This window comes from Propionivibrio sp., from assembly GCF_041441355.1.
GTDB lineage: Bacteria > Pseudomonadota > Gammaproteobacteria > Burkholderiales > Rhodocyclaceae > Propionivibrio.
Map to the genome: position 1 here is coordinate 1 of NZ_JASDTF010000019.1, position 57,671 is coordinate 57,671.

Below are 57,671 nucleotides of genomic sequence, written 5' to 3' on the forward strand. Positions count from 1 at the left end.
ACGGCGAACACCTCACTCCCTCACGCTGTTACACCACTTCCCGGGACACCGCCCATTGTCAGCGGGGGAACGCTGAAGCAACGAGGCCAGAATACGGTGGCCCGGTCACGGCGTCTGTAGTGCATGCATGTGGATTGGGTAACGCTGTGTATCCGCTATGTTGTCCTACGGTTAAAAGCGCCCGCGAACACGACTTTCCCCTCCTCTGTCCCGTTTAATCCACCACCGCACGCACCAGCATCGAAAAGAGATCCTGAGAGTGCTGGTGTTTCTTCTCCTTGGGTGGAAAGCGCGCGTCATATGCATCCACTTGGGCGGCATCAAACTCATATACTGCGCTGGTCTGGAATGCCCACAGTGGGCTAGACGCGAAAAAGCCACGCCGCAATTCCAGCACCAAAAGCCCGAGGGGGTAGCGGCCATCGAGGGTGCTGACTCCCAGATCCTTTCCGGTCTTGAAGCCATGCTTACAGTAGTTGTGTGGATCGCCCAGGATGAGAAGGGCCGGATACCCCTTCTGTGCCGCCAGGCTTCGGGAGTGCTCGATCAGCGCCGAGCCGACGCCTCGGCGCTGCCAGAGCGGATGGACGCACAACGGTCCGAAGGTGGCCGTTTCAATTTTTTCGCCCCGTTCATTGATCACCCATGAGCGGGTGTACATGATGTTGCCGACGATCTGTCCATTCACCTCGGCGACGAAGGTGAGGTCGGGCAGAAAGTCTTCATGGCCGCGAATCATGTGGGCGGTGTAGTGCTCATCGCACCCCGGCCGGTAAAGGTTCCAGAACGCTTCGCGCGTGAGGACTTCGACGGGGACGTGGTCGGCCTCGTGCTCTCGCCTGACGGTAATGTCAAAAGCGTTGCTTCGATCACGGAAAGTGGCGTTATGGGTTGCTGAGGATTCGTTTCTGACGGGGAGGTTCATGTCGAGATCCTTGTAGTGAGGACGGCACGGCAACACGGTGGCCGTGCCGGTTGGGTTACTGATTGTCGAGTTGCGCTCGAACTGAGCGAAGACCGGTCGCGTTGATCCGGTAGGGCTGACCGTTTTTTGAGCTGATGAGGCGCTTACCCCGTAGCTTTTGAAAGACGAAAAGCGTGCAGTCCGTCAGAAGGAAGCCTTCGCGGGTGTAGCAGTCGACGGTGGAGATGCGGCCCTGGTCATCGCGCCTGTGTACGATGCGGCCGCCTTTGGCGAGAACGTGCAAGGTCCTCTGTTCAGGTCTTGAAAGGTTCATATTGGAGAGTCTGAAAGCAATCAAATGCACGACAGCGATCACCCTGAAAGGGGCGGCCGCTACTCTTTTTTGCATGGCGATAACAAACAGCCCGAGGATCGGGGCCGCGTTATCGGATTGCTACACTCTCCAACATACCCAACCTATGAAATAGAAATTCCGGTCAGCGTATGCGATTTCACTACGCTGCCAATGAGTTCGGATTATAGCCCCGCTCGGGAACGGTCGTGTTGCATCCTCGATTTATAGGCAGCTAATCGGCACATTGCTGTCTGATATTGAGCAACGACCCAAGGGGGCTTTTGCCGAGATGCGGGCTTATGCACGCAACATCAGTCGGTTGTTCGGCCTGAACTGCGGGTGGTGACCTCAATGAAAAATGGCCGGTTCTTGTGACAGACCGGCCATTTGCATTCTCGATGGGGTGCCTGTGTGGCGAATGCGCTGACTGGGGCAGTCACGCGTGGTCGGTTGGTCCGAGCCTGAGCCTGCCGCAGTTCGACCGGGGGCGTCGCAAGGGCATCGTGCAGCTCCGCGAACTTGAACCGCAGGAAGCCGCTGTGAATTGCCAGAAAACGGTGCTCAAAGCCTGGCAGGAGATCGGCGACGCGCTGAACACCTATGCGGCGGACCGACTTCAGTTGCAAGAACAGCTGCTACGCGTCGGCGCGGCGAACGAGGCCTATCTCCTCGCACAGGCCCGTTTTAACGGTGGCGCAACGGACTTTCTCGCGGTTCTCGATGTCCAGCGCGGCTATCTTCAGGCGCGGCAAGAGCTCGCGACAACGCAAGGCCGGCTAGGCAGCCGGTTCGTTGCCGTGAATAAGTGCTTGGAAATGCTCCTGATCTCAAGTGACCGATTCAAGCGCCCCGAGAGCAGGCGCGGAACGATGGGAGTAGCGCCAGACGGTCAGAGAAGGGGGCCAGAAAGGCTGGCGGAAGCTCAGGGATTCGAACCCTGGATACCTTGCGGTATGCCGGTTTTCAAGACCGGTGCAATCGACCACTCTGCCAAGCTTCCAATCTAGTTTCCGCACGCCGTTCTTCGAGTGGTGCTTGGGGCACCTAGTCTCTCATTTTGCTGCGGATTTCCGCGCCGGGGCGGATGGGGCGCGTATGATAGCACGGTCGGCAGGTGGAGCCGCCGGTCTTGAAACTTCATGGGGGCTCCGATAGTCTAACGAACGCCGTAAGTTATGCGGCCGACTTAATTAACCGGAGGAAAAAATGCAATCGCAGTATCACGTGGCAAGTCAGACGACGCAAGACCTTGCCTTGCAGCAGAATCGCGTGCTGCGCAACACCTACCTGCTGCTGGCGCTGTCGATGGTTCCGACCGTGCTTGGCGCATGGCTTGGTGTGCAGCTGCGCTTCTCGTTCTTCGCCGGCAGCCCGATGATTTCCTTCCTCGTGTTCATGGGCGTCGCCTTTGCCTTCATGTGGGGCATCGAGCGTTCCAAGAACAGCGGCCTCGGCGTGGCGCTCCTGCTGGGCTTCACCTTCTTCATGGGCTTGATGCTCTCGCGCATCCTGCAATACACCCTGGGCTTCTCCAACGGGGGCACGCTGATCGCCATGGCGGCCGGCGGCACGGGCGCGATCTTCTTCACACTGGCCGGCGTGGCGACGGTGACCAAGAAGGATTTCAGCTTCCTGGGCAAGTTCCTGTTCATCGGCATGATCGTCGTGCTGTTGGCCGCCGTGGCCAACATCTTCTTCATGATCCCGGCGCTGGCGCTGACCATCTCGGCACTTTCGGTGATGATCTTCTCGGCGTACATCCTGTACGACATCAGCCGGATCGTGAATGGCGGCGAGACGAACTATGTCATGGCGACCCTTTCGGTCTACCTCGACATCTACAACGTCTTCGTCAGCCTGCTCAATCTGCTGACGGCGCTGGCCGGCAATCGGGACTGATCGGTACGACGGATCGTCGTTCGACGCAAAAAACGGGCGGCCTAGGCCGCCCGTTTTGTTTTCCGGCGCCCCTGCTGCGCGCGAGGTAAGGTCTATTCGTAGAGGAAGCGGGGGCCTTGCGTCATCCGTTCGCCAGTGCGGCCAGGAACGTTGCTGAACAGAACGGTGTGCCGCGGCAGGAGGGCGAGGTCGAGGTCGGCGCGCAGCGTGCGCAGTGCAACGAGTGCACAACCGGCTTCGCGCCAGGCGCTCAGCATGCGTTCGGCGAGGCCGGCGAACTTCACGCCTTCGAGTTCGGCACGCAGGGTGACCACGTGGTCACCGGGAATGGCGAGGCTCAACTGGACGATGCGGTCAGCGGCCTGCTCCGGCGTAAAGCCAGGCTCAATGGCGAGGATTTCGTCCAGCGTCGGCAGGGTGGTCGGGATTTGCGGGCAGGCGACGATCTCGCCGTCGATGACCGGGATGTAGGGATGGCAGCCGCGACTGTCGCTGGCATAGCTCAAGCCCAGACGCTGCGTCAGGCGCAGGGTGTGGCGCCGGGTCAGCCAGCCGGGAGCGGCGTGCGCCTGTGGCTTGTTGGAGAACAGTTCGGCGTAGCGGGCGCAGGCGCGGAAGAGGTCGTTCTCGGCCCACTGGACGTCGTCCTGACTGATCTTGCGTTCCCAGAAGACGCGGTTCCAGCCGTGGACGCCGGTTTCGAAACCGGCGGCAGCCACGCCGCGCAGAACTTCCGCGCAGGCTTTTCCGATCTCGGGCGCCGGCCAGTAGCGGCCGTAAAGCCGCGATTGGAAGGGGTAGTAGCGTGACGGGGATTGGCGGTTTTCGCAGCCGCTGTAATCGGGACCGAGGGTGAAGAAAAACGTGGCGTCGGCCTGCTGGTGCAGGAGTTGGTCGCTGAGTGCCGGAACACCGTACCGGGCGCCGGGGTAGGTATCGACGTCGATCTTGAGGGCGATGCGCTTCATGCGGGAGTGCGGTCAAGCGGCCACCGTGGTGGCCGGGGAGTTGGTCAAAGTGGGGTCAGGACATCAGCAGGGCAGCCGCGACGCGACGCCCTTCGTTGACCAGAAGGTTGTAGGTGCGACAGGCGGCCGGGGTGTCCATGACCTCCAGGCTGCGTCCGGCTTCGCGCAAGGGGCGCAGCAGTTCGGGCGCAGGAAAGCGGAGTTGCGCGCCGGTGCCGAGCAGGAGGATGCAATTGTCCAGCGCGGCCAGGTATTCGAAGTCGGCACGCGTGAGCGTGGCGAAGTCGGCCTGCGTCCATTCCGGGACCAGGCGGTCGGGCAACACAAGGATGTTCCGGGTGTGGCGCACCGCATTGACGCTGACATAACCATCGCCGTAGGCGGTAAATGCGTGCAGGCCCACCGCCTTGTCGAGCTGGATTTTCATAAATTGCGGTGCGTAGGGCGATAAAGTAGGATTATAGCTTTTCGCCGTCGAATTTTTCTCGCTTCTGCGCGTGTTGCGCGGTCGCACCCGGCACGGATCGCAGCCAAGGAAGGATGTCATGAAACCGGTGCATAAATCGAACAAGTTGGCCAACGTCTGCTATGACATTCGCGGGCCCGTCCTGCAACAGGCCAAGAAGATGGAGGACGAGGGGCAGAAGATCATCAAGCTCAACATCGGCAACCTCGGCGTCTTCGGTTTCGACTCGCCGGAAGAAATCCAGCTGGACATGATCCGCAACCTGCCCAACGCCGCCGGTTATTCGGATTCGAAGGGCATCTTCGCCGCGCGCAAGGCGGTCATGCACTACACCCAGGAAAAGCGCATCAAGGGCGTGACCCTGGAGGACATCTACATCGGCAACGGCGCGTCCGAGCTGATCGTGATGGCGATGAACGCGCTGCTCAATCCGGGCGACGAAGTGCTGGTCCCGGCGCCGGACTATCCGCTGTGGACCGCCGCCGTCAGCCTCTCGGGCGGCACGCCGCGGCACTACTTGTGCGACGAGCAGAACGGTTGGCTGCCCGACCTCGACGACATCCGCGCCAAGATCACGCCCAACACCCGGGCCATCGTCGTCATCAACCCGAACAATCCGACCGGGGCGCTTTATTCCGACGAATTGCTGCTCGAAATCATTGCCATCGCCCGCCAGCACAATCTCATCATCTATGCCGACGAGATCTACGACAAGGTGCTCTACGAGGGCGCAACGCACACCGCGATGGGCTCGCTGTCCGAGGACGTGCTGACCATCAGCTTCAACGGCCTGTCGAAGAACTACCGCTCTTGCGGCTATCGCGCCGGCTGGATGGTGGTGTCGGGCGACAAGCGCGAGGCCAAGGATTACATCGAAGGCCTGGACATGCTGGCCTCGATGCGTTTGTGCGCCAACGTGCCGGCGCAGTACGGCATCCAGACGGCGCTCGGCGGCTACCAGAGCATCGACGACCTGGTGGCGCCGGGCGGACGCCTGCGCCGCCAGCGCGACCTCGCGCACGAACTGCTCACCGCGATCCCGGGCGTGACCTGCGTCAAGCCGAAGGCGGCGCTGTACATGTTCCCGCGCCTCGATCCGGAGATGTATCCGATCAAGGACGATCAGGCCTTCATTACGGAATTTTTACGCGAAGAGAAGGTCCTTCTCGTCCAGGGCAGCGGTTTCAACTGGCCGCATCCCGACCATTTCCGCGTGGTTTTCCTGCCGCATGAGGACGAACTGCGCGAGGCGATCCAGCGTCTGGCCCGCTTCCTCGAAGGTTACCGCAAGCGTCATGGCCGTTGAGTCGGGGGTGATCGCGGTCACCGACGACTCGGGTCTCCTGATCGAGCCGGCGCTGCTGACCCAGGCCGAGCGGATTCATCGGCAATTGCGCCCGAAAATGCCGGAGGATTATGTCGACCGGATGGCGGTTGTCTTTGCCAATGGCGGCCGCATGGCGGTGGGGGTCGAAGCGGGCGAGGTGGTTTGCGTCGCCGTCTGGCGCCTGCTGGAGAAGGCGGAAGGTCGTCGGATGTTCGTCGACGATCTGGTGAGCGATCAGTCGGCGCGTTCCAGAGGGGCCGGGCGGCGGATGCTTGCCTGGTTGGAAGACAAGTCCCGCACGCTGGCTTGCGGCGTGCTGGCGCTTGATTCCGGAGTGCAGCGACATGCGGCGCACCGGTTTTATTTTCGTGAGGGGATGAACATCTCCGCTTACAGCTTTAGGAAAATAATCAAATGAAAGCGATGAACGTTGGTCTTTTGGGTATCGGCACCGTCGGTGGTGGTACGTTCGCAGTGCTCAAGCGCAACGCCGAGGAAATTACGCGCCGTGCCGGGCGCCCGATTCAGGTCAGCGTGGTCGCCGACAGAAACCTCGAGCATGCGCGTCAGGTGACGGGCGGCAGCTGCCGCGTGGTCGACGACGCTTTTGCCGTGGTGGCCGATCCCGAGGTCGATATCGTTGTCGAACTGATCGGCGGTTATACCGTGGCGCGCGAACTGGTGCTCAAGGCCATCGAGAATGGCAAGCACGTCGTCACCGCCAACAAGGCGTTGCTCGCCAAGTACGGCAACGAGATTTTCGCTGCGGCACAGAAGAAGGGCGTCATGGTCGCCTTCGAAGCTGCCGTCGCCGGCGGCATCCCGATCATCAAGGCGCTGCGTGAGGGCCTCACCGCCAACCGCATCGAGTGGATCGCCGGCATCATCAACGGCACCACCAACTTCATCCTCTCGGAGATGCGCAGCAAGGGCCTGCCTTTCGCCGAAGTGCTCAAAGAGGCGCAGCGCCTGGGCTACGCCGAGGCCGATCCGACCTTCGACGTCGAGGGCGTCGACGCCGCGCACAAGCTGTCGATCATGAGCGCCATCGCCTTCGGTACGCCGATGAGCTTCGACAAGGCTTATGTCGAAGGCATCACCAAGCTGGAAGCCGCCGACATCAAGTACGCCGAGCAGCTCGGCTACCGCATCAAGCTGCTAGGCATCACCAAGCGCACGCCGGAAGGCGTCGAACTGCGCGTGCATCCGACGCTGATCCCGACCAAACGCCTGATCGCCAACGTCGAGGGCGCGATGAACGCCGTTCTGGTCAAGGCCGACGCCGTCGGCGCGACGATGTACTACGGCAAGGGCGCCGGCGCCGAACCGACCGCGTCGGCGGTGATCGCCGACCTCGTCGACGTCACCCGCATGCACACCGCCGACCCCGAGCATCGCGTGCCGCACCTGGCCTTCCAGCCGGAGGCGATGGTCGACCTGCCGATCCTGCCGCTCGCCGAGGTGGTGAGCAGCTACTACCTGCGCCTGCGTGTCGAGGACAAGCCCGGCGTGCTCGCCGACATCACCCGCATCCTCGCCGATCAGCAGATCTCGATCGACGCGATGATCCAGCGTGAGCCGGAAGAGGGCGAAGAGCAGGCCGACATCATCTTCCTCACGCACGAGACGCGCGAGCGCAACGTCGCCGCCGCGATCGAGAAGATCGAGAGCCACCCCGCAGTCAAGGGCAAGCTCACCCGCCTGCGTCTCGAAGGCCTGCTGTAATGACTTCGGGGCGCAAGGCCGAAGACGGGGTCGCGTGTGCCCCGTCGGCCTGCGCTCCGCGTCCTTCGGCCTCTGCGCCGCGGCTGACGCCGTACGGCGCCTCCGTCGATACGCCTGCACGCCGCGTCCAGACTGGCCTCCAGCCCGGCTGTATGGCGCGCTGGCGGGCGTTTCCAGGAAAGGGGTTGCGCGATGCCCGCGTCCCCTGGATGGCCGCCCGCGCCTGAGGCCGAGCGAACGCCGACGCGCCGCCACGGGGCGGTGCGTGCGGTTCTTCAATCCATCGTTTCAACTTTCACTTGGGCGGTCGCTTTTCCGGGGGCTGCTCCGATTGCGCGGCGCGTTGACCTTGAACGCCCCGTAATACGGGCGCAGCGGCTGCGCCCGACGGCCGTGTTGACGGCCTTCGCGGCCCGGGAGCTGCGGTACTTTCTTCGCCTTCTTGGCCTTCTCGCGCTCGGTGTCCTGCTTTTCTCGGGCTGCGCGCGGGCCGAGTCGGACTTACGGCAGGTCGATTTCGAAGGTGCCGGGCGCGTCGTCCTCGATCAGGGCTGGACCCTGTACCCCGGGCAGTTGCTGAATCCGCAGGCATTGGCGGCTGGCGACGACCCCGCGCGCTCCGCTGCCATCTCGGGCGTCCAGCTGCCGCTTCTCGCCAACCGTCTGCAGGCGGACAGCTACGGGCTGCGTGAGGCCTCCCGCCTGACGCTCGTCCAGCGGTTACAGATGCCGGCTGCGGGCGGGCAGTACGCGCTGCGCCTCGGCGACATCGGTGCCGCCTACCGGCTCTGGGTGAACGGACAGCTGCTGCTGACTCAGGGCCGAGTCGCCGCCGAGCCCGGCACGGAGCGCTCACAACTGGGCGTGCGCCTGGTCGAATTCCGCAACGAGGGCGAGCCGGTCGAGCTGGTGCTGGAAGTTTCCAACCACCTTTACGCCGAGCGCTGGCGGGTCGATCCTGTCGTCATCGGGTTGGCGGATGCGATCCTGGCAAGGCAGAACCAGCAATGGGGCGGCGCGCATTTCTTTGCCGGCTGCCTGCTGATGATGGGCTGCTACCACCTGCTGTTTTTCAGTTTCCGACGCCAGAATTCGGGACCCTTGTTCTTTGGCCTCTATTGCCTGCTCTGGGTTTTGAGTTTTGCGGCCTCGACTTCCAGCGACTGGTTCGCGCTCCTGTATTTTCCGGCGCTTCCGGCGCCGCTGCTGCATCGCATCGAGGCGCTGGGCTTTTTCGCCTCCGTGCCCGTGGGGTTCATGTTCTTCAAAACCCTGTTCCCGCACGAGTTCTCGACCCGGCTCCTGCGTCTGACCCAGGCGCTCGCAGTGTGCTTCGTCCTGGCGGCCTTGGCGATCCCGATTCCAGCTTTGTTGATGTTGCAGCACCTCTATTACCTGGTTTCGATCCTGCTGATTGCCTACGTGCTCTGGCGCATGGTGCAGGCCCGTCGCCGCGGGCGCGAGGGCGCCAGCTTCATCCTGTGGGGCTTCGCGGTGCTGGGCGGCTTTGCCATCAACGACATGCTGAGCGATCTGGGCGTCATCGATTCGATCTACCTGATCCACGTCGGTCTGTTTTTCTTCATCCTGGCGCAAGGGCTGGCCCTGGCCCTGCAGTTCTCGCGCGCCTTCGCCTCGGTGGAGCGCCTCTCCGGCGACCTGGAGAGCCGCAACGCCGCGCTGGAAGACGAGATCGTGGAGCGGGCGCGGCTCGAGCGGGAAATCGCCAACGTGTCGGAGAAAGAACGGCGCTTTCTCAGCCACAGCCTGCACGACGGCTTATGCCAGCACCTGACCGCGGCGCGCCTGCGCTGCGCGGCGCTCGAACAGAAGCACGAGGGCGATGACGACGGCGGCGGGCGCCGCGAGTTGGGCGTCCTGGCGCAGTTGCTGCAACAGACCGTTGATCAGGCGTATGCGCTGGCACGCGGCTTATGGCCGGTCGAGCACGACCGGCAGCGCATGGCGGCCTTCCTGACCGACTATTGCCGGCAGTTGTCGGAACGCCATGAGGTCCGGATCGAAATCGCCCGGATCGCCGAAAATCTGTGCGTCGACAACGAACGCATCGTGCAGCTCTATCGCATCGCCCAGGAGGCCATCGCCAATGCCGCCAAGCACGCACGGGCGCAGCGGATCGAGGTCAGCATCGACGACCTGAACGCCGGCTCGATGGTGATGATGACCGTCGTGGATGATGGTATCGGCATCAGCGTTGGGCCGCAGGCACCGAACGGCGGGGGCTTGGGGATGCGGATGATGGCCTACCGGGCGCGGATGATCAACGCCGAGCTGCAAATCGGACGTCATCATCCGGCCGGTACTTTGGTCCGGTGTACGATACGCTGTGCCGGGTGTACCGCGACGTGCGCGAAAAAAACTGACAGGGCCGGGTCATGACGAATTCATCTGCAGCGACGGTGTTCCTGATCGACGACCATCCGGCCGTCCGCCAGGGCTTGGCCCTGCTGCTGACGCAGGCAGGACACCGGGTCTGCGGCGAGGCCGGCAATCACGCCGAAACGCGCGCCTTCCTGGCGGGCGGGCAGAGCGACATCGCCATCCTTGATCTGCATCTGGGACCGGAAGCTGGGTTTCCGTTGATCGGCGAATTGTCCCAGCACGGCATCCCAGTGCTTGTCTACTCGATGTTTGAAGACATGCCCTCGATCCGCGAGGTTTTCGACTGCGGCGCCATGGGCTACGTCTGCAAGCGCGAAGTCGCCGGCGAGCTGACCCGGGCGGTCGAGCAGGTGCTGCAGGGCCGCCGACACCTCAGCCCGGTGGCCGCAGCGTCGTTCTCCGCCGCGGGAGGGGATGTTCCGGCCGTGCGCGGGCATGACCTGAGCGAACGCGAGCGGCAGATCCTCGATCTGCTCGGCCAGGGGCACGGCAATCACGAAATCGCCGAGCGCCTGTCGCTCAGCGTCCGTACCGTCGAATCGTATTGCACGCGAGCCATCGACAAGCTTGGGCTGAACGGCATGAAAGCGCTGCGTCACTACGCAGCGACCACGTTCCGGCGCGGTATACACCTCGCGCCCTGAGCCCCTCGCGACGCGGCTGGATGTGAAATAAGTCACGCTTTTTCGCGCCACGAGCACCCATGGCCGGAAAATCCCGGGCATCATTTTTTACACGCCTTTCCTAGAATCCGGCCCACAAGTGCATAGGGCCATGTTATTCGCGTAACCGAGGGGCGCGCTTGTACAACCAGAATGCAGCCGTCGGGTGCCAGCGTGTTGGCGCTCGCTCAGGTCGGCGCCCCTTGCAACGCGTATCAAGACCGGATCAGCCTCGGCGATCCGTCGGACACGGTCTATTGCCCGATTTTCTGACGTGCAATCGACCAGGAGGGTCCGATCTTGAAAACACAGTTCCCAGGGCAGAACAGGTTGTTGGTGTCGGCGCTCGTCGTCGCGTTCGGATTGACCGGCTGCATGAGCCTGCCGGCGCCGTTTGCGCCGCAGGACATCCTTGAGCAAAGTGCCAAGGACCGGGTGACGGCACAGGCCAACGTCGAGCCGGTACAGAACGCGATCCCGCTCGAAGAGGCCATCGCCCGTGCCATGAAATACAACCTCGACCGCCGGACGCGGATGATGGAAGAGGCGCTGGCGCTGAAGAACTTCGACGTCAGCCAGTACGACATGCTGCCGAAGTTCATGGCTCAGGCCGGCTATGCCTACCGCAACAAAGACCTGATCACCTACGCCACCGACTCGGTGACGGGCCAGCCTTCGCTGTCGAACCCGTACATTTCCAGCGAGCGCAAGCATCACACCGAAGACCTCGGCCTGACCTGGAACCTGCTCGATTTCGGCGTGAGCTACTTCAACGCCAAGCAGAACGGCGACCGGGTGCTGATCGCCGCCGAGCGTCGGCGCAAGGCCATGCACCTGCTGATTCAGGACGTGAGCAGCGCTTTCTGGCGCACCGCCAGCGCCCAGAAGCTCAACACTCAGGTGCGCGCGGCCATCGTCGGCGCCGAGCAGGCGCTGGCCGACTCGCGCCGCAGCGAGGCCGAGAAGCTGCGCTCGCCGCTCGATGCGCTCAAGTACCAGCGCCAGCTGCTGGAAAACCTCAAGCTGCTTGAAGGCGTCGAACAGGAACTGGCGTCGGCGCGCATCGAACTGGCCAACCTGATCAACGTGCCGCTGGTTGTCGACCTCAAGGTCGTCGAACCGGCCGAGACGCTGGCCACCAAGGTCATGACGCTGCCGGTCGACCGGCTCGAAAGCGTGGCGATCATGCAGAACGCCGATCTGCGCGAGCAGTACTACAACGCCCGCATCGCGGCCGAAGAGGGCAAGAAGGTCATCGCCCGGATGTTCCCCAACCTCTCGCTCAACTACGCCTGGAAGTACGACAACGACAGTTACCTCGTCAATCAGAACTGGCGCGAGGCCGGCGCGGCGATCTCGTTCAACCTCTTCAACCTGCTCTCGGCACCGTCCCAGATGCAGATGGCCGATGCCGGCGTGGCGCTGGCCGATCAGCGGCGCGTGGCGGCGCAGATGGCTCTGCTGGCGCAGATGCACGTGGCGCGCCTGCAGTTCGCGTTCGCGGTACAGCAGTTCAACCGCGCCGACGCGATGTGGCGGGTCGATGACCGCATCAACGGCCACACCGCCAATCGCGAGAAGGCGGAGGCGCAGGGCCGGCTCGAATCCGTGGCCAACAACACGGCGGCCATCCTCAGCCTGCTGCGCCGTTATCAGGCGCTGTCGCAAGTGCATGCCGCATCGGGCAAGCTGCAGGCGACCTTGGGCATGGAGCCTGAAATCGGCAGCGTGCGCGAGCTTTCCCTGCCTGAACTGACCGACGCGGTGCGCCGTTCGCTCAAGGAGTGGGAAGACGGGAAACTGCCGATCGTGCCGAACCCTCAGCCTGAAGCTCAGCCGACGCCGCAGGCCGAAGCCGTGCTGCCGTCGCCCGCTCCGGTCGCGCAAGCCGAGCTCACGCCGCCGGCGGCTGCGCCGCAAGTCGCGCAGCCTGCTGTCGAGCCGATCGTTGCGGCGCAGGAAGAAGCGCCGGCCGCAGAGCCGGCGCGGCTCGAAACGCCGTCGCCAGTGGCGAGCGAATCCGCAGCGCCCGAGCCGGCCCGGCAGGAGGCCGTCGTCGAAGCCGTGGGGGCCGTGCCCGTGGCCGACGATGCCGCAGCCGGCGAGGACTGATCGGTGCTCTCTTCAAGGCTGATTCCGGCGCTGTGCGCGGCCGCGTGGACGCTGGCCGCGCCGGCCGCCGAACCGGGGCGGCCGGCAGCGCCTGCCGCCCTGATGCCCGCGCCCGTCGCCCCCGTGGCGCCCCCGAGCGCGGGCACGGCAGCGAAACCTGCGACCGAACGCCAGGACATCCGCGCCCAGCTTTCGCCCCAGCGCTACACGACCCTGGCCGCCGAAATCGGCGCCAAGGTCAATCGTCTGCCGGTTCCGGAGGGCGGCAGCTTCAAGCCGGGCCAGCCCCTGATCGTTTTCGACTGCAGCCTGCAGACGGCCCAGCACAACAAGGCGCGCGCCGCCCTGAGCGGGGCCGAGAAGACCTATGCGGTCAATGGCCGGCTGGCTGAACTGGGCTCGATCGGCAAGGCGGAGCTGGCGGTGTCGGAATCGGAGGTGGGCAAGAACCGCGCCGAAGTCGCCGCCATGGCGGCGATGCTCTCCAAGTGTTCGGTGGCGGCGCCTTTCGGCGGCCGCGTCAGCGAACAGAAGGTGCGCGAGCAGCAGTACGTCCAGCCCGGGCAGGCGCTGCTCGAGATCATCGATGACAGTGTGCTCGAGCTTGAATTCATCGCGCCCTCGCGCTGGTTGTCCTGGTTGAGTGCGGGGCACGCCTTCAAGGTGCGCATCGACGAAACCGGAAAGTCCTATCCGGCCAAAGTGTTGCGCATCGGCGCTAAGGTCGATCCGGTCAGCCAGTCCGTCAAGCTGGCGGCCGCCATCAACGGCAAGTTTCCCGAGCTGATCGCAGGCATGAGCGGCACCGTGCTGCTCGCCCCACCCGCCGATCAGGGGCAGTGATTTTGCAGTCAACAATTTCCATTTTTCCGTGAGGCCCGACATGAACCGCATCGTCCCGTCAGCCCAACTGCAGCCTTCCGCCGCCCTGCCGCGACAAACGCTGTGCAGCAGCAAACCTGCGCCGCTGGCGCTCGAAGCGCGGCTGATGTTCGACGGTGCGGCCGTCGCCACCGAACGCCCGGCGATCCCCGTCGAAGCCACGGTCACGGGCGCGGAAACCGCCGTACTGCCGCTCGACAAGGGCGTGGCTGCGGTCGAGACGCAGGCCGTGCGCGAAGGCGCAAGCGCGCCAGCCAGCACGGCCGCGCCGCGCGAGATCATCTTCGTCGATCCGGGCGTGACGGACTGGCAGCAGTTGCTCAAAGGTAAGCCGCAGGACGCCATCGTCATCATGCTCGATCCGGCGCGGGATGGGCTGACGCAAATGGCCGAAGCCTTGCAAGGGCAAAGCGGGATCGATGCGATCCACGTCATCAGCCACGGCAGCGATGGCCGGCTGATCCTCGGCGGCAAGAACGTCGACCAGGCGGCGCTGAGCGCGCATCAAGCCGACCTGCAGAAAATCGGCCAGGCGCTCGGCGCCAACGGCGACATCCTGCTCTACGGCTGCGACATCGCGCGCGGCAGTGTCGGCGCGGCCTTCGTCGATGCCGTGGCCCAGGCGACGAACGCCGACGTGGCAGCGTCGACCGACGCCACCGGCAGCGCGGCCAAAGGCGGGGATTGGAACCTCGAATACGCGGCCGGGCAGGTCGAGGTTGCGCCGGTCGTTCGTGCGGCCGACCTTGGCGCCTACAACGATTTGCTGGCGAGCATGACGATCGACCTCGACAAGAACGACTCGAGCGGCAAGACCGGTTTCGATTATCAGGCGACCTACGATTACCGCGAGGGTCGTTACCCGCTGTGCGATGCAGATCCCTTCATCGAGCTTGCCGCGGGCAAGACATGGGAGGATGTCAGCGAGGTCGTGATCCGGATCGACAACCCTAAGGGCAGCGATCAACTGGACCCCAATTGGACCTATGGTCACAAGCTGCACACGAGTTTGAGCGCCGAGGGGACCGAGGTTCGCATCTATCGAGGATGGCAGGAGCAATCGCTCTCTGACTGGTACGACTCGATCAGGCAGGTGCATTTCGCGGTGGACACCCGGGACCATTCGGACCGGACGATCACCTTCTCGATTCGGGAGCGTGGCGTGATCAACCCCGCATCCTACGCCTCCGCCACGATCAAGGTTCCGGTCAACAACCCGGCCAGCATCAGCGCCGATCCCGGTAGCGACAATAATGTCGTCGAGGCGGGCGCTGGCGTGGCGGGTGATGCGACAGCCGGCGGCAAGCTGACGGTAAGCGATGACGTCGGGCAAACCGGTTTCCGGGTGCCGGCCAATCTGAATGGCGCTTATGGTCGCTTTACCTTCGATGCCAGTACCGGGGTGTGGGGCTACACCCTCGACAACGCCAAGGCCGATAAACTGACGGCAGGCCAGAGCGCGAGCGACAGCTTGACCGTGGGCAGTTACGACGGCACGGCCAGCCATACCATCACGGTGGACATCACCGGCAGCAACGACGCGGCGGTGATTGCCGGAACACGCACGGTGAACCTTGCGGAATCCGATGCCGTTTTGACGGCTTCGGGCAAGGTGAATGTGAGCGACGTTGATGGTGCGGCGACGGTCAAGGCGCAGAGCAACGTGGCCGGAAGTGGCAACTACGGGACGTTCAGCATCGATGCGCAGGGAAACTGGAGCTATCGGGCGAATACGGCCCACAACGAATTTGTCGCCGGAACGACCTATACCGACACCTTGAGCATTGAAACGGCCGACGGGACGCAGGGCACCATCACGGTCAATATTGCCGGGACCAATGATGCAGCAGTCATTGGTGGCGTGGCCACGGCGAACCTGACGGAGACCGATGCGGCACTCAACGCCTCCGGCACGCTGACGGTGAGCGATATCGACAGTTCGCCGACGTTCACGGTACTCAATGATGTGCCTGGAACCCAGGGTTACGGAACGTTCAGCCTGGATGCGCAAGGGAACTGGACCTACCGGATGAACGGCGCGCACAATGAATTCGAAGCCGGAAAAACTTATACCGATGGCCTGACAGTGCGCAGTGCGGACGGAACCGAGCGCACGATCACGGTCGTCATTGCCGGGACAAACGATGCCGCCGTGATCACGCCGGCCACGGCCGGTCTGACCGAAACCAATGCGGCGCTGACAACGACGGGCACGCTCCTGATCGATGACGTCGATAGTGCGAAGACGTTTACGCCGCTCACCGCCGTTGCTGGCGACCAGGGCTACGGAAAATTCACGGTGGCGGCCGATGGCCAGTGGTCCTACACCATGGACAACGCCCACAACGAATTCGCCGTCGGATCGACCTATACCGACTCGATCACGGTCACCAGCGCCGACGGGACGCAGAGCACGATCGCCATCACGATCGCCGGGACAAACGACGCCCCGGTGGCCCTGCCGGAGAATCACGAAGTCTTTGCGAACGAAACGGTAAAACTCGATTTGGCGTTTTTCGATGCTGAAGAAGGGACTTCTAGGTTGAATCAAACAGTTATGCCTGCGGGAATTCGGGGGAAGGTCGACTATGATTTCAACCAATCTGCTTTGGTCTATCGACCCAACGGCAAATTTGATCATCTACGCGCCGGGGAGTCCGTACAGGAGGTTTTCTCTTTTTATGTGTGGGACCGCCAGAATGCTGTTTCCAATGTGGCGACGATCACGATCATCGTCAAAGGCGTTGACGACCCGGCGGCGATCACGCCCGTCGGTACGCCGGATACGCAGGTTGTCGAGGCGGGCGCAGGGGTTGCCGGCGACAAGACGGCGAGCGGTCAATTGGCGGTCAGCGATCTCGATGCCGGTCAAAGTGGCTTCCAGGCGGTGGCGGCTGAGGATCTTGCCGGGCGGTACGGCGACTTCACGTTTGATGCCAGCACCGGTCAATGGAACTACACCCTCGATGATGGCAAGGCCGATGCCTTGAGCGCGGGGCAGACGGTCGTCGATACGCTGACCGTCAAGAGCCTCGACGGAACCGCCAGCACGATCACGGTGAATATTACCGGGAGCAACGACCTCGCGCTGATCGGCGGCGAAACCGAAAAGGCCTTGGTTGAAGCAGATGCGGCCTTGACCACCAGCGGACGATTGACGATCAGTGACGTGGATGGCGAAGCGGCTTTCGCCTCCGGCGAACAGCGCGGTGTGTTCGGTACGCTGGATCTTCAGTCCGATGGCACCTGGTCCTACACGATGGATTCGGCGCACAACGAGTTTGTCGCCGGGCAGACGTACACCGATGCCTTTACGGTAAAAGCGGCGGATGGTACCGAAAAGACCGTGTTGGTCCGCATCCAAGGCACCAACGACGCGGCGGTGATCACCGGCGATACCAGCGGGCGGATTATCGAGAGCAACGTGGTGCAAAGCGTCGGCGGCAAGCTCTCGGCGACCGATGTCGATGGCGCCGGAAGGCCGATTCCGCGCATGGCCGAGAACCTTGGCAGCGACATGGCGCGTGCCGTGAAACCGGTCGATGATGGCCTGCTGGCCGGGGGAACCTCCTTCATTCCGGGCGAGCTGGAGGGGTGGTACGGCGATCTGGCCATTGCCGCAGACGGTACTTGGGTCTACGAGATGGATGGCCCGCACAACGAATTCAAGGCCGATCGGAGCTATTCCGACAGGTTCGTTGTGCGGACGGCGGACGGGACGGCGCAGGAGATTAGGGTGACCATTGTCGGCACCAACGATCCGGCCGTTATCCGCGGCGATACCGACGGGCGGATTGTCGAGAGCGACGTGGCGCAAAGCGTCGACGGCAAGCTGTCGGCGACCGACATCGACTGGGGCGGGAAAAAGCCACCACGTCCTGAGGCCATGTTCCGTGAAGCGGAAATCATGAAGGACAAGCCGATCAAGGACGGGCCCTTTGGGCTTAATACCCCCTTTATTCCGGGCGAGCAGGTGGGGCGGTACGGCAATCTGGTTATTGCCGAGGACGGTGCCTGGCGCTACGTGATGGATGGCCCGCACAACGAATTCAAGGCCGATCGGAGCTATTCCGACAGGTTCGTTGTGCGGACGGCGGACGGGACGGCGCAGGAGATTAGGGTGACCATTGTCGGCACCAACGATCCGGCCGTTATCCGCGGCGATACCGACGGGCGGATTGTCGAGAGCGACGTGGCGCAAAGCGTCGGCGGCAAACTCTCGGCGACCGATGTCGACTGGGGCGGCAAAGTAAAACCGCCCTTGGGCGCCCCGCCTCGCGCTGAGGCTGTTCTGAAGGATAAGCCGATTGCGGACGGGCCTCTGGGGCGTGATACCCCCTTTATTCCGGGCGAGCAGGTGGGGCGGTACGGCAATCTGGTTATTGCCGAGGACGGTGCCTGGCGCTACGTGATGGATGGCCCGCACAACGAATTCAAGGCCGATCGGAGCTATTCCGACAGGTTCGTTGTGCGGACGGCGGACGGGACGGCGCAGGAGATTACGGTGACCATCGCCGGCACCAACGATCCGGCCGTTATCCGCGGCGATACCGACGGGCGGATCGTCGAGAGCGACGTGGCGCAAAGCATCGACGGCAAGCTGTCGGCGACCGATGTCGACTGGGGCGGGAAAAAGCCACCACGTCCTGAGGCCACGTTCCGTGAAGCGGAAATCATGAAGGACAAGCCGATCAAGGACGGGCCCTTTGGGCTTAATACCCCCTTTATTCCGGGCGAGCAGGCGGGTCAGTATGGCCGCCTGGCCATTGGTGAAGACGGTGCCTGGCGCTACGTGATGGATGGCCCGCACAACGAGTTCGAGCAGGGCAAGTTCTACACCGACCGCTTTATCGTGCGCACGGCGGACGGCACCGAGCAGCAGATCGTCGTGAGCATCGAAGGGACATCCGATGTCGTGCCGCGCGCCAATCCGACGGTGACGGGCGGATTGGCGGGCAGCGAACGTGGCCAGTTTGCGGATACCCCCAACGATCCTTTGCGCGTGGCCGGTTTGCGCGGCGACCTTAATCGCACCGCCGTACCGGGGCAGAATTTTGCCCCGAGCGGTCTCCCGGGCGGGTTCAACCCCGAAGTCTTGGTCGCGCAAGCGCCGACGGCCGCGGGCATGCCGGCGGACTTGAGTGCGTTCGAGCGCTTCGAACTGGTGCGCGCAGACGTGAAGGAAATGAGCGACGACTGGGTGGTGCACGTTGCAGCCGACCGCCTGGTGAGTTTCGGGCTCCCGGAGAGCATGGTGAAGGGGGGGCAGGCGCCTGACTTCAGCGTCGTACGCTCCGACGGCGAACCGCTTCCGGAGTGGCTGGCCTTCGATCCGAACAGCGGCATGTTCGCTGGCAAGACGCCGGTTGAATTGGCGGGCAGCACGCTGCGCCTGCAATTGACCGGATACGACGCGCAGGGGCAGGCGCGCGCTGTCCGTATCCTGCTCACCATCGACTTGAGCGGGCGGCAAGCCGTAGCGCTCGAAGCCTCGACTTTGGAAGCAGAGTTCACGCCAGAGCAAGGGCTGGGCCGTGAAGCAGAAGCGGTGGCCGTCGGCCGGGCGAGTCTGAGCGAACAATTGCGCACGCATCGGCCGCTGAGGATGCCGGCTGCGGAGCTTCGCGCTTGAGTCTCGCCCGCTAGGAGGGGGTCGGCATGAGGATGCAGGAAGGGCAAGCCCATCTGGCCTTTCTCGAAGTCGCCCGTCGTGCCCGACGGGCCGGCGATGCCGCGGAACTGGCGTTCGTCGCGGTCAACGACAGCAGCCTGCTGGCACCTTACCGGCAGGCGGCGCTGTGGTTCGCCACCGGCGGGGTCCGGGCCTTGTCGGGCGTGGTGCGGCCGGAGCGCAATGCGCCGTACGTGCTCTGGCTCGAACGCGTGTGCGCCCACTTGGCATCGACGCAGGCCGAGGCCGTGGCGGTCGATGCCGGCGCCTTGCCGGAGGCGTTGCGCGACGAGTGGTCGGAATGGTTGCCAGCCTATGCCGTTTGGTTGCCTCTGGCCGCAGCCGCGACGCCCGGTGAGGCGGGCTTGCTTGCCCACGGAGGCGGCGTGCTGCTGGCGCGCGAGACGCCCTGGCGCCCCGGCGAACTGTCTTTGCTGGCGGAATGGGCCGACTTGTGGCGGCACGCCTGGCTGGCCCGCTGCGCGTCCGAGCCGTGGTCGCCGGTGCGCGCATGGCAGCTTGTGCGCAGTCATTTCGCCCCGACTCCCGGAGCCGTCTGGTGGCACCAGCGCTGGCTGCGCTGGGCGTTGGTCGCCGCGGGCGTCCTGCTGTGTCCGGTGCGCCTGAGCGTGCTTGCGCCGGGGGAATTGGTCCCGGCCAACCCGGCGGTGATCCGGGCGCCGCTGGACGGGACGCTGGGCGCCTTTTTCGTACGTCCGAACGCAAGCGTCAAGGCCGGCGAGGCCTTGTTCGAGTTTGACAAAGCGCCACTGGCCGCGCGCTACGAGGTTGCCAGCCAGGGGCTGGCGACGGCCCTGGCAGAGTACCGTCAGTCGGCGCAACTGGCCCTGTCCGACGCCAAATCCAAAGCTCAGTTGGCCATCGTTCAAGGCAAGATCGACGAGCGCAAGGCCGAGGTCGAATTCCTGCGCGGCCAGCTCGAGCGCGCGCAGGTGCTCGCGCCGCACGCGGGTGTGGCCTTGTTCGATGATCCGTCCGAATGGATCGGAAAACCGGTGCAGACGGGCGAGCGCATCCTGCGCATCGCCGCGCCGAACGATGTCGAGGTCGAGGCCTGGTTGCCGGTCGGCGATGCGATTCCATTGGCCGACGGCGCTGCGGTCAGCCTGTTCCTCAACGCCAGCCCGTTCAACGCGGTGACGGCGAAGCTGCGTTACGTCGCGCACGATGCGGTTCAGCGGCCGGACGGTACTTATGCTTATCGGGTCCGGGCCGTATTGGCATCGTCAACGGAGCATCGCGTCGGGCTGAAAGGCACGGCGCGGCTGAGCGGCCGCTGGGTGCCGCTGGTGTACTGGGTGCTGCGTCGCCCGTTCGCGGCGTTGCGCCAGACGATCGGCCTTTGAGATGGCGTGGCCGCGTTTGCGCGAGGAACTGGGGCTCTATGCCGGGCCGCGCCTAGCCGACGGCCAGCCGAGCTGGGTCTTGCACGATCCGGTGCGCAATCTTTTTTTTCGCATCGACTGGCTGAGCTTCGAGCTCATCAGCCATTGGGCCTTGGCCGACCCGGAGGCGATCCTGGACGCCGTCGCGAGCGGCACGACCCTGCGGCCACAGCCGGACGATCTACAGTCGGTGCAGGCTTTTCTGGTCGAAAACCAGTTGCTCGTTCCGGATGGAGAGAGCGGTTCGGCCGCATTGGCGGAGCGCTGTCGCAAGCAACGCTCAAGCTGGTGGCGCTGGCTGCTGCACCACTACCTGTTCTTCCGCCTGCCCCTGGTGCGTCCCGACCGCTGGCTCGAGCGCATGCTGCCGCACGTGGCGGTTTTCTATGCGCCGCTCTTTCGGCGCTTGACCGTACTGGCGCTGATGCTCGGGCTGGGCCTCGTTTACCGCGACTGGGATCGCTTTTCGGCCACGCTGGTCGACACCTTCTCGTTCGAAGGCCTGCTTGGCTACGGAGTGACGCTGACCGTGGTCAAAAGCCTGCACGAACTCGGCCATGCCTTTACCGCCAAGCGCCATGGCTGTCGCGTTCCGGCCATGGGGGTGGCCTTCCTGGTCATGTGGCCGATGGCCTATACCGACACCAACGAGGTCTGGAAGCTCGCCGACCGCCGCAAACGTCTGGCGGTGGCGGCGGCCGGAATCGGCACCGAACTGGGCCTGGCGGCGTGGGCGACGCTGTTCTGGGGCGTGTTGCCCGAAGGGGGGCTCAAAGCGGCGGCCTTCATGCTGGCGACGACCGTCTGGGTTGCCACCCTGGCGATCAACAGCAGCCCGTTCATGCGTTTTGACGGCTACTTCCTGCTCTCTGACTGGCTGGACATGCCGAACCTGCACGGGCGGGCCTTCGCCCTGGCGCGCTGGGATCTGCGCGAACGCCTGTTCGCCCTCGGGGAGCCGAAACCCGAATTTTTCCTGCCGGCACGGGAGAAGGCGCTGATTCTCTTCGCCTGGGCGACCTGGCTGTACCGGCTGATGCTTTTTCTCGGCATCGCCGTCCTGGTCTATCACTTCTTCGTCAAGGCGCTGGGCATTCTGCTCTTCGCGGTCGAAATCGGATGGTTCGTTCTCCTGCCCGTATGGAGTGAGGTCAAGGCCTGGCGCGCGCGTTGGCCGGCCATCCGCGCCAGCCGTCGTTTCCGGCGTTGCCTGGCCGGGCTGGGCGTTTTTCTCGTGCTTTTCGTCCTCCCCTGGCCGGCGCGCCTGTCGGCTTCGGGGCTGTTGCGTCCGGCGGAAGTGTTCGCCGTCTATGCGCCCGCCGGGGCGCAGGTCGTGGCGCTTCCGGTCGCCAACCGGGAGCGGATCGAGGCCGATCAGTTGCTGATTCAGCTGGCCTCGGCCGATCTGCAACGACGTTGGGAGCGGGCCAACGCGCGCGCGACGTCCTTGCGCTGGCAGGCCGCCGTGGCCGGCGTCGACGGCGAGCAGCGCCAGAATCTGCAGGTGCTGCAGGAAGAGCGCGCCGTGGCGGAGGCCGAACTGGCGGCCGTTCAGGCCGAGCTGGCGCTGTATGCGCCGCGCGCGCCGTTTGCGGGGCGACTGGTTGATCTCGATCCCGACCTTCGTCCGGGGCACTGGGTGGGGCGCAACGAGAAGCTGGCGACCCTGGTCCGGGATGACGCCTGGATTGTCGAGACGTTTCTCGACGAGGAGCTGGTGCGCCGGGTCCGGGTCGGCGACCGTGCGTTCTTCCGCACCGATGGTGCGGATGGCGGTCTGGTGCCGCTGCGCGTGAGTACCGTCGACCATGATGCGACGCGTGTTCTTCCTGCCCCGGTGCTGGCGACTGCGTTCGGTGGCGAGCTGATGACGCGCGAGAAGAACGGACAGCACATCCCCGAGCGGGCGACCTTCCGGGTCGTGCTGAGCGTGAGCGAAATGCCCCGCGCCTTGGACGACGGCAGTTGGCGCGGGCATGTGGTGATCCAGGGCGATTGGGAAGCGCCGGGCATGCGCTTTTTGCGGGCTGCGTTTGCGGTGCTTTGGCGTGAGGCTGGATTTTGAGGGTTCCGAACCATGGCCGGTCGGAAGAAAGACATTCAAGTTTCAGCGTCCCGCTCCGATATGACGGATAAGGGAGCGGAAAATGACGCCCCGATTCTTGGAGTCCGATTCCGTGCGTCACACCCCGTTCGCCAGCAGCATCAAACATCGCCCCGCCTCGCGCCGTTTGCATCGGCGTGCTGTGCAAGAGGGGGGCGCTGGCGCGCACTGGACGCCGTCGAATCCGAGCGAAACGACGCAGTTCTGGACGCCGCGTGCGGTACGCGGGCTGTCGACCGACGCGCTGCGTGAGGCGGGCATGCTTGAACTGATCGCTGCCGAACAACGCATTGCCGAGCTCGAAGCCGAGCTGGCCGCCGCGCGCGTGGCGGCGACCACCGATCCGCTGACCGGCACACTCAACCGGCGCGGCTTCGAAACCGTGGGCCAAGGCGAACTGGCGCGGGCGCGGCGCAAGGGGCAGGAGCTGGCCTTGGCGCACCTCGACCTCGATGACTTCAAGCAGATCAACGACGCCTACGGCCATGCCGTCGGCGACCTCGCCTTGCAGCATCTGGTGCGCTGTTTGCAGGACGGCATGCGCCCGGGCGACGTGCTCTGCCGTTTCGGTGGCGAAGAGTTCGTCCTGCTGCTTTCCGAAACCGGGCTCGACGAAGCGGTGCGGGTGCTGCAGCGTCACCTGGCGACACTCGGCGACCGCCCGGTGCCCGGAACCCGTTGCTACCTGAGCTTCAGTGCCGGCGTGGTCGGCGTGCTGGCCGACGAAACGCTCGACGCGGCTGTGCAGCGTGCCGATGCCGCGACCTACGTTGCCAAGCGCGCCGGGCGCCAGCGCGTCGAGCGGGCCTGAAGCACACTCCACCGTCACGCCGGAGGCGCCCCCATGCGCGCTGGCGCGGGCTTGCAGCGCCCTTTTGGCGGCCTCGCGGGGCAGGGCAGTCGCTGGCGTCGGCGTGATAAACTCCTTCCTCTTCTGTCGTTAATTCCTTCTTTTTCGCTCGAACCATGCGCTATTTGTCGACCCGTGGCGATGCCCTGACTGCATCGAAAAAAACGTTCACCGAGATACTGCTGGGCGGGCTGGCACCGGATGGCGGCCTGTACCTGCCGGAAACGTACCCGCAGGTGACGCGCGTCGAACTCGATGCGTGGCGCGGGCTGTCCTACGCCGAGTTGGCTTTTGCCGTGCTCTCCAAGTTCATCGACGACATTCCGGCGGCCGACCTCAAGGCGATCTGCGACAAGACCTACACCGCCGGGGTGTATGGTCACTGCCGCCCCGGCGGCGATGCGGCCGAGATCACGCCGGTGCGCTGGCTCGAGCCGGGTCTCGGCTTGCTCGAACTGTCCAACGGGCCGACGCTGGCCTTCAAGGACATGGCCATGCAGTTGCTCGGCAACCTCTTCGAGTACGTGCTGGAAAAACAGGGCGAGGCGATCAACATCCTCGGCGCGACGTCGGGTGATACCGGCTCGGCAGCCGAATACGCGATGCGCGGCAAGCGCGGCGTGCGCGTCTTCATGCTCTCGCCGCACGGCCGCATGAGCGCCTTCCAGCGTGCGCAGATGTACTCGCTGCAGGATGCCAACATCTTCAACATCGCCGTGCGCGGGATGTTCGACGACGCCCAGGACATCGTCAAGGCAGTGTCCAACGACCACGCCTTCAAGGCGCGCTACAAGATCGGCGCGGTCAATTCGATCAACTGGGCGCGGGTCGCGGCGCAGGTGGTTTACTACTTCAAGGGCTATTTTGCCGGCACGCGCTCCAACGACGAGAAGATCGCTTTCGTCGTTCCGTCGGGTAATTTCGGCAACATCTGCGCCGGCCACATCGCGCGCATGATGGGCCTGCCGATCGGCAAACTGGTGCTGGCGACCAACGAGAACGACGTGCTCGACGAGTTCTTCCGCAGCGGCGTCTATCGCCCGCGCGGCACGGCCGAGACGCACGCCACCTCAAGCCCGTCGATGGACATTTCCAAGGCTTCCAACTTCGAGCGCTTCGTCTTCGATCTCGTCGGTCGCGACCCGGCCGTGGTGCGCGAATTGTGGCGCAAGGTCGATGCCGGCGGCAGTTTCGATCTCTCGGCGACGCCGCATTACGCCCGTTTGCCGGAGTTCGGCTTCGTTTCAGGAAGCAGCAGCCACGCCGACCGCCTGGCGACGATCCGCCAGTGTTTCGAGCGCTACGGTGTGACCATCGACACCCACACCGCCGACGGACTCAAGGTGGCGCTCAAGCAGCGCACGCTGGAGATGCCGATGCTGGTGCTCGAGACCGCACAGCCCGCGAAATTCGAAGAGACCATCGTCGAGGCCTTGGGGCATCGCCCGGAGCGGCCTGCCGATCTGATCGGCATCGAGGATTTGCCGCAGCGTGTCGAAGTCCTGGACGTGGATGCGGAAGCCGTCAAGCGCTTCGTCGCCCGACACGTCGACGGCTGATCACGCAAGGGATCGATCAAAACAAGGGGCACCCGCGGGTGCCCCTTGTTTTTTAGGCGGCCGGGGGCGCTAGAGGTAGATCACGGCCGGGAAAACCGCCGCAGCGAGGACGAGAACCAGCCATTCGAGGCGATGGCGGGCGAGGAAACCGGTGAAGTGCAGAACCAGAATGACGATGGCGACCACGTAGAACAACGCGAACAGCATGGTAAGCCCCTTTCTCCAGTCGTGCGCCCGTCAATTCGTTCGAAGGTGAACACGGGCATGACTCATTATAGCGTCATTGGCCCGAGGCCGCGCCGTCGCAGGTGCTGCGCTCAGCCGTCGAGACGCATCGAGAGGTCGAGTGCCCGTACGTCCTTGGTCAGGGCGCCGATCGAGATGCGGTCGACGCCGGTTTCGGCGATCGCGCGCACGGTCTCCAGGCTGACGTTGCCCGAGGCTTCGAGCACCGCACGGCCTTTGGTGATGGCCACGGCTTCGCGCAGTTCGGCGAGGCTCATGTTGTCGAGCAGGATCATCAGCGCGCCGGCGTCGAGCGCCTGACGCAGTTCGTCGAGCGTTTCGACCTCGATTTCGATGAAGGTGCAGCGGCCACCCGTTTGCGCGGCGATGCGGCGCGCGCTGTCGAGCGCCTGGGCGATGCCGCCAGCGGCCAGGATGTGGTTTTCCTTGATCAGGATTGCGTCATAGAGCCCGAGGCGGTGGTTGTCGCCGCCACCGCAGGCGACGGCGTATTTTTGCGCAAGGCGCAGGCCGGGCAGCGATTTTCGGGTGTCGACGACGCGGCTGCGCGTGCCGGCGACGGCGTCGGCGAAGCGGCGGGTTTTGCCGGCCACGCCGGAAAGCAACTGGAGAAAGTTGAGCGCTGTGCGTTCTCCGGTGAGCAGCGCGCGGGCTGGCCCTTCGACGGTGCATAGCACCTCGCCAGGCTTGATCACTTGGCCGTCGTAGGTGTTCCAGCCGACGTAAACGCTCGGATCGAGCGCCGTAAAGCTGCGGGTAAACCAAGCGGCGCCGCATAGGATCGATTCCTCGCGCGCGATGACGGTGGCACGCGCGTGCTGCGAAGCGGGAACAAGCTGGGCGGTCAGGTCGCCGGGGCCGACGTCCTCGGCCAGGGCGCGGGTGACGTTACGTTCGATCTCATCGTCGAGTCGGTCGTCGGCGGGGACGTTGAACGAGCTCATGGTGGTGGATAGGGGGCGGGCGATTGATTGGGGTTCGATTCTAGCATCGTCGTTGCAGCGAAGGGCGGGCGCGCGGCGATCGATGCCACGGGGCTAACGGGGCGAGTCTTCCGCTTTGGGCGGGAGGGTGATCCTCTGCAGTCGTTCGTCGTCCCAGGCCAGGTATTCGCCGCTGCCGTCGTGCCAGTCCGCCAGTACCCAGCGTTCGACGAGGATGCCGTCGACCAGATGATGGTGGCAGTCGGGGCGGTGCGTGTGGCCATGGATGAACGTGGCATACCCGTGGGCGCGGAGGAAGTCGTCCGTGTCGTTCGGGTTGAGGTCCATCAGGTAATCGGCGTCCTGCGTTTTTTCGCGCTTGGCCGCTTCGCTCTGGCGGCGCAGCGCGGCAGCGATCGCCTTGCGTTCAGGAAGCGGTTTGACGAGAAAGGCGGCGCGCCATTCGGGGGCTCGCACCTGAGTGCGGAAGGCCTGGTAGGCAACGTCGTCGGTGCACAGGGCATCGCCGTGGGCGAGGACGAACTGCCAGCTCGGCAAGGACAGTACCTGCGGCTCGTGCAGCAGACGGGCGCCGCAGCGGTCGGCGAAACCCTCGCCCAGCAGGAAATCGCGGTTGCCATGCAGGATGAAGACTTCGGTTCCGGCGTCGCTCAGGTCGCGGAGGGCCGCGGCCATTTCGGCGTTGAAGGGGTCTTCCGGATCGTCGAGGCAGTCGTCGCCCGGCCAAGCTTCAAAGAGGTCGCCGAGAATGTAGAGCTGCGCTGCGTCGCGCGCCGGCCCCGCGAGGTAGGCAAGGAAGGTCTGCGCGGTGGCGGGATCCTGCGGCGCGAGGTGCAGGTCCGAAATGAAGTGGATCAAGATCGTTCCGGACCTTGCGTGCAGGCGCCGCGAATCAGCAGACTTCGGCGCGCTGGATGACGACGTCTTCCTTCGGGACGTCCTGATGGAAGCCGGCGTTACCGGTCTTGACACCCTTGATCGCGTCGACGACCTCGGTGCCTTCGACGACCTTGCCGAAGACGCAGTAACCCCAGCCGTTGCCGTTCGGGCTCTTGAAGTTGAGGAAGTCGTTGTCGACCACGTTAATGAAGAACTGGGCGCTGGCCGAATGCGGGTCGCCGGTGCGGGCCATGGCGATCGTGTATTGGTCGTTCTTCAGGCCGTTGTCAGCCTCGTTCTTGATCGGGGCACGGGTCGGTTTTTGCTGCATGCCGGGCTCGAAGCCGCCGCCCTGGATCATGAAGCCGTTGATCACGCGGTGGAAGATGGTGTTGTCGTAGTGGCCGGCCTCGACGTACTCGATGAAGTTTTTGGCGGTTTCCGGGGCCTTCTCGGCGTTGAGTTCGAGGCCGATGACGCCGAAATTGGTGTGCAGCTTGATCATGAAGTGTTCCTTGCTTATTTGTCGGAGAGGACTTTGACGGAGAGGATGATGACCGGTTCGAGCGGAACGTCGCGGTGGGGTGGGCGCGCGCCGGTTTTGACGGCGGCGATCTTGTCGACCGTGTCCATACCTTGCACGACCTTGCCGAAGACCGCGTAGCCCCAGCCGTCATGCCCCGGGTAGTCGAGGCGCGGGTTGTCGCGATGGTTGATGAAGAACTGGGCGGTGGCCGAATGTGGGTCGCCGCGCCGGGCCATGGCGATCGTGCCGCGCTGGTTTTTGAGGCCGTTCTTGGCTTCGTTCTCGATCGGCGCGCGGGGGGCTTTTTCGCCCATGTTCTTGTCGAAGCCGCCGCCCTGGATCATGAAGTCGGGGATGACGCGGTGAAAGATCGTGCCGTCGTAGAAGCCGTCCTTGGCGTAGGCCAGGAAGTTGCTCACGGTCTTGGGGGCGCGTGCGGCGTCGAGTTCGAGGACGATTTTCCCTTGCGTGGTCTGCAGTTCGACGGTTGGTGCGGCGGCGGCGATGCCGGCGCTAAGGCCAAGGGCGAGGAGGGCGGCACGCAGGCCGCGACGGAGATTGGTGATCATGCGCTTCCTTCGAAAACGATTTTCCAGGTGCCGTCTTCGCGGATCCAGTATTGCCGCTTGCGCATCTGGTTGTTCAGGTTGTTGCTCTGGTAGTCTTGTTCGAAGGTGACGACGACAAGCTCGTCCTTCGGGTCGCGGAACATCGAAACGTTTGAAAGCTTGACCTTGACCCATTCCTTGCCGGCGTTGACCTGGCGTTTTTGCTGGGCGAATTGTTCGTAGGTCTGTTCCTTGGTGCGGAACTTGGTCGAGTAATGCTTGAGGTAGCGGCCGACGTCACGGCTTTCCCAGTCGGCGCGCCATTCGTCGATTTTCTTGTTGAGTCCGGTGCGCTCGTTCTGCCAGTCGTCGTGCGACAGCCATTCGATCGAGTTGCTGATGATCACCGGCGTCAGTCCGATCTGCAGGTTCTTGGCCAGCGCGTTGAGGTCGGCGTTGGAGAGCACCACGCAGCCGTCCGAGGCCTTCGGCGGGCGCGAATAGGTGTCCGATGGGGTGCCGTGCAGCCAGATGCCGTAGCCGTTACGCCCCTGGCGCTTGTCCCATTCGTTCGGGTAGTTGATCGGGAAGGCGCCACTGCCGTAGAAATCGCCGAGCTTCTTGGTCGAGAGGCTGGAGGTGACGTGATAGACGCCGGTGGGTGTGCGTTTGTCGCCCTCGCGCATCTTGCCCGCGCCGAGTTTTCCGTATGAGATGTAGTAGTCGGCGACGAAGCGCGGACGGCCGTTGTCGTTCTGGTAGAGGTAGAGGCGCGCTTTCTGCGTGTCGATGACGATGGCGTGTTTCTGGTCCGACTGCATCTGCAGCAGGTAGCGGGGCACGTAGCCGGCATCGCTCGGTCGGTCGCGGTAGGCCTTCAGGCGGGCGACGGCCTCTTCGCGCAAATCGGTGAGTTTTTCTTCCGGGGCGTTTTTGGCATTGCCGAAGGTGGCGAGCGGCTTTCCGCGTGCCAACAGGAGGTCGCCCTTGATCAGGTGCGCAAGGCGGAAGTTCGGGTATTGCTTGAGCAGCGCCTCGGTCTGCTGCAGGGCCGAGTCGAGCTTGTTCTGCTCGATTGCGGCCAGGATGCGCGCCAGTTGCGGCTCGGGGCCGGAATCCGAATACGTGGTCGGCTGTGGTTTCTGGGGCGGCTGCGGCGTTGCCAGTGCGGGCGATACGGTCGTTGCTGCGGCGATGGCCGCGAGGAGGGCCAGGATGGGCGCGGTCCTGCGCATCAGCTCACGCGCTCCTGTTGGATCAGCCAGCGGTTGCCGCTCCTGACCAGCACCAGCGTCTTGCTGGCCGAGGACTTGAGCGTCGCCGAGGTGTAGTGCTGACGGAACTTGACCGTGGCCTTGTCGCCGCTGAGCGAGACCTTGAGGTCCTCAACATTGACCTGGAGTTTTCCGGGCTTGTCGATGCGCTGGGTGCGCTCGGCTTCCCAGGCCTTGCGCGACATGCCGTTCGGCGTCTGGAAGTCGCTGGCGTAGCTGGCCAGGTAGGTTTTTACGTCCTTGCGCGACCAGGCGCTGGCCCAGGACTGCACGGCCCGGGTGATGTCGCTTTCGCTGTTCGGCGCGGCAGCGGTTTTCTCACTGGGCTTGGCTTCTTTTGACTCGGCAGGCTTGGCAGCGACCGGCTCAGGCGCCTTTTCAACGGGTTTGGGCGTTGCTTTCTCCGGGGCTTTCTCGGCCGTTTTTTCGGGCGCGGCTTTCTCCGGCGCGGCGGGTTTTTCCGCCGGTTTGGCGGGGGCGGCGGCGATCTTGACCGGTTCGGCCGGTTTGGCAGGCTCGACAGCCTCGCTGCGCGGTGCGGCAGCGCCGGGTTTGGCCGGCGGCTTGCCAGAGGTGGTGATCATTTCCTTGATCATCGACAGCTTGGTCTGCGTCGACTTGTTCGAGGAGTCGAGCTGCAGGGCCTTGTCGTAGGCTTGGCTCGCCAACTTGGCGTAGACGTCGCCGAGATTTTCGTGGGCGATCGAATAGCTCGGGTGGGTCCGGATCGCCATTTCCAGTGCCGTGCGGGCCTTGTCGTACTGCTTTTGCTGCGCGTACAGGACGGCGAGGTTGTTGTAGGGCTCGGGCAATTCGGGGAAGTCTTCGGCCAGCTTGGTGAAGACGGCGATGGCATCGGCCGTGCGCCCCATTTCGGTGAGGATCAGTCCGCGCATGAAACGGCCCTGCGGGTCACGCGGTTTGCTGGCGATGTAGGCGTCCGTTTTGTCCAGGGCCTGAGGCAGTTGACCCTGCTTCATCAGGCGCTGGATGTCGGGCAGGCTCTGGGCATTTGCCACCGTGATCGTGGCACCCAGGACGAGGCCGGCGAAAATGGCCGAAAGGCGCGCCAATGAAGGCTTTTGGGAGAGTCGAGGCATCGCTGTGTTATACTTCGCAGGAGTTGGTGACTTTAACTGCAGGATTCTAACAAGAAGCGCTCTGAATCCAAAGTTTCCTAATATTCACCGCGTTGCGCCGCGACGCCTCCGCGAGTTCCCTTATGCTCAAAATCTACAATTCCCTTTCCCGGGAAAAACAGGTCTTTGTTCCCATTGAACCCGGCAAGGCGCGCATGTACGTCTGCGGCATGACCGTCTATGACTACTGCCACGTCGGCCATGCCCGGGTGCTGGTGGTCTTTGATGCCGTCCAGCGCTGGTTGCGTGCGAGCGGGTTCGACGTCACCTACGTACGTAACATCACCGATATCGACGACAAGATCATCAAGCGGGCGGTCGAAAACAACGAGACGATCGCTCAGTTGACCGAGCGCTTCATCGCTTTTATGAACGAAGACGCCGACGCCTTGGGCGTCGAGCGTCCCGATCACGAGCCGCGTGCAACGGCCTACGTGCCGCAGATGCTCGATCTGATCGGTAAGCTCGAATCCAATGGTCTGGCCTACAAGGCGAGCGATGGCGACGTGAATTTCTCGGTGCGCAAGTTCCCCGGGTACGGCAAGCTCTCGGGCAAGTCGCTTGACGATCTGCGCGCCGGCGAGCGCGTCGACATCGATCAGGCCAAGCAGGACCCGCTCGATTTCGTGCTCTGGAAACATGCCAAGGAAGGCGAACCCTTCTGGGAGTCGCCCTGGGGGCGCGGTCGTCCGGGCTGGCATATCGAGTGCTCGGCGATGAGTTCCGACCTGCTGGGTCAGCATTTCGACATCCACGGCGGCGGCCAGGATTTGCAGTTCCCGCATCACGAGAACGAGATCGCCCAGTCCGAAGGCGCGCACCAGTGCACCTTCGTCAATTACTGGATGCACAACGGTTTTGTGCGCGTCGACGACGAGAAGATGTCCAAGTCGCTCGGCAACTTCTTCACCGTGCGCGAGGTGCTCAAGAAGTTCGATGCCGAGGTGGTGCGCTTCTTCATCCTGCGTGCGCACTACCGCAGTCCGCTCAACTATTCAGACGCACACCTCGAAGATGCGCGGCAGTCACTGGGGCGCTTGTACACCGCGCTCAAGGCGGTGGCGCCGGACGCGCTTGCGGTGGATTGGAACGAGGCGCATGCCCAGCGTTTCCGCGCGGCGATGGACGACGACTTCAATACGCCGGAAGCGCTGGCCGTCCTCTTTGAACTGGCGAGCGAAGTCAATCGCAGCAAGTCGGGGGCGATGGCCGGGCAGTTGCGTGCCTTGGCGGGGCTGCTTGGCCTGCTCAAGCGCGAACCGCAGGCTTTCCTGCAGGCAACGCCCGCAGGCGAAAGCAGCGAGGATTGGTCGCCGGAACGTATTGAAACCTTGATCGGCGAACGTGCCGCAGCCAAGAAAGCGCGGGATTTTGCCGCCGCCGACCGGATTCGTGCCGAACTTCTGGTGGCAGGCGTAGTGCTCGAGGATGGGCCGCAGGGAACGACCTGGCGTCGGGCCTAGGCACGGTCTTCTGCAAACAAAAACGGGCGCTTCGGCGCCCGTTTTGCTTTGGTGTGCGTCGCGCGGGTTGCGCTCAGCGGCCTCCGAGCAGAATGCGGCCCACCACCACGCCGATCACGGCAATACCGTCCTGATTCTCGTCGGCGAATTCCGACTCGTCGAGGATTTCGTCGTCGAACGCAGGGTTGTCGCAGATCAGACGGACATTGCCTTTGAGTCCGCGTTGTACGCGGCGGACCAGGAAACGATCGTTGACGCAGAGGACGAAGACCCCGTTGCTCTGGATGCGGCGCACGCGTGGGTCATAAATCGCCAGGTCGCCACGGTGCAGGAAGGGCGCCATGTCGTCGTCGCCGACGGCGAGCATCTTGATCGAAGTTGGCAGCCCCATGCTGCGCAAAGCTTCGGGCAGGGTGTACCACGCATGGGCTTCGGGGCTGTCATCGCCGTGCATGTCGACCATGACGTAGCGTTCGTCGATCACGTGCGTGCCCACGTGCTGATCGCCCATGACCAACTGCTCGACTGTCGTCCCGAGGATGCCCGCGATTTCAGGCAGGCGGGCGAGTTCCGGAACACCTTCGCCCTTGAGCCAGTTGGCCGCAGTGTTCTGGCTGACGCCAAACAGTTCGGCAACTCCGATGACCCGGCCATAGCCCGAGGGGATCGCGCCTTTGCGGTCAAGGGCCGCGTTGAGGTTGTCGGCAAACTGCTTGCGGAAGGCGCGGGATTTCGCGGACTTGTCTTCCGGGTCGTTGAGGCGGATGACTGAACTCATATGGATGTATCGCGATTGTGAATGATTGATCTTTGTTTGCGCGCTCTATTCTCGATTTTTTTGTGGCGTCACATTGATAACTATTGTTTGTTTTTGGCGTGCTATGTAATATGCGTATGCGTTTTGTGAGGGGGAAGGCGCAGGGGGTGCCCTTCTTCAACTCAGTATTTCTCAAGTGGTCTGCATACTGTGCCCGAAAAAGAGAAAAAAAACCATGCGCTCAAGCCTTTGCCTGAAGACTCCAATCGGGGCGCGGTTTGGCGGGCATGGGCGTTCTTCAGTCTGTCGGTTTTGCTCTGGTGTTTGGTCTTCGGGAATGCGTTTGCGCAATCCTCAATCGATCTTGGTGTTCTAGAATGGCACCGCCAGGGCGAGCGTGAGCGGGCTTTGCGCGATCGACTCGAACCCGACCGAGATGTGCGGCCACCGGAGAGTCCGGCGCCGAAATTGGTGCTGCCGGAAGCTGAATATCCATGTTTTTCCATCCGAAGCATCTCGCTCGAGGATGACACCGGAGTGTTCGCGTGGGCACTTGCCGCCGCGAATCCTGCTGAAGATCCAGCCGTCGGACGCTGTTTGGGCGCGGCGGGGATCAATATGCTCATGTCGCGCGTGCAAAACGCGGTAATGGCACGAGGGTATGTGACTACTCGTGTCTTGGCGCGGCCTCAGGATCTCGAGGATGGGCATTTAGTGCTGACTTTGATTCCTGGGCGAGTCCGCGCCGTGCGTATCAGTGCTGACAGCGACGCAAGGGCAGAGTTGTCGAATGCGATCCCGATTCGCGCAGGAGATGTGCTTAACCTGCGTGATCTTGAACAAGGTCTGGAGAATCTTAAACGCCTGCCGAGTGTTGAGGCTGATATTCGTATCGAACCCGGCGGCTTGCCGGGTGAGAGCGATCTTGTCGTCGTTTGGAAACAGGCCTTTCCTTTGCGTTTCAATTTTTCAGCCAACGATGGCGGTTCACACGCAACCGGAAAACTCCTTTCCACGGTCAGTCTGTCGGCCGATCATCTGCTGGCGCTCAACGATCTTTTCTACGTTAGCTTTAACCATGATCTCGGCGGTGGGGAGCGGGGGCGGAGTGGAACGCGAGGGCACAGTCTGCATTATTCGGTGCCCTATGGTCATTGGCTGCTGTCTTTGAGCAATAGCGAAAACCGCTACCACCAGACGGTGGCAGGGGCAACGCAAGATTATCTCTATAGCGGAACGAGCGAGAACTACGACGTCAGGCTCAGCCGCACGCTCTATCGTGATGCGCGCCAGAAGTTGGGTGTTTTCTTGCGTGGCTATCTGACGAAATCCGCCAATTACATCGACGATACCGAGGTCGAGGTCCAGCGGCGACGCATGGCCGGTTGGGAAGCAGGTATGCACAACCGTTTATACCTCGCTCAGGGAATGGCCGACCTGTCGGTTGCGTATCGACGCGGAACGGGGGCTTTCGATGCTCTGGCGGCACCTGAAGAAGATTTCGACGAAGGCACCGCTCGACCGAGTTTGTGGACAGCGGAAGCCACTGTGCGCTGGCCCTTCGAATTCATGGGGGGGCGTTGGCGTTATGACGCCTTGTGGCGTGCGCAATGGAACCGAACTCCTTTGGTGCCACAAGACCGCTTCTCGATCGGTGGGCGTTATACCGTGCGTGGCTTTGATGGCGAAAGCGTGTTGATGGCCGAGCGCGGCTTTCTGATTCGCAACGACTTATCGTTCGTAGTGCACGGAACGGGGCAGGAGCTTTATCTCGGTCTTGATCATGGCCGTGTCGGTGGGCGTTCCGCTGACCTCCTTGTCGGCCGTGCGCTTACCGGTGCGGTTCTTGGTTTGCGTGGAGGCTATCGGCAATTGACCTGGGATGTCTTCCTCGGTACGCCACTTGCCCAACCGAAAGGTTTTCAGACAGCCGGGCGCACCGGAGGCTTTAGCCTGAACTTGGGATTCTGAATGTTCTACGGTCCTTTCGGATATTCAGATCAACAACACGTTTTTTACAGCAGCGGGGTTGCTGCTGTTAATGATCGCTGCACATCAAACCAACATATGGGGGAAACGACCGTGAAACAGAGCCATGCCCACGCACCTTTTCGACCTTGCCATCCGATGCCGCTGAAGTTTGCCTTTGCGGGGCTACTTGCTGTTTCGATGCTGCCTGCAGAAGCACAACTGGTTCGGGTTCCCGGAGTCGGAGAAAAAATAGTCACTGCATTGAGTGGTGATGGTCGCGTCGCGGTTGGTGAACTGGATGCCGGAGTGGTGGGGACGCTCGGCCGCGCTTTCCGATGGAGTGAGGCCGGCGGCCTACAGACTTTTGGCGTTCTGCTCGCGCCAGGCGAGACGGAACAGTATCGCTTCAGTGCTGCCGCGGGTGTTAATTTTGACGGCAGCGTCGTGGTTGGGGAAAGCGCCTATATCCAGCCTTTAGGTGTGACTCAATCCCGGGCGTTCCGCTGGACGGCCGCAGGTGGAATGCAGAGCCTCGGCGGCTTGAGGGGGTCCGATCCTGCCACGGTGTATAGCTGGGCGCGCGGGGTGAGCAATGATGGGACCGTTGTCGTCGGTGGCTCGTTCAACGCCTCAAACAATATCGAAGCCTTCCGCTGGACAACGCAATCGGGGATGGTTGGGCTGGGGATACTGCCCGGGTACCACCACAGCGAAGCCTTCGCCGTCAGCGGTAATGGCAAGGTCGTTATCGGGGACACCGCCAGCGTGCGGGGGGGGGAGGCCTTCCGCTGGACGGCCGAAACCGGGATGGTCGTTCTCGGCGACTTGCCGGGCGGAAGAGTCGATAACACAGCCTGGGCGACCAACTTCGACGGTAGCGTGATCGTCGGCACCGGGAACAGCGACAACGGTGACGAGGCCTATCGCTGGACGCAGGCGGGCGGCATGGTGGCACTCGGCGACCTGCCTGGCGGTGATTTTGCGAGCGAGGCTTTCGCTGTCTCGTCCGATGGTTCGATCGTTGTTGGCAAAGGGACAACCGCACGCGGCGATGAAGCCTTCCGCTGGACCGCGCAGGAGAAGATGGTGCGTTTGGCCGACTGGTTGGAGAAAAACGGCGTCAAGGTCGCCCCCGGGCTGCTCTTGATACGGGCAACTGGTATCTCCGCCGATGGTTCGGTCATTGCCGGAACAGCGCTGGATGGCAGCACTCTGGACGGGTTTGTCGCGCGCGTATCTTCCGTTGGCAGTGGCGTTCTCCTGCAATCAACGGTACAGAAAACGCTGCTTGTCGCCCAGTCGAGCGCCGACGAATCATTGCGCGCCGGTACGGGCTTGCTCAACGGCGCGCACAGCCGCCCCTTGGCGCGACGTGTTGCGGCCGGCGAAAAGGCGTTCTGGCTGGCCGGCGACTGGGGGCGCGACGATCATGGCCAGCGTGACGGTCATTTGGGTTTGGCCGAGGTCGGTGGTGGCCTGCACCTAGGGGCAACGCAGCTTAACCTGGCCCTTGGGCAGACTTGGGCGCATCAGAATCAGGCCCTGGATAGTCACACCGCTCATGACAGCACCTACCTCCAGGCCGACTGGCTGATCCCCATGGGCGGCAATTGGTGGGGCGTGCTCAGCGCCTACGGCATGTGGGGCGACAGCGATTTGCGGCGAGGCTATCTCAATGCCGGAATGCCCGATCACTCCAAAGGCAATGCCAATGTTACGAGCTATGGCCTGCGCGCCCGCTTGGAATGGGATCGCGCCTTTACCGTTGCCAGCGCCGTATTCTCGCCGTATGCCGACGCAAGTTATGGCCGTGCGCGCATGGATGCGTATACCGAGCGGGGGGGCGGTTTTCCGGCGCACTTCGAGGCCCGTACGGAAAAAAGCACGGAGCTACGCCTTGGGTTTAATGCCGAGCAGCCGCTGGGTAAGGGTGTAAATCTCGTTGGTTTGTTCGAGGCAGCACACCGTTTCGAAAAACGCGGGGCTGACATGAAGGGCGAATTTCTTGGCCTCTTCCGTTTCGAGCGCGAAGGGCAGGCACTTGACCGCAACTGGTTGCGTGCTGCGCTTGGTCTTGAAGGCAAAGTCTTGGGCGGCAAAGGGTCGTTGATGCTCAACGCCACGACCAAGGGCGAAGTGCAAAACACCTGGCTTGCCGCGTACTGGCAAACCGCTTTTTAAATCTCCTGTAGCACTCACCGGCTGCGCGCCGGTGAGTGCCGTCAATTTGCATTCCGTCCGTAGCCTCAGTTCAGAGGAAGAACGTGCCATGAACGCCCAACGTTATCGCCTGATCTTCAACCGTCATCGCGGCCAGCTGATGGCCGTGGCAGAAAATGTTGTCGCTTGCGGCAAGGATGTCCGGTCATCGTCTGCGGGTGCTCGTTCTTGGCCGGAGAGCGCTTTCTTTCTGGCGCGGCTTCGCCTGGCTAGCTATGCCGTCCTGCTGGCGTTCGGTGCCGACCTCTTTATGCCTCGGATTGCTGCGGCCCAGGCCGTCGCCTATAAAGCTGCGCCGGCCAGCCAGCGGCCGACCGTACTCACGGCCGCTAATGGTGTCCCGCTCGTCAACATCCAGACGCCCAGCGCGGCCGGCGTCTCGCACAACGCCTACAGCCAGTTCGACGTGCAGGCGCAAGGGCTCATCCTCAACAACGCACGCAACAACGTTGCCACTCAACTCGGTGGCTGGGTGCAGGGCAACCCCTGGCTGGCGCGCGGCTCGGCACGGGTCATCCTCAACGAGGTGATCGCCGCCAACCCGAGCCAGTTGCTCGGCTATGTCGAGGTTGCCGGCAGCCCGGCACAGGTCGTCATTGCCAACCCGGCCGGCGTCACCTGCAACGGTTGCGGCTTCATCAACGCCAGCCGCGCGACGTTGACTACGGGTACGCCGCTCGTGAACGGCGGCAGCCTCGAGGGCTATCGCGTCGAAGGCGGTAGCATCCGCATCGAAGGCGCCGGGATGGACGCATCGCGCGCCGCTTATACCGACATCATCGCCAGGGCCGTTGAAGTTAACGCCGGACTCTGGGCTCAGACGCTGAAAGTCACCGCGGGAACGAATATGGTCGACGCGGGTAACACGCAGGCCGCGCCGATCGCGCCTGCCGCCGCCAGCGGCCCAGCACCCGCGTTCGCGATTGACGTCGCCCAGCTTGGCGGGATGTATGCCGGCAAGATCGTCATGGTCGGCACCGAGGCCGGTGTCGGGGTAAGAAACGCCGGGCATATCGGGGCGTCGGTAGGAGAGGTCATCGTCAGTGCCGACGGAAAACTCAGCCACAGCGGCAGCTTGAGCGCCGCGAGTAATGTCGGTGTTACCGCTTCCAGCGTGGAGAACGGCGGCACCCTCTACGCCCGTGGGACGCTTGAGATCAATACCCCCGGCGACATTACCAACACCGGCGGTAGCGGGGCGGTCATCGCGGCGGGCGCAGATGCCACGCTCAGCGCTCGCCGCATCGAAGGCGATCGCCAAGCCCTGTTTGCCGCCGGGTTGAGCGAGGGCGGCAGCCTGGCCGGAACCGGCAAGCTCACGCTCACGGCGGGGGAGCAGATTACGACGCGCGGCCAGCAGGCTGCTGGTGGAGATCTCGCCATCAGCGCACGAGAACTCGACCTCTCCAGCACCCGGAACAGCGCCCGGAGCATCGTTTTTGCCGCGCAAGGCGGCGACCTCGATCTCAGCGGCGCGACCACGCTTACCGCTGGAACGATGACGGCGCATGCGGCACAGAAACTCGCGCATGCTGGCGCGCAAAGCCATGCCGGACAGCTCGATCTTGCCGCACATACGCTCGACAATCGCCGTGGTGAATTGGTGCAGATCGGCAGTGGCGACACGAGGCTTGCCCTGGCGGGCGATCTCGATAACCGCGCCGGTCGCATCGCTGTCAATAGCCACAAGCTCGAGCTTGCCGCGCGAACGCTGGATAATGCCGCCGGCCGCATCGAACACGCCGGTGCCGGCACGCTCACCCTTACCGCCGAGACGCTGGCCGGCACGGGCGGGCGGATTTCCAGCAATGGCACCCTGGCCCTCTCCGCGCAGACGGTCACCCTGGATACCGCCGAAACGGTGGCGGCCCGGCTCGACATCGCTGCCCAGAGCCTTTCGCAGCGCGGCGGGCGCTTGCTCTGGACCGGCCAAGAAGGCAGCACGATTGCCGTTGCGGGCGGGCTCGACAACCGCGGTGGTACGCTCTCCGGTAACGGTCGCCTTGATCTTGTCGCCGACACTCTCGACAACCTCAATGGCGGCCGAATAGAGACCGGTGGCGATCTTGCGCTCACTGCTGCCAGCCTTGCTAATGCCGCCGGCCGCATCGAAAGCGGTGGGGCGCTCACCGCCCGGATCAGCGGTAACGTCAGTAATGCCGACGGCAGTGTCATCGCCGGCAAGGCCCTGACGCTCAGCGCTGCAAGCCTCGACAACACCGCCGGCACGCTGGGCGTGGTCGCCGGCGCGCTCACCGTGACCACGGGTGGTGCACTCGACAACACCAGCGGTCGGATCGAGGCCGGGCAAGACATCGCGCTCGTCAGCAGTGGCCTCAGCAATCGCGAAGGCACTGTGCTCGGTCGGAACGTCAGTCTCGACACCCGTCGCCAGACGCTCGACAACACGCGCGGCACACTGGCGGCAAGCGGCACGCTCAGCGTCGACAGCGGTACGCTGAACAACGACGGCGGTCGTATCCGCGTCAGCGGCGATCTGACCATCGACACCCACGGCACGGCACTCGCCAACACCAACGCCGGCAGCGCTGGCGGCATCCTCGGCGAAGCCAAGGTCACGCTGGCCGTCGGCCAACTCGACAATACCGCTGGTTTTACCGGCGCCAAGGGCGCACTCGACGTGCGTGGCGACACCGTGGTCAACACCGCGGGCGGGCGTCTTGTCAGCGAAAGCAGCGTCGCGCTCAGTGCTCGCGCTTTGGACAACCGCAGCGGCCGGATCGAAAGTGTCGGTGACCTCACCCTCGCCGCCAGCGAACGCGTCGACAACCGGGGCGCTCTTCTGCGCAGCGGCACAAAGCTTAGCCTCGAAACCGCCCACCTTAACAACGCCGACACGCTCGCTACCGATCAGGGCATCGAAGGCAAGGCCCTGGTCGTTCGCGCCACCGATCTCGACAACCGCAGCGGGGCCCTTCGCGCCGACACCACGCTGAACATCGACAGCCACGGCGGCCTCGACAACCGGCGCGGGCTCGTCTCCTCGGCGCAGGCGCTTGCCGTCCGGGACGGCACGGCCAGCCGCACCCTGGCCGTGCTCAACGACGACGGCACACTGATTGCCGGCGAACAACTCGACCTCGTCGCCGCCAGCCTCGCCGGCGGTCGCGTGCTCTCGCAGCGCGATTTGGCCATCTCGCTCGCAGGCGCACTCGAGAACCGCAGCGAGATCACCGCCAACCGAAACGCCACGCTCAATACCGCCGGTGCGCTCATCAACAGTGGAACGCTTCAGGCCGGCCATACACTCGCCGTTACCACCGCCAGCCTTGACAACCGAGCAGGGGGGCAAATCATCGCCCCCGAGCTCCGGGTAGCCGCGACAGACAGCCACACGCTCACCAACCGCGGTCTCATCGACGGCGGCGATGTCCGCATCGACGCCATCACCATAAACAACTTGGGGGACGGCCGCATTTACGGCGACCAGCTTGGGATATCCGCCAGCACCCTCAACAATCACGCCGAATCTGGCAACAGCCCGGTCATTGCCGCCCGTGGCCGCCTTGATCTCGGCGCAAGCACACTCTCCAACCGCGACGGCGCGCTCATCTTCTCGGCCGGGGATCTGGCCATCGGCGGCACGCTCGACGCCAACAACCGCGCCAACGGCCGTGCCGGCAGCATCAGCAACGCCAGCGCCACGATTGAGGCCTTGGGCAACCTCGGCATTGCCGCCGGGCGGATCGACAACACCAATGAGCACTTCAGCGCCCGCACCGAAGTTGTCGGCACGCAAGCCATTGCGGAATATCAGGGAAGCGGTAGCGCGACGCGTTACACGCGAGATCAGGTCAGCCTAGTTCCGCACGAAAAGTTCACGCGGCTGGTCATTGGTGGAGGCTACTACAACAACTGGTACCTCTACGACTACACGCGCACGACCACCGAAACACGGATCGAGCACAGCGCGCCTGGCCAGATTCTGGCGGGTGGTGCAATGTCCCTTGCTGCCGATGCGCTGCGCAACGACAACAGCCGCGTTCTGGCCGCCGGCGCGCTCACTGCTACGCTTGGCAGCCTGAGCAATACCGAAACTGCAGGCGAACGGACCATTGCCGATCACGGTACCACTTACTACTACTGGAAAAGGAAAGCGGATGGGAAGGACAAGCAGGGATTGACCGTTACGGCCTATGCCCCGGCCCCGACCATTGAAAGCATTGCGCTCGCCGTCGGCGGCTATGGCGGCAACACCGCGGTCAGCGGCAGCGGCACCACTCTTTCCAGCCAAAAAACTCCAGGAGCGGTTACCCGCGCCGCCGATGCTGTAGGCCATACGTCCGGCGTCAATCCCGGCGCACCGCTCAATCGCATCGTCCGTATTGCCATCCCCAGCGTTGCCGGCGGCCCCGGGATGATCGTCTCGCTCAACGCGCCAGCCCTGCTGCCGACAAGCGACTTGTACCGCAGCGCGAGTACGCCGTCTTCCCGTTACCTGATCGAAACCGACCCGCGCTTTGCCAATTACCGCCTCTGGCTTTCCAGCGACTACATGCTCAGCGCCCTGGCCCTCGATCCTGCCAGAACCCAGAAGCGCCTGGGCGACGGTTTCTACGAACAGCGATTGATTGCCGAGCAGGTAGGCCAACTCACCGGTCGGCGCTTTCTTGCCGGCTACGCCAATGACGAAGCCCAGTACAAAGCCCTGATGGACGCCGGCGTGACCTACGCCAAGGAATGGCAACTGGTCCCCGGGATTGCCCTGAGCGCCGAACAAATGGCACGGCTGACCACCGACATCGTCTGGTTTGTCGAAAAAACTGTCACCCTGGCGGACGGCAGCACGCAGAAGGTCCTCGCCCCGCAGGTCTATGCCCGCGTACAGCCCGGAGACCTCGCGCAGGGGGGAAGCCTGATCGCCGGTAGTCGTGTGGATTTAAAACTGACGGGCGATCTTGAAAACAGCGGCACGATTGCCGGGCGCGAACTCGTTGCCCTCAGCGCCGAGAACGTTCGCAACCTTGGCCGCGTAACCGGCCGTGAAATCAGCGTCGAAGCGAGCCGGAACCTCAGTGTTCTGGGCGGTACGCTCGATGCCGAGCGCACGCTCATCGCCCGCGCCGGCGGCGACCTTACCGTAGAGAGCCTCACGCGCACGCAAACAAACGCCCAAGGCAGTCGCACGAACATTGCCCGCGTGGCCGGGCTGTACGTGACGGGCGAGGGAGGGACTCTTTTGGCCAGTGCCGGGCGCGATCTAATGGTGAATGCCGCGCGCATTGACAGCGGCGGTAGCGCCATGCTCAGCGCCGGACAGGATCTATCCCTCGGAACAGTGCAGGAAGCCAGCAAGCACACGATCGTTTTGGACGCCAAAAACCGACGTAGCGACACGCGGCAACACGATGTCGGCAGCACCATCAACAGCCGTGGCGACCTTACTCTGGTTGCCGGGGGCGAGCTCAGCGCCCGTGCGGCCCAAGTCGTCTCAGAAAAAGGGGCCGTTGCTGCCCTCGCCAAGGACATCCGTATCGAATCCGGTGAGGCCCGCTATGCCCTCGACGAGGTCCATCAAACCAAGAGCAAAGGCTTCCTCTCCAGCAAAACCAAGACCACCCGCGACACCCTCGAGACGACCACCGCCCTCGAAAGCACCTTCAGCGGCGACAAGGTTGCCCTGGTGGCCGAGCGCGACATCACGCTCAAAGGCAGCAGCGTCGTCGCCTCTCAGGATGTTGCACTGATTGCTGGGCGTGACCTAAAACTTGAAGCAGCGACCGAGACGCATAAGGAAACGCACTTCAAGCAAACCAAACGCAGCGGCCTCAGCGGCAGCCTGACCACGGGCGTCAATTACGGCAAATCCAGCGCCATGGAAGATGGCGCCAGCACACAAACGCGCGCGGTCGGCAGCCAAGTGAGCGGCGGCAACGTCCTGCTTACGGCCACGCGGGACGCCACGCTCACGGGGGCAACGGTAATCGCTGACAAGGACCTTGATCTGAGCGCCGGGCGCAACGTCGACATCCTCGCCGCACAAAACACCGAGAGCGAAACCTACCGCGCTAAAAGCTCGGCCAGTTCGATGATGTTGATGAGCGGCCTTGCACCGCGCCAGACCTTCTATGGCAGCAACAGCAGTCAGCAAAGCCGCGATGGTCGGAGCACGAGCGCCACGGCCAGCCTGCTCTCTGCCAACACCGGCAATCTGACGGTCACGGCCGGCACCGATACCACCACCAAGGGCACCGGCACCGGCAACGTTACCACCCAGGGCGCCGACCTATTGGCGGGGAAGGACATCCGTATCGAAGGCAACGCTGTCAGTCTTCTCGCCTCCGAAGCCACCAGCCAGCTTGATACGCACAGCAAGAGCAAGAGCTTCACCCTGGGCGCCGCGCTGGCCGGCACCGTGGGCGGGCAGATCACTCGCGCCTACGATATGGCCAAGGCCGCGCACGACGGTACAGGCAATAATCGGCTCGACGGCGCCCTGGCGCTCAAGGCCGGCTACGACGCTTACAAGGCCATCGATGGTGCCGGCAAAGCCATGGCTGCCGCCGCAGACGGCGCTGCTGCCTCAGCCGAAGGCGCCAAAGGCAACGGCTCCGCCTTCGGCGTCTCGGTCAGCATCGGCAGCAGCAAGAGCAAGAGCGAATCGCACGAAGCCTCGCGTAGCGAACGCGGCACCAGCCTGCAGGCCGAGAACATCGTCGTCAAAGCCCGCGAGAGCGACCTCACCGCCGTCGGCGCCAAGATCGAAGCGGTGCGCGACGTCACGCTCGAAGCCGCCCGCGACGTGAAGCTCCTTGCTGCCACCAACACCGCGCGACTGGAGAGCAACAACAAAAGCAGCAATGTTGGGCTTGGCGTCACGGTCGGTTTCGGCCAGCAAAACGGCATCAGCTTCCAGATTGCCGCCAGCCAAGTGAAGGGCAAAACCAGCGGTTCGGAAACCACCTACGACAACACCCGCGTCACCGCCGGCGAAACGCTCTCCGTGAAGAGCGGCGGCGACACCACCCTCAAGGGCGCGCAAGCCGGCGGCAAGCGGATCGAGGCCGACATCGGCGGTAAGCTCGTCATCGAAACTCTGCAGGACAGGAGCGACTACAAGAGCAAGCAAACGAGCAGCGGTTTTAGTCTTAGTCTCTGCATTCCTCCGATCTGCTACGGCATGAGCAGCGGCAGCATCAGCGCCTCGCAGCAGAAGATCAGCCACAGCTATCAGAGCGCGGTCGGCCAGAGCGGGCTGGCCGCAGGCAGCGGCGGTTTCGACATTGAGGTCAAGGGCGAAACCCGCCTCAAAGGCGCGGCGATCACCAGCGAAGCGCCAGAAGACAAGAACCGCCTTGCCACCCAAAGCCTGAGCTATGAAGACCTGACCAACCGCCAGAAAACCAAAGGCAGCAGCCAAAGCCTCGCCCTCGCGGGCAGCTACAACTTCGGCGCGGACGCCGGCGGCAGTATGCCGGGGGGCGCCAACACCACGGCCCGCGACCCGATGCAAGGTGTCTTCACCGCCCCCGGCACGAGCCCCGCCGGGCAGGCGGCGACCAACCTTTTATCCAACCTCGGTGGTAACGCCGTGCTACCCAAGAATCAGAATGAAACCAGCCAGACCCTAAGCGTCATCAGCCCGGCGCGGATCACGATCACCGGCACCGGCAACGCCGAGACGGACGAGCAAAGCCGGCAGGCTGCCGCCACGCTCAGCGGGCGCGACCCCAAAACCGCCAATCAGGCGCTGACCAACACCCTGAAGCTGCAGGACACCGCGCGCCTGGAGCAGCAGATCAAGGATGCCAGAGACACCGCTCAGGCCGCGACGCTCGTCGGGCAGGTGGCCGCCGGCCTCATCGGCGACCTCTCCACCGCCATGAGAAAGCCCATCGACGACGCCAAGCTGCGCCAGGAACTGGATGCCCGACAGAAGGAAGCCGAGCGGGGTGGCCGGCCGCTCACCAACGTCGAACGCTATGAACTCGCCCGCCTCGACAACGACGGCATGAGCAGCCTGCAGGCCGAACAGACGCTGAAAAACCCGACGGCCATCGCCAACTACCAGAACTGGCAGGAAGGCAGCACCAACAAGGTGATCCTGCACGGGCTTGCCGGCGTGCTCACCGCCATGGTTGGCAAGGGCAACGCCGTCGTCGGCGCTACCGCCGGAGCGCTCAATGAAGCGGTGCTTCCGGAAATGAGCAAATTCCTCGAAGCGAAAGGCATCAAGGACGGGTCGGAAGAATACAAGGGTTACATGCAACTTGGCAGCGCCATGCTCGGCGCGGGCATCGGGGCGGTGGCCGGGGGGGGCTCTACCCAGGGCGCGTCACTTGGCGGCACGGTGGCGCACAATGCGACAACGTTCAACTATCTGGATCATCCGGAAAACAGGCAGCGAGAGGAGGCGCGACAAAAACTGAAGAGTTGCGCCGACGATGCTTGCCGGCAGCAAGCTCAGACCGAGATCGACCGGTTGGACGCCCTCGATGCCAGTCGCAACGCAGCATTCCACGCCGCCTGCAACGGCGCCCTCAGCACGTCCGCCGGCTGCGCCGACGTAACACGCGATTTGTACGCCAAACTTGGCACTTTCGCGGCGCCAGAGGCCAGAGAGGCCGCCTTGGCCGACAAGGTCGGTGCGATCACGCTGGCGCACAAAGAGGAACTACAAAGCTATCTAGACTTGATCAAGACCGCCAATGCGGAGGTCAGAACCAGCACGGAAAGGGAAGTGCGCGACCCGTCGGACTATAACTCCGATGCCTATGGCGTCATCGATCGAAACGAACTTCGCAACACCTACCTCGTCATGAAGTTCGGCAACGACGCGCTGACCATCGCCAATACGCGTGAAGGCGAGACGTATTTCTTCATCCCCGACGCCGATGGCACGCGTTTGGCGTTTCGCAACGGGCAGAGCAACAAGGAAAACTACGCCCCCGGCCTAGCGCTCACGCATGCCGACGCAGCAGCGGAGACCAAGGCGGATGAAGCAGAGAAACCCTACCAGCCCATCGACCGGTTCACGATCTCCTACGCGCCGACCAATGGTGGGGTGATGGACACGGCTGGTACGCTGGTTAGCAAGCTGGGGATCGACACCGCGCCCATCCTCGCCTTGCGCGAGCAGATGCAGGCGGTTACCGACAGCGGGCAAATCGTCCATTGGGTGGCCCACAGCCGCGGCGGGGAAGACCTCGCGCAAGCCGCCAGCGGCCAGAGCAACCTGAGCGGGAATCTCGTCGTCTTCCATGCCGGCGCCAACACGCGGTTTATGACCGAGCCGATTCTCAGTGCTGCGAAGATCAATCTCTACAACAACGGCTACCGCGATTCGCCCTACGACCTTGTGCCGCAGATCGTCGGACTACGAGCGCTGACGGACCCGCTGAACTTCGTAAAATCACTGGTCGCCGCGCCGTGCATTTTCTTCTGCTCGGCGGCGAACAGCCCGCACACTCTGCCTTACAACTGGAACAACCTTCTTCGGACAGAGGCGCCATGAACCGTTTAGCTCAACACCTCTGCCACGTACTCTGCTTGATGACCCTCTTGGCTACCACCGCCGCCTCGGCGCAACCCGAGCGCAAGGACGAAGACATCGATACCGTCTATGAACGTATGCGGCGCTACGGCATCAACCGCGAGGATGTCCGTATTCCCTCTGTCAAAGGCAGGGCGATTGTTCAAATGCTGGTCGACAAATACACCCCTGAACACACCTACGACAGCATTCTTGCCGAGCGGGTGCTCAAACCCGGCGAGCACTACCGCTTTGAGATCGACGAGTACGTCATCACGATGCTCGTTCCCGACGCGCCTTACGGTTCGTCCTGGATCGTGCCCTTTGCCGACACGCGCAGCAACCCGGCGCGCGACGCGATCCTGCGCAAATCGCCGACGGGGCTGCAACTGGCCAATTTCATCTGGTTCTACGGCACTGGCGTCTGGCCGCTCTATGTCGGCTGGCAGGGCGGTATGGCGATGACCCTCAATTACCGCGCCGTCTCCCCGGAAACCAAAACCATGGAAAGTCATGCGACCCCGGAGGCGCTGCGGCGCTCGGCTCAGCGTTTCATTGAAAGTATTGTGCCGCCGCCAGGGAAAGCCGAGGCAGCCTTGCAACAGGGCCTTATCGACAACCGGCTCGGCAAACGGATCCATTTGAATGCCGAACCGGTGGTGATCAACGGTCGGATCTGGATACGCACTGCGATGAACGAAAGATACGGACGCTATTATTCGTACAGAACAGTGTTGCGGCCCGACCGCTGGCTGCTGGCGGTATTTTCAGCCCCGCAATACGACTACAACGCCAACCCCGATCCCTCGACTTATCCGGCCGCGCTCAAGCGGGCGTTTGCCGACATGGAGGCGATGTTGGCCTCGCTGCGCGTATCGACCCTCAACGACGACGGCGCCCCCGATCCGTTCGTCGTTGAACGCGTCGAACCGGCGCCGCTGCCTATCCGGGAGAAGCGACTTGATGCGCAATAGCACGCGCAGAGCATGTCGGCGACATCGCCGAATGGCGTGGAAAGAGACGATTCTTTGCATCAATACGGGAGGCCTCGCGCAGCGAACGGGGCACCCGCCTGCAGACCGAGAACATCGTCGTCAAAGCCCGCGAGACCGGCCGCAGCACCGCCGTCGGCGCCACGATCGAAGCGGGGAGCGCCTGGAGCCTGTAATAACAGGCCATCGGTTTATGGCAAGGCTTCGAGGCAACGGGCGCAGTCGGGGAGGGCTCGCCATCCGCGAAAACGACAGGATTCGTTTTTATAAAAACGTGGTCTGTCCCCTATTTACAATGCGCTGCCGGGGCAGCGGCAACACTGCGCGAACAGGCGCAGCAGGCGAAGGAAGCCGTCGAATGGGCGGCAGAGAATCCCGAAAAATTCAAGGAAATCGCTCAAGCTGCTGAAAATCGCCTGCGCGAGGGCTTGTCTGCAGCGCTCAAGGCTGGCGACGAAAAGCAGGTAGGCCTCCTGCTTGGCGCAGTCCTCGCCAATTTCACGCCCGACCCGGCGAAAAAAACCCAAGCAGCACTCCATCTCATTGACGAAATCACCCTCGCCAAAAAAGCCGCGACTCTGGCGAAACGTGCAGACGTCGACCAAGTGCACACCATCCCCACGGGTACCAAAGGTAACTGGAGTCCAGATGCAAACGGCAAGCTCGAACCAAAAACCGCGCACTTAATGGATAATGGCCATGCCTATATCACCGATGCGCAAGGCCGGGTGAAAACCGTTGAGGCCGATCTAAACGGCATCAAGATGGATCGCAATGAGTACCAGCAAGGTTGCGTTCGCAAATGTGGTGACGTGGGTGACGAAGGTGGTCACCTGATCGCCGCCATTCTCGGCGGTTCCGGCGACCGCATCAACATCGTGCCGCAGGCGCAAACCCTGAACCGCGGCGCTTGGCGCGACATGGAGAAATCTCTGAAGCAGGCACTGGATGCCGGCAAGAACGTGACGATGAAGATCGAGGTTGGCTATCCGCCGGGGGGCGGGGCGAGGCCGAGTGAGTTTGTGGTGCTCGCACGAATTGGAAACGATTTAAATAGATTTGAGTTTTCCCAATGAAGAACATGCGCTCGATTGATGAGGCCTGTGGCGAACTTGCCCTTGGAATCAAGGATTTTGTTAAGGATCGGCCGTGGGATAGCGCATCCTGCGAATGTCGGCTGTTTCATAAAATGGTACAGTCGTCACATTGGTGCATCAATGGTGGAGTCAAGGACACTCGTGGGTTGGACTGGCCTGATACAAGCATTGCGGTTGGCGATGCTGCCACCTTCCTCTGCAACCACATCCTTAAAACCACCGGCCAACGCATCTACGGCCTGACCTTCACGCTCTATCCCAACGGCAAGTTCACCCTCGACTACGACTACGAACGTCCTGCCGATTACGACGACAGCGAGGACAGCATTTCGCTGGAGGAAGCTCTAGGGAGTCTCGGGCAGACGGGCATTGCCGCGAAGCTTGGTGAAGATAGCACTCCGGAACGCCGCTTTCTTGCCGCTGCCATGAGCCGTCTTCAGGCACATACAGTCGAACACACGCAACGCTGGGGACTTGGCAGTGAGACCCGCTGGAACCTCGACATGAACGCCGGGACGCTGCAACTCTCCTTTGCTGACGGGCGCGAACTGCGTTTCCCCGTACAGATCGTCGGGACCTACAATCGCCAGGACGGCACTTTCCTCTGGGCCTGGGATCGCCCCTCCGTCCCCGAACCGTTACGCCGTGCGGCTCAACACCTGCGCGGGCATGGCGAACGTGAGGGATGGGGCCGTTTCACCACGCGTACACTCCCTTGTTCGGAAAACGAAGCCTGGGAGTTCACCGCCGCGGCCGCCGATTTGGAGGGCGTCACCGGTGCCTATCGGGGCGACGCGGGCACAGCCTGGGTGTACATGTGCTTCGATGCAGGCATGGCCTCGGCGCTCTGAAATTGAATCACCCCGTCGTAAATTGGCGCCCAATTGCCGGAGGCGGGGCGGAGCCTAGCCTCCGGCAAAATATGGCGTTACAAACGCCGTAGAACGTTCTGCAGCAGCTGGATGCGCGGCAGGACGCTGTCGAGTTCGAGGTATTCGTTCTCGTTGTGGAAGTTGCCGCCGATTGGGCCGAGGCCGTCGAGCGAGGGGATGCCGAGGGCGGCGGTGTGGTTGGCGTCCGAGCCGCCGCCGACGGCCTTCCAGCCGATCGTTAGGCCCATTTCGGCGCCCGCGGCTTCAACCGTTTGCATCAGCGCTTCGGTTTTAGCCGAGGCCTCCATTGCGGGCATGAACGAGAGGCGCTTGAGCGTGATGCTGACGTCCGGGGTGAAGGGCTGGGCTTGGAGGTCGTGCAGGGCGCGCTCGATTTTTTCGAACTCGCTGGTTTTCCAGAAGCGGATGTCGATCGTCGCGCTGGCGTGCTCGGGGACGACGTTGCTGGCCGTTCCGCCGCTGATCTGGCCGACGTTGACCGTGGTGCCGGCGGCGTAGTCGGTGAGGGTGTTGAGGGCGAGCGTCCAGTGGGCGAGTTCGGTGACCGCCGAGCGGCCTTTCTCGTGGTCGTTGCCGGCGTGCGCGGCGACGCCCTTGAAGTCGATCTGGTACATGCCGACGCCCTTGCGCGCCTTGACGAGGGTGCCGTCGGTGCGTGCAGCTTCGGCGACGAGAACGCAGCGGCTTTTTTGCGCGTAGCGGCCGATCCAGTCGTGCGAGTGCACCGAGCCGGTTTCCTCGTCGGGGTTCATGGCGACGCAGATGGCGAGCCGGTCGAGGGTTTCGGGATCGAGGCCACGCAGTGCCCAGGCGATGTTGAGCAGGCCGGCTTTCATGTCGGCGGCGCCGGGGCCGCGGGCGATGTTGCCGTCGATGCTGAGCGGACGTTCGGCGACGGTGCCGACAGGGAAGACGGTGTCGAGGTGGCCGACGAGCAGGACGTCGTAGTGCTCCGCGCCGGGTTTGTTGGTGGCGAGAACGCCGGGGCCGACGGCGGGGCCGAGGTCGACGAGCTCCGCGTGCCAGCCCATGTCGAGGTATTTCTGGCGCATCAGCCCGGCAACGTGGGCAACGCCGTCCAGCGTCGTGGTGCCGCAGTCGATGTCGACCAGCGGCCGGAGTTCGTCGATGTACAGTTGCAGTTCCATGATGAGTCTCTTTCTTTCCGTTGAAGCAAGTGGGGCGCGAAGTCGGCAATGAACGCCGGCCTCAAAGCGCCGCGCGCCTTATTTCCGGAGGGGCATAAGGCGCGCGTTCGTGGGGCCGGAGCGTAGTCCGTCTAGATCAACACGCGCATGACGAGCATGGCGCCAAAGGCGTTCAGCACCGAGATTCCGATCATCACCGGAATGTGCTGGGCGCGGGTGCCGACGACGCCCAGCAGGCGGCCGACGTACTGGACCTGCGAGCCCATCAGGAAGAGTGCCGGGGCGACGATGGCCAGATGGTCGCCGTTGAAGATGCCGGAGCCGAAGAGGGTGGCGGCGGCACCGACGCCTCCGCCCATCGACATCCAGCCAGCCAGCAGTACGGCCGCCGCTTCTCCGGGCAGCCCGAAGAGCCCCATGATCGGGGCGAAGATCGTGCCGATCAGTTTGAGCAGACCGGTCAGTTCGAGCGCCTTGATGACGACGAAGGCCATCATCACGTTGGGCAGGGTGCTGGTGGTCGCGAGCGTCCAGCCTTTGCGCGCGCCGGCGACAAAGACGTCCGTGATCATCGGTTTGTTTTGCAGTTCAGCCATGTTTGGTTCTCCTTATTTCGCGGCAGCGGCGGCGGCCTCTTTGGGCTCGACGATGAAGGTCCAGTAGAGGCGCATCAGGTTCGCTCCGACGACTTTGAAAAGGAGCATCACGCCGACACACAAGCCCATGGTGACGGGCGAGGCGACTTTGCCGTCGGCCAGAGTGAGGGTGAACAGGATGGCGCCGGTGGAGAAGAAATTGGTCAGCGTCGCGCCGGCCGAAAATTGGAACATGGTGAAAATGTCCTTTTCCTTCTCGGTGATGCCGCCCTCGTCGTAGAGGGTGCGCGTCATCGAAGCACCCGCGTCCGTGCTTTGCAGGCTGCTGATGATGCCCAGCGCCGCCGTTCCTGGAATGCCCATCAAAGGCCTGAGGAGTGGGGTCAGTAATTGTCGGGCAGCTTCCAGTGCGCCGTAGCCTTCCAGAACGTTGATGACCGCGAGGGCGAACATCACGGTCGGGATCAGACCCAGGGCGAAGAGAAAGCCGTCCATCGCGCCGCTGCCGCCGGTACCGCGGAAGCTGCCGGTCTTGGTCTCGACCTTGCCTTCGGGTTTGGCGGTGGCGCTGGTCAGCACCTTGCCGAAGGAGCCGTTGAGCGTGCCGAAGTCGAACACCGACGCGGCGGCAACCCATTGCTTGTCGGGCAGCATCTTGACGAAACTCTCGTTTTTGGCGAGCCCGGAAAAGAAGATGATGGCGAAAATCAGCGCAAGGTAGGCGCCGATTCCGAGCTTCCGCTCAGGGGCGGGGGTTTGCATATCGGTTTCCTCTAATGTATTGAAGTTGTCGTGAAAATTTTTTTTCGACGGATGTTAGAGGGGGCTTGGAGGGCCGTCAAGCAGGCTGTTTGAATTGTTTTTTTATTGCTTAACAATCAATCTGATAGCGAACGGACCTGTGCCTGTGTTTGGACCGTAGAAAAGAAAAAGCCCCGCCGCGTGGCGGGGCTTGGCGCGAAAAAAACGATTAAGCCGAGAGCGCCGGGGTACGGTGCGTTTCGATGACCTGCAGCATTTGGGCGAAGACCTTGGGGCTGCCGGCGACAACGTTGCCGGTTTCAAGGTGGTTGTCCGCGCCGGAAAAATCGCCGACGAGGCCGCCCGCTTCGGTCACGAGCAAGCTGCCGGCCGCTGCATCCCAGGGCTTGAGGCCGATTTCCCAGAAGCCGTCGAGGCGGCCGCAGGCGACGTAGGCCAGGTCAAGCGCGGCCGAGCCGGCGCGGCGGATGCCCGCACTGCGCTGGGTGAAGTCCTTGTACATCGCGAGGTAGGCGTCGATGTGCGGGAACATGCGGTAGGGGAAGCCGGTGCCGAGCAGCGCGGTGTCGATCTTGGTGCGCTTGTCGGCGACGCGGATGCGGCGCTCGTTGAGGAAGGCGCCGCCGCCCTTGCTGGCAGTAAACATCTCGTTGCGGACGGTGTCATAAACGATCGCCTGGTTGGGCTGGCCCTTGTAGGCCAGGGCGATCGAGACCGAGTATTGCGGAAAGCCGTGGATGAAGTTGGTCGTGCCGTCGAGCGGGTCGATGATCCACTGGTAGTCGTTGCCGGCGCCGCTGCCCGCGGTGAGCCCGCTCTCTTCTGCTAGAATCCCGTAGTCGGGATAGGCCTCGCTCAGTACTTTGATGATGGCCGCCTCGGCCGCCTTGTCGACCTCAGTGACGAAATCGCTCTGCTGTTTGGCGGCGACCTTGACGTGTTCGAGGTCCTGGGAAGCGCGATTGATGATCTGGCTGGCGCGGCGCGCCGCTTTGATCATGATGTTCAGGGCTGGGTGCATGGCGTGTCTTCAATCAAGTGAGCCGGCGAGCGGCGCGGGGTATTCCGTCGCGGCGTGCTCGGCTGTTAATCGCGTATTTTAATATGAACCCGCCTTCGGCGTCTCTCTCGCCGTCCTCCCCCCTTGTGGGGGCTGCGGCGCTCGACCGCGTCCGCGTCGTCCTTTCCTTGACCAGCCACCCCGGCAACATCGGGGCCGCCGCGCGGGCGATGAAGACCATGGGGCTGACCCGCCTCGTACTCGTCAGCCCGCGTTCGTATCCGCACGATGAAGCGGCGCGGGCAGAGGCAGAGGCCCGTGCGGCGGGCGCCGACGACCTGCTGCGTGCGGCGACGCTCTGCACGTCGCTCGACGAAGCCCTGCAGGGTTGCATCTACGCGGTGGCCCTTTCGGCGCGGGTGCGCAACCTCGGCCCCGGGCCGTTGACGGCCCGCCAGGCCGCCAGCGAGATCGTTGCTCAGGCCGCAGAAGGCGACGTGGCGCTGGTGTTCGGCAACGAGACCGCCGGCCTCTCAAACGAGGATGTGCAGCGTTGTCAGCGCGCGGTGTTGATTCCGGCCAATCCCGAGTACTCCTCGCTCAACCTCGGTTCAGCGGTCCAGTTGCTCTGTTACGAGTTGCGCATGGCCGCGTTCGAAGCGGCACCGCCGGTCGTGACCAAAGCCGTTCCTTTCGCCTCGCCGCCGGCGACCCACGACGACCTCGAACGCTTTTACGCACACCTCGAGCGCGTCATGGTGAGTAGCGGCTTCCACGACCCGGCGCGTCCGAAGCGTCTGATGCCCAAGTTGCGTCGCCTGTTTGGGCGCAGCGCGCTGGAACGCGACGAAATCAACATCCTGCGCGGTGTGCTTGACGCGGTCGAGCGTTCGATGGTGCCGCGCGGCGCAGGGAACGCATGCCCGGACGACGGGTCGGACAACGCAGCGGGGACGTGAGCCGCAGGCAGTCGAAAGGCTGTCGATAATGTTGATCGTTTCACTCGGGAATTATAGAATGGCCCGTTTTTCAGTTTGTCGCCTGGTGGAGGTGCGCCCTGATGTTTAGCCGCTTGCGTGAGGATATTCGGTCGGTTTTCGAACGCGACCCCGCAGCACGCACGTTTTGGGAAGTCCTCACCTGTTACCCGGGGTTGCATGCCGTACAGATGCACCGCCTGTCGCACTGGTTGTGGTCGCACGGATTGCGCTGGGGCGGACGTTTCGTGTCGCATACCGCCCGTTTTTTGACCGGAATCGAGATTCACCCCGGGGCGACGATCGGCCGGCGGTTCTTCATCGACCACGGCATGGGCGTGGTGATCGGCGAGACGGCGGTGATCGGCGACGACGTGACCCTCTATCACGGCGTTACCCTCGGGGGAACGTCCTGGAACAAAGGCAAGCGCCATCCGACGCTCGAAGACGGGGTGGTGATCGGCGCCGGAGCCCAGATTCTTGGCCCGATCACGATCGGCGCGCGGGCCAAGGTCGGCTCCAACGCGGTGGTCGTCAAACCGGTGCCGCCGGGGTGTACGGCGGTCGGCAATCCGGCGCGGGTGATCGATCCAGAACAGGTGCAAAAACGCGAGGAAAAGGCCGGCGAAATGGGCTTTTCGGCCTATGCCCTGGCGGGCAAGCCCGACGACCCGTTGGCCAAGGCCATTCACGGCCTGCTCGACCACGCCGTCGAGACCGACCGACGAATCGAACTGTTGCTCCGGCGCTTGGACGAGGCTGGGGTGTGTCGTGACGATGAACTGGCGACGGCGGATAAATTCGATCCGAAATACTTGAGTAAAATTGTCGATTAGTTTGGGGAACTATTCCTAAAGCCGACAAGACTAATCAGGTATTTCAAGGAGGCACAACATGCGATTGACGACCAAAGGACGCTTTGCGGTGACCGCGATGATCGACCTCGCGCTGCGCGGTGGCGATGGGCCCGTGACGCTGGCAGGGATCAGCGAGCGGCAGAACATTTCCCTCTCCTACCTTGAGCAACTGTTCGGCAAGCTGCGCCGTCACCATCTGGTGGACAGCGTGCGCGGCCCAGGCGGCGGTTATTGCCTGTCGCGCCCGTCGGTGCAGATCACGGTGGCGGACATCGTGCGCGCAGTCGACGAGCCGCTCGACGCGACGCAGTGCGGCGGCTACGAGAACTGCAAGGACGAGGAGCGTTGCATGACCCACGAACTGTGGAGCACGCTCAATCGCAAGATGTACGAATACCTGACTTCGGTGACCTTGTTCGACCTCGTCGACAAGCAGTTGCGCAAGGCCGGTGCCGAAGTTGCCGTGCTCAAGGATGCGCGCCTGCCCCCGGTTCGTTCGCGCAGCAAGCCTCTGGTGGCTGCGGCCTAAGGCGCGGGCGTTTGGCGAACGGCAATGTTCACCCCCGTCTACCTCGACCATAACGCGACGACGCCCTTGGCGCCGTCGGTGCGCGAGGCCATGCTGCCGTGGCTCGGCGGGCGTTTCGGCAACGCCTCGAGCCGGCACGAATACGGCCGCGCGGCGCGGCGGGTGATTGACGACGCGCGGCAGCTGGTGGCCGATGCCGTCGGCGCGGTGCATGGCGAGGTCGTGTTTACGAGCGGTGGTTCGGAAGCCAACAACCTGCTGCTCAAGGGCTATGCCGAACGCCTGCGTCCGGGGCGCCTGGCTGTCGGCGCGTGCGAGCATCCCTGCGTGCTCAAGCCTGCCGGACAGTTGGCGCGGCGCGGCTGGCAGGTCGAGCGTCTGCCGGTCGACGACCAGGGACGGATCGATGCCACGGCGTATGCCGAAGCGCTGCAGCGCCGGCCGCAACTCGTTTCGGTGATGCTGGCGAACAATGAAACTGGCGTCGTGCAGGACATCGCCGCGTTGGCCCATGCGGCACGCGAAGCCGGAGCGTATTTTCACAGCGATGCGGTGCAGGGACTGGGCAAGGTCGCGTTGGATTTTCGTGCTCTGAACGGCGCCGGAGTCAATGCGCTGACCTTGTCGGCGCACAAGATCGGTGGCCCGCAAGGCGCCGGTGCGCTGGTGCTGGACAAGCGTCTCGACCTTGAGCCTTTGATCGCCGGTGGCGGGCACGAGCGCGGCCTGCGTTCGGGGACCGAGAACGTCGCGGCGATCGTCGGTTTTGGCGAAGCGTGCCGACTGGCGCGTGCCATGCAGGCTGAGCGGGCGCAGGTGCTGGTCGCGCAGCGTGATCGTCTGGTCGCGGCGCTGTTGGCGCTGGGGGCACGGGTGTTCGGCGAAAAGGCCGAGCGCTTGCCAAACACGGTTTATTTCGCCTTGCCGGGCATTGACGGCGAAACCCTGGTGGCTCAACTCGACCGCGCCGGGTTTGCGGTGGCGAGCGGAGCGGCGTGCTCGAGCGCCAACCCCGAGCCTTCGCACGTGTTGCAGGCGATGGGCGTCGATCTGCTGCTGGCGCGCGGCGCGGTGCGCGTCAGCCTGGGGGCGACGACGCAGGATGCTGAACTCGAAGAATTCATGACGGTGCTGCAGGCGACGTATCGGCGCTTGCAGCAACTGGCCGCGGTGGCGGTTTGACACGATAATTACGCGATGGAGAACACCATGTTGAAACTCCCGATCTACCTGGATTACTCGGCGACGACGCCGGTCGATCCGCGTGTGGCCGAGAAGATGATCCCCTACCTGGTGGAGAAATTCGGCAACCCCGCATCCCGTTCCCATTCCTTCGGCTGGGAAGCCGAAGCGGCCGTCGAGGCGGCGCGCGATCAGGTCGCGGCGCTGGTCAATGCCGATCCGAAGGAAATCATCTGGACCTCCGGCGCGACCGAGTCGGACAACCTGGCGATCAAGGGTGCGGCCTACTTCTACGCCGGCAAGGGCAAGCACCTGATCACCGTCAAGACCGAGCACAAGGCCGTGCTCGACACCTGCCGTGAGTTGGAGCGCCAGGGTTTCGAAGTGACCTACCTCGACGTGCAGGAGAACGGCCTCATTGACCTCGAGGCCTTGAAGGCGGCGATCCGCCCGGACACCATCCTGATCTCGGTGATGTTCGTGAACAACGAGATCGGCGTCATCCAGCCGGTCGCCGAAATCGGCGAAATCTGCCGTGAGAAGGGCATCGTTTTCCACGTCGACGCGGCGCAGGCGACGGGTAAGATCGAGATCGATCTGGCGACGCTGAAGGTCGACCTGATGAGTTTTTCGGCACACAAGACTTACGGCCCGAAAGGCATCGGCGCGTTGTACGTGCGGCGCAAGCCGCGCGTCCGCCTCGAAGCGCAGATGCACGGCGGCGGCCACGAACGCGGCTTCCGCTCGGGCACACTGCCGACGCACCAGATCGTCGGCATGGGCGAAGCTTTCCGCATCGCGCGCGAAGAGATGGTCGAGGAGAACAAGCGCATCGGGGCGCTGCGCGATCGTCTGTTCAAGGGCTTGTCGGAGATCGAGGCGGTC

The 57,671-nt window shown here is 63.5% G+C and carries 41 protein-coding genes, 1 tRNA gene and 1 pseudogene (1 of these 43 running past the window's edge); 26 read left to right on the top strand and 17 right to left on the bottom strand.

Annotated features, from left to right (window positions below):
• Window positions 1-214: 214 nt before the first annotated feature.
• Together QMB55_RS06510 and QMB55_RS06515 are read right to left on the bottom strand one after the other, a co-directional pair.
• On the bottom strand, window positions 215-925 hold the full coding sequence (locus QMB55_RS06510) for a GNAT family N-acetyltransferase (RefSeq protein WP_497587873.1): 711 nt from the start codon (window positions 923-925) through the stop codon (window positions 215-217).
• Window positions 926-980: 55 nt separating this feature from the next.
• Window positions 981-1,238 carry a YjhX family toxin gene (locus QMB55_RS06515; protein ID WP_497588278.1) on the bottom strand — a complete coding sequence of 86 codons (258 nt, stop codon included), beginning with the start codon at window positions 1,236-1,238 and terminating at the stop codon, window positions 981-983.
• A gap of 419 nt (window positions 1,239-1,657) precedes the next feature.
• On the opposite strand from QMB55_RS06515, the pseudogene QMB55_RS06520 reads away from it, so the two are divergent.
• Window positions 1,658-1,996, top strand: a pseudogene (locus tag QMB55_RS06520) (TolC family protein); the annotation flags it as partial.
• A 175-nt stretch (window positions 1,997-2,171) separates the two neighbouring features.
• On the opposite strand, the gene QMB55_RS06525 reads toward QMB55_RS06520, so the two are convergent.
• Window positions 2,172-2,259: transfer RNA gene (locus QMB55_RS06525), tRNA-Ser, on the bottom strand.
• Window positions 2,260-2,465: 206 nt separating this feature from the next.
• On the opposite strand from QMB55_RS06525, the gene QMB55_RS06530 reads away from it, so the two are divergent.
• On the top strand, window positions 2,466-3,158 hold the full coding sequence (locus tag QMB55_RS06530; protein ID WP_497587874.1) for a Bax inhibitor-1/YccA family protein: 693 nt from the start codon (window positions 2,466-2,468) through the stop codon (window positions 3,156-3,158).
• 92 nt (window positions 3,159-3,250) lie between these two features.
• Here the strand turns inward: QMB55_RS06530 and QMB55_RS06535 are convergent, their stop codons facing one another.
• On the bottom strand, window positions 3,251-4,126 hold the full coding sequence (locus QMB55_RS06535) for a polysaccharide deacetylase family protein (protein ID WP_497587875.1): 876 nt from the start codon (window positions 4,124-4,126) through the stop codon (window positions 3,251-3,253).
• 55 nt (window positions 4,127-4,181) lie between these two features.
• On the bottom strand, window positions 4,182-4,553 hold the full coding sequence (locus tag QMB55_RS06540; protein ID WP_497587876.1) for an Mth938-like domain-containing protein: 372 nt from the start codon (window positions 4,551-4,553) through the stop codon (window positions 4,182-4,184).
• 118 nt (window positions 4,554-4,671) lie between these two features.
• Here QMB55_RS06540 and QMB55_RS06545 point away from each other — a divergent pair, with 118 nt between their 5' ends.
• The 12 genes from QMB55_RS06545 (at window position 4,672) to thrC (ending at window position 25,293) form a co-directional block, all read left to right on the top strand.
• A complete protein-coding gene (locus tag QMB55_RS06545; protein WP_497587877.1) occupies window positions 4,672-5,898 on the top strand; it encodes a pyridoxal phosphate-dependent aminotransferase in 1,227 nt (408 codons plus the stop codon).
• Between the two features lie 7 nt (window positions 5,899-5,905).
• Window positions 5,906-6,337, top strand: coding sequence for a GNAT family N-acetyltransferase (locus QMB55_RS06550; protein WP_497587878.1), 432 nt, complete (start codon window positions 5,906-5,908; stop codon window positions 6,335-6,337).
• Window positions 6,334-7,644, top strand: a complete 1,311-nt coding sequence (locus tag QMB55_RS06555) for a homoserine dehydrogenase (protein WP_497587879.1) — start codon at window positions 6,334-6,336, stop codon at window positions 7,642-7,644. Before QMB55_RS06550 ends, QMB55_RS06555 begins: the two co-directional genes overlap by 4 nt.
• Before the next feature lie 192 nt (window positions 7,645-7,836).
• Complete coding sequence (locus QMB55_RS06560; protein WP_497587880.1) at window positions 7,837-10,044, top strand: sensor histidine kinase; 2,208 nt, start codon at window positions 7,837-7,839, stop codon at window positions 10,042-10,044.
• A complete protein-coding gene (locus QMB55_RS06565) occupies window positions 10,041-10,691 on the top strand; it encodes a response regulator transcription factor (protein WP_497587881.1) in 651 nt (216 codons plus the stop codon). Before QMB55_RS06560 ends, QMB55_RS06565 begins: the two co-directional genes overlap by 4 nt.
• Before the next feature lie 318 nt (window positions 10,692-11,009).
• Window positions 11,010-12,821 (top strand): TolC family protein, encoded by a 1,812-nt coding sequence (locus QMB55_RS06570; protein ID WP_497587882.1) that lies wholly within the window; start codon window positions 11,010-11,012, stop codon window positions 12,819-12,821.
• A 3-nt stretch (window positions 12,822-12,824) separates the two neighbouring features.
• Complete coding sequence (locus QMB55_RS06575) at window positions 12,825-13,664, top strand: efflux RND transporter periplasmic adaptor subunit (protein WP_497587883.1); 840 nt, start codon at window positions 12,825-12,827, stop codon at window positions 13,662-13,664.
• 40 nt (window positions 13,665-13,704) lie between these two features.
• Window positions 13,705-19,335, top strand: a complete 5,631-nt coding sequence (locus tag QMB55_RS06580; protein WP_497587884.1) for a VCBS domain-containing protein — start codon at window positions 13,705-13,707, stop codon at window positions 19,333-19,335.
• A gap of 26 nt (window positions 19,336-19,361) precedes the next feature.
• Complete coding sequence (locus tag QMB55_RS06585; RefSeq protein WP_497587885.1) at window positions 19,362-20,741, top strand: efflux RND transporter periplasmic adaptor subunit; 1,380 nt, start codon at window positions 19,362-19,364, stop codon at window positions 20,739-20,741.
• A 1-nt stretch (window position 20,742) separates the two neighbouring features.
• A complete protein-coding gene (locus tag QMB55_RS06590) occupies window positions 20,743-22,845 on the top strand; it encodes a site-2 protease family protein (protein WP_497587886.1) in 2,103 nt (700 codons plus the stop codon).
• Between the two features lie 82 nt (window positions 22,846-22,927).
• Window positions 22,928-23,695 carry a GGDEF domain-containing protein gene (locus QMB55_RS06595; protein ID WP_497587887.1) on the top strand — a complete coding sequence of 256 codons (768 nt, stop codon included), beginning with the start codon at window positions 22,928-22,930 and terminating at the stop codon, window positions 23,693-23,695.
• Window positions 23,696-23,850: 155 nt separating this feature from the next.
• Window positions 23,851-25,293, top strand: coding sequence for a threonine synthase (thrC, locus tag QMB55_RS06600; protein WP_497587888.1), 1,443 nt, complete (start codon window positions 23,851-23,853; stop codon window positions 25,291-25,293).
• 69 nt (window positions 25,294-25,362) lie between these two features.
• On the opposite strand, the gene QMB55_RS06605 is transcribed toward thrC, so the two are convergent.
• From QMB55_RS06605 to QMB55_RS06635, 7 genes are all read right to left on the bottom strand, one after another.
• Window positions 25,363-25,500, bottom strand: coding sequence for a hypothetical protein (locus QMB55_RS06605; protein ID WP_497587889.1), 138 nt, complete (start codon window positions 25,498-25,500; stop codon window positions 25,363-25,365).
• 110 nt (window positions 25,501-25,610) lie between these two features.
• On the bottom strand, window positions 25,611-26,483 hold the full coding sequence (gene nadC, locus QMB55_RS06610; RefSeq protein ID WP_497587890.1) for a carboxylating nicotinate-nucleotide diphosphorylase: 873 nt from the start codon (window positions 26,481-26,483) through the stop codon (window positions 25,611-25,613).
• A 93-nt stretch (window positions 26,484-26,576) separates the two neighbouring features.
• Window positions 26,577-27,341, bottom strand: a complete 765-nt coding sequence (locus tag QMB55_RS06615; protein WP_497587891.1) for a UDP-2,3-diacylglucosamine diphosphatase — start codon at window positions 27,339-27,341, stop codon at window positions 26,577-26,579.
• A 34-nt stretch (window positions 27,342-27,375) separates the two neighbouring features.
• On the bottom strand, window positions 27,376-27,867 hold the full coding sequence (locus QMB55_RS06620; RefSeq protein ID WP_497587892.1) for a peptidylprolyl isomerase: 492 nt from the start codon (window positions 27,865-27,867) through the stop codon (window positions 27,376-27,378).
• Window positions 27,868-27,881: 14 nt separating this feature from the next.
• Window positions 27,882-28,457 carry a peptidylprolyl isomerase gene (locus QMB55_RS06625; RefSeq protein WP_497587893.1) on the bottom strand — a complete coding sequence of 192 codons (576 nt, stop codon included), beginning with the start codon at window positions 28,455-28,457 and terminating at the stop codon, window positions 27,882-27,884.
• On the bottom strand, window positions 28,454-29,671 hold the full coding sequence (locus QMB55_RS06630) for a L,D-transpeptidase family protein (protein ID WP_497587894.1): 1,218 nt from the start codon (window positions 29,669-29,671) through the stop codon (window positions 28,454-28,456). Before QMB55_RS06630 ends, QMB55_RS06625 begins: the two co-directional genes overlap by 4 nt.
• On the bottom strand, window positions 29,671-30,810 hold the full coding sequence (locus QMB55_RS06635) for a YybH family protein (protein ID WP_497587895.1): 1,140 nt from the start codon (window positions 30,808-30,810) through the stop codon (window positions 29,671-29,673). The genes QMB55_RS06630 and QMB55_RS06635 overlap by 1 nt, the downstream gene beginning before the upstream one ends.
• Window positions 30,811-30,932: 122 nt before the next feature.
• Here QMB55_RS06635 and cysS point away from each other — a divergent pair, with 122 nt between their 5' ends.
• On the top strand, window positions 30,933-32,312 hold the full coding sequence (gene cysS, locus QMB55_RS06640) for a cysteine--tRNA ligase (RefSeq protein ID WP_497587896.1): 1,380 nt from the start codon (window positions 30,933-30,935) through the stop codon (window positions 32,310-32,312).
• Window positions 32,313-32,385: 73 nt separating this feature from the next.
• Here the strand turns inward: cysS and QMB55_RS06645 are convergent, their stop codons facing one another.
• On the bottom strand, window positions 32,386-33,090 hold the full coding sequence (locus QMB55_RS06645; protein ID WP_497587897.1) for a S24 family peptidase: 705 nt from the start codon (window positions 33,088-33,090) through the stop codon (window positions 32,386-32,388).
• Between the two features lie 189 nt (window positions 33,091-33,279).
• On the opposite strand from QMB55_RS06645, the gene QMB55_RS06650 reads away from it, so the two are divergent.
• The 6 genes from QMB55_RS06650 (at window position 33,280) to QMB55_RS06675 (ending at window position 49,693) form a co-directional block, all read left to right on the top strand.
• Window positions 33,280-35,040 carry a ShlB/FhaC/HecB family hemolysin secretion/activation protein gene (locus QMB55_RS06650; protein WP_497587898.1) on the top strand — a complete coding sequence of 587 codons (1,761 nt, stop codon included), beginning with the start codon at window positions 33,280-33,282 and terminating at the stop codon, window positions 35,038-35,040.
• Window positions 35,041-37,221, top strand: coding sequence for an autotransporter domain-containing protein (locus tag QMB55_RS06655; RefSeq protein ID WP_497587899.1), 2,181 nt, complete (start codon window positions 35,041-35,043; stop codon window positions 37,219-37,221). It begins immediately after the preceding gene.
• Entirely contained in the window at window positions 37,193-46,735 is a 9,543-nt protein-coding gene (locus QMB55_RS06660) for a hemagglutinin repeat-containing protein (protein WP_497587900.1), read from the top strand. Before QMB55_RS06655 ends, QMB55_RS06660 begins: the two co-directional genes overlap by 29 nt.
• Entirely contained in the window at window positions 46,732-47,727 is a 996-nt protein-coding gene (locus tag QMB55_RS06665) for a hypothetical protein (RefSeq protein WP_497587901.1), read from the top strand. Before QMB55_RS06660 ends, QMB55_RS06665 begins: the two co-directional genes overlap by 4 nt.
• Before the next feature lie 446 nt (window positions 47,728-48,173).
• Complete coding sequence (locus QMB55_RS06670) at window positions 48,174-48,821, top strand: DNA/RNA non-specific endonuclease (protein ID WP_497587902.1); 648 nt, start codon at window positions 48,174-48,176, stop codon at window positions 48,819-48,821.
• Window positions 48,818-49,693, top strand: coding sequence for a DUF6882 domain-containing protein (locus QMB55_RS06675; protein WP_497587903.1), 876 nt, complete (start codon window positions 48,818-48,820; stop codon window positions 49,691-49,693). The genes QMB55_RS06670 and QMB55_RS06675 overlap by 4 nt, the downstream gene beginning before the upstream one ends.
• A 77-nt stretch (window positions 49,694-49,770) precedes the next feature.
• Here the strand turns inward: QMB55_RS06675 and QMB55_RS06680 are convergent, their stop codons facing one another.
• From QMB55_RS06680 to QMB55_RS06695, 4 genes are all read right to left on the bottom strand, one after another.
• Entirely contained in the window at window positions 49,771-50,883 is a 1,113-nt protein-coding gene (locus QMB55_RS06680; protein WP_497587904.1) for a M20 family metallopeptidase, read from the bottom strand.
• A 131-nt stretch (window positions 50,884-51,014) separates the two neighbouring features.
• Window positions 51,015-51,479, bottom strand: coding sequence for a YjiG family protein (locus tag QMB55_RS06685; protein ID WP_497587905.1), 465 nt, complete (start codon window positions 51,477-51,479; stop codon window positions 51,015-51,017).
• Window positions 51,480-51,491: 12 nt separating this feature from the next.
• Window positions 51,492-52,241 carry a nucleoside recognition domain-containing protein gene (locus tag QMB55_RS06690; protein WP_497587906.1) on the bottom strand — a complete coding sequence of 250 codons (750 nt, stop codon included), beginning with the start codon at window positions 52,239-52,241 and terminating at the stop codon, window positions 51,492-51,494.
• A gap of 208 nt (window positions 52,242-52,449) precedes the next feature.
• Window positions 52,450-53,262: an inositol monophosphatase family protein gene (locus tag QMB55_RS06695; protein WP_497587907.1), complete on the bottom strand. Its 813-nt coding sequence runs from the start codon at window positions 53,260-53,262 to the stop codon at window positions 52,450-52,452.
• Window positions 53,263-53,345: 83 nt separating this feature from the next.
• Here QMB55_RS06695 and QMB55_RS06700 point away from each other — a divergent pair, with 83 nt between their 5' ends.
• From QMB55_RS06700 to QMB55_RS06720, 5 genes are all read left to right on the top strand, one after another.
• Window positions 53,346-54,200 (top strand): RNA methyltransferase, encoded by an 855-nt coding sequence (locus QMB55_RS06700; RefSeq protein ID WP_497587908.1) that lies wholly within the window; start codon window positions 53,346-53,348, stop codon window positions 54,198-54,200.
• 101 nt (window positions 54,201-54,301) lie between these two features.
• Window positions 54,302-55,054, top strand: a complete 753-nt coding sequence (gene cysE / locus QMB55_RS06705) for a serine O-acetyltransferase (RefSeq protein WP_497587909.1) — start codon at window positions 54,302-54,304, stop codon at window positions 55,052-55,054.
• A 58-nt stretch (window positions 55,055-55,112) separates the two neighbouring features.
• Window positions 55,113-55,604, top strand: a complete 492-nt coding sequence (gene iscR, locus QMB55_RS06710; RefSeq protein ID WP_497587910.1) for a Fe-S cluster assembly transcriptional regulator IscR — start codon at window positions 55,113-55,115, stop codon at window positions 55,602-55,604.
• Between the two features lie 24 nt (window positions 55,605-55,628).
• Window positions 55,629-56,786 carry a cysteine desulfurase family protein gene (locus QMB55_RS06715; protein WP_497587911.1) on the top strand — a complete coding sequence of 386 codons (1,158 nt, stop codon included), beginning with the start codon at window positions 55,629-55,631 and terminating at the stop codon, window positions 56,784-56,786.
• A 27-nt stretch (window positions 56,787-56,813) separates the two neighbouring features.
• A protein-coding gene (locus QMB55_RS06720) for an IscS subfamily cysteine desulfurase (RefSeq protein WP_497587912.1) crosses the window boundary here: on the top strand, window positions 56,814-57,671 show its 5' portion. Its footprint extends 354 nt past the window's final position; only the first 858 of its 1,212 coding nucleotides appear in the window; its start codon is at window positions 56,814-56,816; its stop codon lies off the right edge, out of view.

Bases quoted from the DNA above. Each gene is read 5' to 3' on its own strand.
- QMB55_RS06510 (WP_497587873.1), bottom strand. From the start codon at position 925: ATGAACCTCCCCGTCAGAAACGAATCCTCAGCAACCCATAACGCCACT.
- QMB55_RS06515 (WP_497588278.1), bottom strand. From the start codon at position 1,238: ATGAACCTTTCAAGACCTGAACAGAGGACCTTGCACGTTCTCGCCAAA.
- QMB55_RS06530 (WP_497587874.1), top strand. From the start codon at position 2,466: ATGCAATCGCAGTATCACGTGGCAAGTCAGACGACGCAAGACCTTGCC.
- QMB55_RS06535 (WP_497587875.1), bottom strand. From the start codon at position 4,126: ATGAAGCGCATCGCCCTCAAGATCGACGTCGATACCTACCCCGGCGCC.
- QMB55_RS06540 (WP_497587876.1), bottom strand. From the start codon at position 4,553: ATGAAAATCCAGCTCGACAAGGCGGTGGGCCTGCACGCATTTACCGCC.
- QMB55_RS06545 (WP_497587877.1), top strand. From the start codon at position 4,672: ATGAAACCGGTGCATAAATCGAACAAGTTGGCCAACGTCTGCTATGAC.
- QMB55_RS06555 (WP_497587879.1), top strand. From the start codon at position 6,334: ATGAAAGCGATGAACGTTGGTCTTTTGGGTATCGGCACCGTCGGTGGT.
- QMB55_RS06560 (WP_497587880.1), top strand. From the start codon at position 7,837: ATGCCCGCGTCCCCTGGATGGCCGCCCGCGCCTGAGGCCGAGCGAACG.
- QMB55_RS06565 (WP_497587881.1), top strand. From the start codon at position 10,041: ATGACGAATTCATCTGCAGCGACGGTGTTCCTGATCGACGACCATCCG.
- QMB55_RS06580 (WP_497587884.1), top strand. From the start codon at position 13,705: ATGAACCGCATCGTCCCGTCAGCCCAACTGCAGCCTTCCGCCGCCCTG.
- QMB55_RS06585 (WP_497587885.1), top strand. From the start codon at position 19,362: ATGAGGATGCAGGAAGGGCAAGCCCATCTGGCCTTTCTCGAAGTCGCC.
- QMB55_RS06590 (WP_497587886.1), top strand. From the start codon at position 20,743: ATGGCGTGGCCGCGTTTGCGCGAGGAACTGGGGCTCTATGCCGGGCCG.
- QMB55_RS06595 (WP_497587887.1), top strand. From the start codon at position 22,928: ATGACGCCCCGATTCTTGGAGTCCGATTCCGTGCGTCACACCCCGTTC.
- thrC (WP_497587888.1), top strand. From the start codon at position 23,851: ATGCGCTATTTGTCGACCCGTGGCGATGCCCTGACTGCATCGAAAAAA.
- QMB55_RS06605 (WP_497587889.1), bottom strand. From the start codon at position 25,500: ATGCTGTTCGCGTTGTTCTACGTGGTCGCCATCGTCATTCTGGTTCTG.
- nadC (WP_497587890.1), bottom strand. From the start codon at position 26,483: ATGAGCTCGTTCAACGTCCCCGCCGACGACCGACTCGACGATGAGATC.
- QMB55_RS06620 (WP_497587892.1), bottom strand. From the start codon at position 27,867: ATGATCAAGCTGCACACCAATTTCGGCGTCATCGGCCTCGAACTCAAC.
- QMB55_RS06625 (WP_497587893.1), bottom strand. From the start codon at position 28,457: ATGATCACCAATCTCCGTCGCGGCCTGCGTGCCGCCCTCCTCGCCCTT.
- QMB55_RS06630 (WP_497587894.1), bottom strand. From the start codon at position 29,671: ATGCGCAGGACCGCGCCCATCCTGGCCCTCCTCGCGGCCATCGCCGCA.
- QMB55_RS06635 (WP_497587895.1), bottom strand. From the start codon at position 30,810: ATGCCTCGACTCTCCCAAAAGCCTTCATTGGCGCGCCTTTCGGCCATT.
- cysS (WP_497587896.1), top strand. From the start codon at position 30,933: ATGCTCAAAATCTACAATTCCCTTTCCCGGGAAAAACAGGTCTTTGTT.
- QMB55_RS06645 (WP_497587897.1), bottom strand. From the start codon at position 33,090: ATGAGTTCAGTCATCCGCCTCAACGACCCGGAAGACAAGTCCGCGAAA.
- QMB55_RS06655 (WP_497587899.1), top strand. From the start codon at position 35,041: ATGTTCTACGGTCCTTTCGGATATTCAGATCAACAACACGTTTTTTAC.
- QMB55_RS06665 (WP_497587901.1), top strand. From the start codon at position 46,732: ATGAACCGTTTAGCTCAACACCTCTGCCACGTACTCTGCTTGATGACC.
- QMB55_RS06675 (WP_497587903.1), top strand. From the start codon at position 48,818: ATGAAGAACATGCGCTCGATTGATGAGGCCTGTGGCGAACTTGCCCTT.
- QMB55_RS06680 (WP_497587904.1), bottom strand. From the start codon at position 50,883: ATGGAACTGCAACTGTACATCGACGAACTCCGGCCGCTGGTCGACATC.
- QMB55_RS06685 (WP_497587905.1), bottom strand. From the start codon at position 51,479: ATGGCTGAACTGCAAAACAAACCGATGATCACGGACGTCTTTGTCGCC.
- QMB55_RS06690 (WP_497587906.1), bottom strand. From the start codon at position 52,241: ATGCAAACCCCCGCCCCTGAGCGGAAGCTCGGAATCGGCGCCTACCTT.
- QMB55_RS06695 (WP_497587907.1), bottom strand. From the start codon at position 53,262: ATGCACCCAGCCCTGAACATCATGATCAAAGCGGCGCGCCGCGCCAGC.
- QMB55_RS06700 (WP_497587908.1), top strand. From the start codon at position 53,346: ATGAACCCGCCTTCGGCGTCTCTCTCGCCGTCCTCCCCCCTTGTGGGG.
- cysE (WP_497587909.1), top strand. From the start codon at position 54,302: ATGTTTAGCCGCTTGCGTGAGGATATTCGGTCGGTTTTCGAACGCGAC.
- iscR (WP_497587910.1), top strand. From the start codon at position 55,113: ATGCGATTGACGACCAAAGGACGCTTTGCGGTGACCGCGATGATCGAC.
- QMB55_RS06715 (WP_497587911.1), top strand. From the start codon at position 55,629: ATGTTCACCCCCGTCTACCTCGACCATAACGCGACGACGCCCTTGGCG.